This is a genomic window from Pseudomonas sp. RA_15y_Pfl2_54 (assembly GCF_963971015.1).
Classification (GTDB): domain Bacteria; phylum Pseudomonadota; class Gammaproteobacteria; order Pseudomonadales; family Pseudomonadaceae; genus Aquipseudomonas; species Aquipseudomonas baetica_A.
Genome location: NZ_CAXAPN010000026.1, coordinates 1 through 55028 on the forward strand (window position 1 = coordinate 1; position 55028 = coordinate 55028).

Annotated in this window: 58 protein-coding genes and 2 pseudogenes (1 of these 60 running past the window's edge); 25 read left to right on the plus strand and 35 right to left on the minus strand. The window is 58.5% G+C overall.

Annotated elements, in window-relative coordinates; genetic code table 11:
* Nucleotides 1-325: 325 nt before the first annotated feature.
* The 4 genes from AACY50_RS18690 to AACY50_RS18705 are packed head-to-tail and all read right to left on the minus strand — an operon-like array spanning nt 326 to nt 4086.
* Nucleotides 326-1936, minus strand: coding sequence for an AAA family ATPase (locus AACY50_RS18690; RefSeq protein ID WP_339433814.1), 1611 nt, complete (start codon nt 1934-1936; stop codon nt 326-328).
* A gap of 27 nt (nt 1937-1963) precedes the next feature.
* Nucleotides 1964-2485, minus strand: a complete 522-nt coding sequence (locus AACY50_RS18695) for a 4Fe-4S single cluster domain-containing protein (protein WP_339538985.1) — start codon at nt 2483-2485, stop codon at nt 1964-1966.
* A complete protein-coding gene (locus AACY50_RS18700; RefSeq protein ID WP_339433816.1) occupies nt 2486-3118 on the minus strand; it encodes a DUF2997 domain-containing protein in 633 nt (210 codons plus the stop codon). It abuts the gene before it with no gap.
* Between the two features lie 2 nt (nt 3119-3120).
* Nucleotides 3121-4086, minus strand: coding sequence for a hypothetical protein (locus tag AACY50_RS18705; protein ID WP_339433817.1), 966 nt, complete (start codon nt 4084-4086; stop codon nt 3121-3123).
* Between the two features lie 636 nt (nt 4087-4722).
* On the opposite strand from AACY50_RS18705, the gene AACY50_RS18710 reads away from it, so the two are divergent.
* From AACY50_RS18710 to AACY50_RS18720, 3 genes are all read left to right on the plus strand, one after another.
* Nucleotides 4723-5826: a hypothetical protein gene (locus AACY50_RS18710; protein ID WP_339495252.1), complete on the plus strand. Its 1104-nt coding sequence runs from the start codon at nt 4723-4725 to the stop codon at nt 5824-5826.
* A gap of 3 nt (nt 5827-5829) precedes the next feature.
* Nucleotides 5830-6399, plus strand: a complete 570-nt coding sequence (locus AACY50_RS18715) for a LemA family protein (RefSeq protein WP_339495251.1) — start codon at nt 5830-5832, stop codon at nt 6397-6399.
* 140 nt (nt 6400-6539) lie between these two features.
* On the plus strand, nt 6540-6833 hold the full coding sequence (locus tag AACY50_RS18720) for a hypothetical protein (RefSeq protein WP_339538987.1): 294 nt from the start codon (nt 6540-6542) through the stop codon (nt 6831-6833).
* A 181-nt stretch (nt 6834-7014) separates the two neighbouring features.
* Here the strand turns inward: AACY50_RS18720 and AACY50_RS18725 are convergent, their stop codons facing one another.
* Complete coding sequence (locus AACY50_RS18725; protein ID WP_221733630.1) at nt 7015-7353, minus strand: FKBP-type peptidyl-prolyl cis-trans isomerase; 339 nt, start codon at nt 7351-7353, stop codon at nt 7015-7017.
* Between the two features lie 163 nt (nt 7354-7516).
* On the opposite strand from AACY50_RS18725, the gene AACY50_RS18730 reads away from it, so the two are divergent.
* The gene (locus AACY50_RS18730) at nt 7517-8596 is read left to right on the plus strand and encodes a sensor domain-containing diguanylate cyclase (protein ID WP_339538988.1); all 1080 of its coding nucleotides are present in this window, start codon (nt 7517-7519) and stop codon (nt 8594-8596) included.
* Nucleotides 8597-8605: 9 nt separating this feature from the next.
* On the opposite strand, the gene AACY50_RS18735 is transcribed toward AACY50_RS18730, so the two are convergent.
* Entirely contained in the window at nt 8606-8911 is a 306-nt protein-coding gene (locus tag AACY50_RS18735) for an RcnB family protein (RefSeq protein ID WP_339433822.1), read from the minus strand.
* 139 nt (nt 8912-9050) lie between these two features.
* Between AACY50_RS18735 and AACY50_RS18740 the strand changes: the two genes are divergently transcribed.
* The 5 genes from AACY50_RS18740 (at nt 9051) to AACY50_RS18760 (ending at nt 12424) form a co-directional block, all read left to right on the plus strand.
* Nucleotides 9051-9563 carry a LemA family protein gene (locus tag AACY50_RS18740; RefSeq protein ID WP_339538990.1) on the plus strand — a complete coding sequence of 171 codons (513 nt, stop codon included), beginning with the start codon at nt 9051-9053 and terminating at the stop codon, nt 9561-9563.
* Nucleotides 9564-9586: 23 nt separating this feature from the next.
* On the plus strand, nt 9587-9829 hold the full coding sequence (locus AACY50_RS18745) for a hypothetical protein (protein WP_339538991.1): 243 nt from the start codon (nt 9587-9589) through the stop codon (nt 9827-9829).
* Nucleotides 9830-9840: 11 nt separating this feature from the next.
* Entirely contained in the window at nt 9841-10131 is a 291-nt protein-coding gene (locus AACY50_RS18750; protein ID WP_339433825.1) for a M48 family metalloprotease, read from the plus strand.
* 219 nt (nt 10132-10350) lie between these two features.
* Complete coding sequence (locus AACY50_RS18755; RefSeq protein ID WP_339433826.1) at nt 10351-11643, plus strand: MFS transporter; 1293 nt, start codon at nt 10351-10353, stop codon at nt 11641-11643.
* Nucleotides 11644-11656: 13 nt separating this feature from the next.
* Nucleotides 11657-12424: a substrate-binding domain-containing protein gene (locus AACY50_RS18760; protein ID WP_339538992.1), complete on the plus strand. Its 768-nt coding sequence runs from the start codon at nt 11657-11659 to the stop codon at nt 12422-12424.
* Here the strand turns inward: AACY50_RS18760 and AACY50_RS18765 are convergent.
* The gene (locus AACY50_RS18765) at nt 12414-13328 is read right to left on the minus strand and encodes a LysR family transcriptional regulator (protein WP_339464557.1); all 915 of its coding nucleotides are present in this window, start codon (nt 13326-13328) and stop codon (nt 12414-12416) included. The two genes, AACY50_RS18760 and AACY50_RS18765, sit on opposite strands and share 11 nt — an antisense overlap.
* A gap of 250 nt (nt 13329-13578) precedes the next feature.
* Between AACY50_RS18765 and AACY50_RS18770 the strand changes: the two genes are divergently transcribed.
* Nucleotides 13579-15387: a monovalent cation:proton antiporter-2 (CPA2) family protein gene (locus AACY50_RS18770; protein WP_339433829.1), complete on the plus strand. Its 1809-nt coding sequence runs from the start codon at nt 13579-13581 to the stop codon at nt 15385-15387.
* A gap of 112 nt (nt 15388-15499) precedes the next feature.
* On the opposite strand, the gene hcnC is transcribed toward AACY50_RS18770, so the two are convergent.
* The 5 genes from hcnC to AACY50_RS18795 form a co-directional block, all read right to left on the minus strand.
* Entirely contained in the window at nt 15500-16759 is a 1260-nt protein-coding gene (gene hcnC / locus AACY50_RS18775; protein ID WP_339433830.1) for a cyanide-forming glycine dehydrogenase subunit HcnC, read from the minus strand.
* Nucleotides 16752-18161 (minus strand): cyanide-forming glycine dehydrogenase subunit HcnB, encoded by a 1410-nt coding sequence (gene hcnB / locus AACY50_RS18780; protein WP_339433831.1) that lies wholly within the window; start codon nt 18159-18161, stop codon nt 16752-16754. The genes hcnC and hcnB overlap by 8 nt, the downstream gene beginning before the upstream one ends.
* Entirely contained in the window at nt 18158-18472 is a 315-nt protein-coding gene (locus AACY50_RS18785) for a (2Fe-2S)-binding protein (protein WP_339433832.1), read from the minus strand. Before AACY50_RS18785 ends, hcnB begins: the two co-directional genes overlap by 4 nt.
* Nucleotides 18473-18711: 239 nt before the next feature.
* Entirely contained in the window at nt 18712-19251 is a 540-nt protein-coding gene (locus AACY50_RS18790; RefSeq protein WP_339464558.1) for a hypothetical protein, read from the minus strand.
* 226 nt (nt 19252-19477) lie between these two features.
* Nucleotides 19478-20416: a hypothetical protein gene (locus tag AACY50_RS18795; protein ID WP_339464559.1), complete on the minus strand. Its 939-nt coding sequence runs from the start codon at nt 20414-20416 to the stop codon at nt 19478-19480.
* A gap of 307 nt (nt 20417-20723) precedes the next feature.
* Here AACY50_RS18795 and AACY50_RS18800 point away from each other — a divergent pair, with 307 nt between their 5' ends.
* Together AACY50_RS18800 and AACY50_RS18805 are read left to right on the plus strand one after the other, a co-directional pair.
* Nucleotides 20724-21407, plus strand: a complete 684-nt coding sequence (locus AACY50_RS18800; protein WP_221734329.1) for a response regulator transcription factor — start codon at nt 20724-20726, stop codon at nt 21405-21407.
* A complete protein-coding gene (locus AACY50_RS18805) occupies nt 21385-22779 on the plus strand; it encodes a sensor histidine kinase (RefSeq protein WP_339433835.1) in 1395 nt (464 codons plus the stop codon). The genes AACY50_RS18800 and AACY50_RS18805 overlap by 23 nt, the downstream gene beginning before the upstream one ends.
* Nucleotides 22780-22896: 117 nt before the next feature.
* Here AACY50_RS18805 and AACY50_RS18810 read toward each other — a convergent pair whose 3' ends face one another.
* The 3 genes from AACY50_RS18810 to AACY50_RS18820 are packed head-to-tail and all read right to left on the minus strand — an operon-like array spanning nt 22897 to nt 24279.
* On the minus strand, nt 22897-23175 hold the full coding sequence (locus AACY50_RS18810; RefSeq protein ID WP_339538994.1) for an SRPBCC family protein: 279 nt from the start codon (nt 23173-23175) through the stop codon (nt 22897-22899).
* The gene (locus AACY50_RS18815; protein WP_339538995.1) at nt 23141-23809 is read right to left on the minus strand and encodes an HAD family hydrolase; all 669 of its coding nucleotides are present in this window, start codon (nt 23807-23809) and stop codon (nt 23141-23143) included. The genes AACY50_RS18810 and AACY50_RS18815 overlap by 35 nt, the downstream gene beginning before the upstream one ends.
* A gap of 56 nt (nt 23810-23865) precedes the next feature.
* Nucleotides 23866-24279: a response regulator gene (locus AACY50_RS18820; RefSeq protein WP_339433838.1), complete on the minus strand. Its 414-nt coding sequence runs from the start codon at nt 24277-24279 to the stop codon at nt 23866-23868.
* A 199-nt stretch (nt 24280-24478) separates the two neighbouring features.
* Here AACY50_RS18820 and AACY50_RS18825 point away from each other — a divergent pair, with 199 nt between their 5' ends.
* Nucleotides 24479-25420, plus strand: coding sequence for a class I SAM-dependent methyltransferase (locus AACY50_RS18825; RefSeq protein ID WP_339433839.1), 942 nt, complete (start codon nt 24479-24481; stop codon nt 25418-25420).
* 43 nt (nt 25421-25463) lie between these two features.
* Here AACY50_RS18825 and AACY50_RS18830 read toward each other — a convergent pair whose 3' ends face one another.
* Nucleotides 25464-26150 (minus strand): GNAT family N-acetyltransferase, encoded by a 687-nt coding sequence (locus AACY50_RS18830; RefSeq protein WP_339433840.1) that lies wholly within the window; start codon nt 26148-26150, stop codon nt 25464-25466.
* Between the two features lie 449 nt (nt 26151-26599).
* Here AACY50_RS18830 and AACY50_RS18835 point away from each other — a divergent pair, with 449 nt between their 5' ends.
* Complete coding sequence (locus AACY50_RS18835) at nt 26600-26812, plus strand: YXWGXW repeat-containing protein (protein WP_339433841.1); 213 nt, start codon at nt 26600-26602, stop codon at nt 26810-26812.
* Nucleotides 26813-26855: 43 nt separating this feature from the next.
* On the opposite strand, the gene AACY50_RS18840 is transcribed toward AACY50_RS18835, so the two are convergent.
* The 5 genes from AACY50_RS18840 to AACY50_RS18860 form a co-directional block, all read right to left on the minus strand.
* Entirely contained in the window at nt 26856-27647 is a 792-nt protein-coding gene (locus AACY50_RS18840; RefSeq protein ID WP_339538996.1) for an energy transducer TonB, read from the minus strand.
* Complete coding sequence (gene tolR / locus AACY50_RS18845) at nt 27644-28090, minus strand: protein TolR (RefSeq protein ID WP_339433843.1); 447 nt, start codon at nt 28088-28090, stop codon at nt 27644-27646. Before tolR ends, AACY50_RS18840 begins: the two co-directional genes overlap by 4 nt.
* 14 nt (nt 28091-28104) lie before the next feature.
* Nucleotides 28105-28815: a protein TolQ gene (tolQ, locus tag AACY50_RS18850; RefSeq protein WP_339538998.1), complete on the minus strand. Its 711-nt coding sequence runs from the start codon at nt 28813-28815 to the stop codon at nt 28105-28107.
* Nucleotides 28816-28905: 90 nt separating this feature from the next.
* On the minus strand, nt 28906-30810 hold the full coding sequence (locus tag AACY50_RS18855; protein ID WP_339507817.1) for a phytase: 1905 nt from the start codon (nt 30808-30810) through the stop codon (nt 28906-28908).
* 59 nt (nt 30811-30869) lie between these two features.
* Nucleotides 30870-33413: a TonB-dependent receptor gene (locus AACY50_RS18860; RefSeq protein WP_339538999.1), complete on the minus strand. Its 2544-nt coding sequence runs from the start codon at nt 33411-33413 to the stop codon at nt 30870-30872.
* A gap of 405 nt (nt 33414-33818) precedes the next feature.
* Here AACY50_RS18860 and AACY50_RS18865 point away from each other — a divergent pair, with 405 nt between their 5' ends.
* Both AACY50_RS18865 and AACY50_RS18870 read left to right on the plus strand, forming a co-directional pair.
* On the plus strand, nt 33819-34733 hold the full coding sequence (locus tag AACY50_RS18865) for a GGDEF domain-containing protein (RefSeq protein ID WP_339539000.1): 915 nt from the start codon (nt 33819-33821) through the stop codon (nt 34731-34733).
* An 8-nt stretch (nt 34734-34741) separates the two neighbouring features.
* Complete coding sequence (locus tag AACY50_RS18870) at nt 34742-35779, plus strand: AraC family transcriptional regulator ligand-binding domain-containing protein (protein WP_339433848.1); 1038 nt, start codon at nt 34742-34744, stop codon at nt 35777-35779.
* 17 nt (nt 35780-35796) lie between these two features.
* Here the strand turns inward: AACY50_RS18870 and AACY50_RS18875 are convergent, their stop codons facing one another.
* Complete coding sequence (locus tag AACY50_RS18875; RefSeq protein ID WP_339464571.1) at nt 35797-36354, minus strand: YceI family protein; 558 nt, start codon at nt 36352-36354, stop codon at nt 35797-35799.
* A 74-nt stretch (nt 36355-36428) separates the two neighbouring features.
* On the minus strand, nt 36429-37787 hold the full coding sequence (locus AACY50_RS18880) for an MATE family efflux transporter (protein ID WP_339539001.1): 1359 nt from the start codon (nt 37785-37787) through the stop codon (nt 36429-36431).
* A 196-nt stretch (nt 37788-37983) separates the two neighbouring features.
* On the opposite strand from AACY50_RS18880, the gene AACY50_RS18885 reads away from it, so the two are divergent.
* The 3 genes and pseudogenes from AACY50_RS18885 (at nt 37984) to AACY50_RS18895 (ending at nt 40756) form a co-directional block, all read left to right on the plus strand.
* Nucleotides 37984-38553: a chorismate mutase gene (locus AACY50_RS18885; protein WP_339433851.1), complete on the plus strand. Its 570-nt coding sequence runs from the start codon at nt 37984-37986 to the stop codon at nt 38551-38553.
* A 123-nt stretch (nt 38554-38676) separates the two neighbouring features.
* Nucleotides 38677-38919 (plus strand): annotated as a pseudogene (locus tag AACY50_RS18890) (hypothetical protein); the annotation flags it as partial.
* A gap of 160 nt (nt 38920-39079) precedes the next feature.
* Nucleotides 39080-40756 carry a sensor domain-containing diguanylate cyclase gene (locus tag AACY50_RS18895; RefSeq protein ID WP_339539002.1) on the plus strand — a complete coding sequence of 559 codons (1677 nt, stop codon included), beginning with the start codon at nt 39080-39082 and terminating at the stop codon, nt 40754-40756.
* 13 nt (nt 40757-40769) lie between these two features.
* Here AACY50_RS18895 and AACY50_RS18900 read toward each other — a convergent pair whose 3' ends face one another.
* Both AACY50_RS18900 and AACY50_RS18905 read right to left on the minus strand, forming a co-directional pair.
* Nucleotides 40770-41171 carry a c-type cytochrome gene (locus tag AACY50_RS18900; protein ID WP_339434110.1) on the minus strand — a complete coding sequence of 134 codons (402 nt, stop codon included), beginning with the start codon at nt 41169-41171 and terminating at the stop codon, nt 40770-40772.
* A gap of 55 nt (nt 41172-41226) precedes the next feature.
* Nucleotides 41227-42558, minus strand: coding sequence for an aminotransferase-like domain-containing protein (locus tag AACY50_RS18905; protein ID WP_339539004.1), 1332 nt, complete (start codon nt 42556-42558; stop codon nt 41227-41229).
* A gap of 91 nt (nt 42559-42649) precedes the next feature.
* Here AACY50_RS18905 and AACY50_RS18910 point away from each other — a divergent pair, with 91 nt between their 5' ends.
* Nucleotides 42650-43543 (plus strand): DMT family transporter, encoded by an 894-nt coding sequence (locus tag AACY50_RS18910; protein ID WP_339434108.1) that lies wholly within the window; start codon nt 42650-42652, stop codon nt 43541-43543.
* Between the two features lie 3 nt (nt 43544-43546).
* Here AACY50_RS18910 and AACY50_RS18915 read toward each other — a convergent pair whose 3' ends face one another.
* Nucleotides 43547-44362 carry an AraC family transcriptional regulator gene (locus AACY50_RS18915; RefSeq protein ID WP_339434107.1) on the minus strand — a complete coding sequence of 272 codons (816 nt, stop codon included), beginning with the start codon at nt 44360-44362 and terminating at the stop codon, nt 43547-43549.
* Nucleotides 44363-44495: 133 nt separating this feature from the next.
* On the opposite strand from AACY50_RS18915, the gene AACY50_RS18920 reads away from it, so the two are divergent.
* Entirely contained in the window at nt 44496-45008 is a 513-nt protein-coding gene (locus AACY50_RS18920) for a carboxymuconolactone decarboxylase family protein (RefSeq protein WP_339434106.1), read from the plus strand.
* 53 nt (nt 45009-45061) lie between these two features.
* Here AACY50_RS18920 and AACY50_RS18925 read toward each other — a convergent pair whose 3' ends face one another.
* Nucleotides 45062-46507 carry a SulP family inorganic anion transporter gene (locus tag AACY50_RS18925; RefSeq protein ID WP_339434105.1) on the minus strand — a complete coding sequence of 482 codons (1446 nt, stop codon included), beginning with the start codon at nt 46505-46507 and terminating at the stop codon, nt 45062-45064.
* A 173-nt stretch (nt 46508-46680) separates the two neighbouring features.
* Here AACY50_RS18925 and AACY50_RS18930 point away from each other — a divergent pair, with 173 nt between their 5' ends.
* Nucleotides 46681-46998: a DUF7693 family protein gene (locus tag AACY50_RS18930; RefSeq protein ID WP_339434104.1), complete on the plus strand. Its 318-nt coding sequence runs from the start codon at nt 46681-46683 to the stop codon at nt 46996-46998.
* A gap of 53 nt (nt 46999-47051) precedes the next feature.
* Nucleotides 47052-47597, plus strand: a complete 546-nt coding sequence (locus AACY50_RS18935; protein ID WP_339539005.1) for a hypothetical protein — start codon at nt 47052-47054, stop codon at nt 47595-47597.
* A gap of 41 nt (nt 47598-47638) precedes the next feature.
* Here the strand turns inward: AACY50_RS18935 and AACY50_RS18940 are convergent, their stop codons facing one another.
* A complete protein-coding gene (locus AACY50_RS18940; protein WP_339434102.1) occupies nt 47639-48274 on the minus strand; it encodes a hypothetical protein in 636 nt (211 codons plus the stop codon).
* Between the two features lie 227 nt (nt 48275-48501).
* Here AACY50_RS18940 and AACY50_RS18945 point away from each other — a divergent pair, with 227 nt between their 5' ends.
* Entirely contained in the window at nt 48502-48765 is a 264-nt protein-coding gene (locus AACY50_RS18945; RefSeq protein WP_339464582.1) for a hypothetical protein, read from the plus strand.
* Here the strand turns inward: AACY50_RS18945 and AACY50_RS18950 are convergent.
* The 6 genes and pseudogenes from AACY50_RS18950 to AACY50_RS18975 all read right to left on the minus strand — a co-directional run bounded on the left by AACY50_RS18950 (nt 48737) and on the right by AACY50_RS18975 (nt 54309).
* The gene (locus tag AACY50_RS18950; RefSeq protein ID WP_339464576.1) at nt 48737-49270 is read right to left on the minus strand and encodes a cysteine hydrolase family protein; all 534 of its coding nucleotides are present in this window, start codon (nt 49268-49270) and stop codon (nt 48737-48739) included. The genes AACY50_RS18945 and AACY50_RS18950 overlap by 29 nt on opposite strands.
* A gap of 67 nt (nt 49271-49337) precedes the next feature.
* Nucleotides 49338-51065, minus strand: a complete 1728-nt coding sequence (gene ggt, locus AACY50_RS18955) for a gamma-glutamyltransferase (protein ID WP_339539006.1) — start codon at nt 51063-51065, stop codon at nt 49338-49340.
* A 197-nt stretch (nt 51066-51262) separates the two neighbouring features.
* The gene (locus tag AACY50_RS18960) at nt 51263-51853 is read right to left on the minus strand and encodes an NUDIX domain-containing protein (protein WP_339434098.1); all 591 of its coding nucleotides are present in this window, start codon (nt 51851-51853) and stop codon (nt 51263-51265) included.
* Nucleotides 51854-51968: 115 nt separating this feature from the next.
* Nucleotides 51969-52970, minus strand: a pseudogene (locus AACY50_RS18965) (chitinase); the annotation flags it as partial.
* Nucleotides 52971-53013: 43 nt separating this feature from the next.
* Nucleotides 53014-53649, minus strand: a complete 636-nt coding sequence (locus AACY50_RS18970; protein ID WP_339434096.1) for a lytic polysaccharide monooxygenase auxiliary activity family 9 protein — start codon at nt 53647-53649, stop codon at nt 53014-53016.
* Between the two features lie 222 nt (nt 53650-53871).
* The gene (locus AACY50_RS18975; RefSeq protein WP_339434095.1) at nt 53872-54309 is read right to left on the minus strand and encodes a hemerythrin domain-containing protein; all 438 of its coding nucleotides are present in this window, start codon (nt 54307-54309) and stop codon (nt 53872-53874) included.
* Nucleotides 54310-54459: 150 nt separating this feature from the next.
* Between AACY50_RS18975 and AACY50_RS18980 the strand changes: the two genes are divergently transcribed.
* Nucleotides 54460-54885 (plus strand): GNAT family N-acetyltransferase, encoded by a 426-nt coding sequence (locus tag AACY50_RS18980; RefSeq protein ID WP_339434094.1) that lies wholly within the window; start codon nt 54460-54462, stop codon nt 54883-54885.
* Nucleotides 54886-54970: 85 nt separating this feature from the next.
* On the opposite strand, the gene AACY50_RS18985 is transcribed toward AACY50_RS18980, so the two are convergent.
* Nucleotides 54971-55028, minus strand: partial view of a hypothetical protein gene (locus tag AACY50_RS18985; RefSeq protein ID WP_339434093.1) — the final stretch only. It continues 293 nt past the right edge of the window; only the last 58 of its 351 coding nucleotides appear in the window; its start codon lies beyond the right edge, outside the window; the stop codon is at nt 54971-54973.

A 55028-nucleotide genomic window follows, 5' to 3' on the forward strand; every position in this document is an offset into this window, starting at 1 on the left:
GTCTGGCCAGACAAGAAACTGGGAGCCGATGGGCACTGTGATGTTGAACCCGGATCGGCAGCAGCAGACCGAGAAAAGAGCGGCATAGTTAGACGGCGACGCGACAACAACCTTGAAAAACGCCGGAAGCAGCCGCGCGCGCTAGCTTTGTGCCGATAGCGAACCCGCTCACCGATATCCAAATCTAGTGGTTCGGAATTTTGTCTCGAGGGAAGAAATGTTGGCCAAGAAGGTCATCTTTTCTTCCTTGGGCCCACCCAGTTCCGCTGAGCTGCATGGGCGTGTCGCCAGGGATTAAGCGGTTAGGCTGCCAAATCACCGCAAATTAAAAATCAATTTGCCTACCGCCGATTTGAATTTCCGTATCATTCTGACCGGCAACCATAGCCGAAGCGCTAATTGCATTTTGATTCGCCCAATTACGAAGTTTCGTGAACTCGTCTTTACGCATTTTGCTCATGGGTACAAAACGCGAAATAGTCGTTTCAAAATCCACCATCGTCAGGTCGCTTAAATCACCAGCGCCATTCATCCGCCGTGAGAACGCTTCAATCAGCGAGTCCCCAACCCAAGCTTCGATTTCAGCACCAGAAAGCACAATGTCTTTACCAAAATTCGACTCGCCGCCTAGAGCAGACAATCGATCCAAATCGAATTTTTCTGGATCACGCTTCAATTTCTTCAGATGTATTTCAAGAATCTTCTTTCTTTCCGATGTCGACGGGAAGTCAACGAAAAATATTTCGTCGAATCGCCCCTTCCTCAACAACTCCGGCGGTAAGCTGTTGATATTGTTAGCGGTAGCAAACACAAAAACAGGTGCCGTTTTTTCTTGCATCCAAGTCAACAGCGTGCCGAATACGCGTGTAGCAGTGCCACCATCAGATGCCCCTCCGGAAGAGCCAGAAAGTCCTTTTTCAATTTCATCGATCCATAGGATGCAGGGCGAGATAGCTTCGGCAGTACGTAGTGCGGAACGAATATTGGATTCTGAAGAGCCGACCACCCCTTGGAAGATTTTTCCCATATCCAAACGCAATAAGGGCATGTTCCATGACGACGATATGCATTTCGCCGTTAGCGACTTGCCGCAACCAGGAACTCCCGTTAAGAGCAAACCCTTCGGGGTTCTGACACCAAACTCCTGAGCCAACTGCCCAAAACACTGGCTACGCAAATGGAGCCATTTTTTAAGAGTTGCCAGCCCTCCAACATCTTCAAGACTTACCTTTGAGTCAATGTATTCCAAAATACCTGTTTTCCGTATAATTTGTTTTTTCTCGGAAAGCAGATCCTTTACGGTGTTTTCATTTATACTCAGGCTGGATACCAATGAACGAGACAAGCTATTGTCAATTTCCAATCCCGTGAGACCCAAAGCGGCATCAATAAGTTTATCTTTGGCCTCACTAGAAAGATCAATCTTAACACTGCCGTTGCCCTGCCATGAATTAACAAAGTTATTTATCTGATTTTTAACTTCTTCTCTTGATGGCAGTGGAAAATCAATTAACGTGATTTCCTTTTGAAGATCATTAGCAACTTCAAAGCTGGGCGCCACGACAATGCAGTTGCTTCGATAACCACGTGAACGGATATTGATGGCTAAATCTCGAAGTCGACGGCGGTAGACAGGATTTGAGCTTGAGGCAAGGTAGTTATGAGCATCACAAAAAACAAAAATGTTTTTGCTGCCCTCCTCCTTCGCCTTTTCTTCGCAAAAATCCAAGGCCACTTTCAAATCAAAGGTTTTATCCCCAGCCACGACGCCATTTATCTGGACGCCTAGCGTCGAGTTCCAAACGAACAAACGATGGCTGAGCGCCTTGGCGATTTCAGAAATCTCATTGAGAGCACGCTCTTCCTCAAAAGTTTCAATGACCAAAATCGCATAACGCGCTTTCAGGTAATCTGTTATCTGCTTGGTACGGCTCATGCTTATTATCCCTGCGCTTGAACTGAGTTATACATGCATCGGAAGGCCGGTTTTGGTAACGCCAGAATTTGAAACAATAAACTCGACAACTCTTCCAGTACGAAAAAAGTCAATATCGACTCTGTCACTGGTTTTGATAATTTGCTTGTGCTGATAGGGATGTTTAGCGTTATGCCGATACCGACCTGCCAGCGTCAAGTCTACGGCTTTAACAACTCGAATCATGCCTTCATTCTGGAATATCTCTTTTGCCGTATAGCCTGTATAGAGTATCCAGTTTTTCTCGCCATTGACGGCGTGTATTAATTGTTCCAAGGCTGGCGCCTGGTCGAGCGGCTCCCCCCCGGAGAGGGTAACCCCAGCGATGTCCATTGCATTTATCTTCTGAGCCAATTCATAAACAGACATCAGCGTATTCGCTTCGCCATCATGCGTCGCCTGGTTGAAACATCCCTTACAATTCAGCACACAACCCTGCACCCATAATGTCAAGCGTAATCCAGGGCCGTTAACGCTGCTTAACTCCATATGGTGTAAATTGATTTCCATTTAGAAGTTCGCACTGAGAATTTGAAGGGTTTGCTCTTCATGAACTACGGTATACTCCGGCTTCCACTCTGTTACAAGCTCCGCCATAGGGCTAGAAAGTAGAGCCTCAAGCTCTTCAGTAAGTTTTGTGCAAATATCGCCTTTCACGCCATGCACTTCCTCCGTAATTGCATCGCCCGTAAAAGTGACATGAATACCGTATTCATAGCGAGGTCCAAATTCAATCTCGAACCCTTGAAGCGTTTCTTTCACCCTTGCTGGAACCCCTGATGCTTCTATGCGCTTGATGGTTTCATCGATGGCTACGCTGATGTATGCTTTCTGAAAGCTTAAAGCCAAATCATCCATTATCGCTTCATCGCTGACTGAAATATTTTCCCGTTCGATGAGGAGTTTGTATGAGCCCGCCTCAATTTGGCAAACAAATAGATTGAATCCATCAGCGGTTTGGCCACAAATAGCCCTGTATTGCTGCGTGCCCAAATAGCCTAACTTGCTCAACACTTTTTTACTGAAATCGCTGGCAAACGTGGAAACCAGACTCGTCGTCGGGCTAAGGCCAATCTTGCCGAAAGCTTTGGCAATAGCTTCTTCATTAACATAAGAAAATTCAAACTTTGTACAATGCGACATTATTAAAGCTCCAGCCTGCGACCGGGAACAACTTCTTCGGCGGCCTGGATAGCAATTAACACATCAGGGGCAACCTCGATGTTACGCAGAGGCGCCATGGGTACAAGCGTCGCTTCAGGCGCAACATTTTTTAAAACCGGGGTTGGAGTTTCGGAGTTGACAACCACTCGACGTCTTTGTACTGCCTGTGATGCACCACTATCGCTCAGAAGACTTGCATCAATCGCTTCTAACAGCCGTCTTATTATCAGGGTTGGATTTGATGTGAGCTTTTCATATAGTTCAATGCGCAACAAAGCATCGGCTCCATCATTGAATTGCAATTTAACAAAATGATTTTGGGATGCATCGCCGGCGATGCCAATGCGCGAGATCTGATTCAGGTCCCGTGACAGCTTTCTCCAAACACTCCCGTCAAACGACGCAACAATTAACTTGGTTCCTGTTGCGGCAAAAGCATTGCAACCATTTTTAATCTCACCGGCATCAAAATTCTGGTAGCTGACCAGAATTTTCTCCCCGGCAGGAAATCCCAGAGCGGTTTCCAAATATTCATTTGTCGAAAAATCGATATCCTCATGAAATTTTAATGTTCTTGAATAAAAATAAAGACAAACAATGCCACCTAAACCATAGTACAGTGTTGTCATCGCCGTTTCCGGTGCAAGAACTGCAATAATTACCCCCGACAGAATAATGAATGCATAACCGTAATTTATACCCGCCATTGTATTGAATTTTTTATTTCTATAAGCCTGAAATGTTTTACCGGGAATATATTTTTTTGAAGGTGCAAATAGCAGAGCACCCACACCAAAAAAAATCAGAGTGATAAACCCCATTGCAGCCTGGCGAATTTGCCCATTCTGCAACCCTTCAAGAAGTACCCTCGCACCGCCAAAGATAAAAACAGGTATGCTTGCCAGGATTAAGAGTCCCAATATCTTACCTTTGGCGATCATCATCATTTTCCACACCGGGATAGTTCTTATCATTCACAAACCTTCTAGAGTTGATTCAGTAGCGCGTAGTGACGGGATGGCTGTAGAACTGCTGATGGGTCTATGCTACATGACGACCTTTGATTTATCACGCACTAGGGATGGTCTGAAGTAGCCATATGGTTCGAGCTAACTTCAACCACTGCCGATTTTGAAAGTGGCCAGTCGATCCAAAATGCTTTGGCATTGCCAATAGAGAGCGTCACGGGTAGTTGGCTCCCCTGCAGATCGTAACGGCCGTGTACCCTACAATCGAGCGGTAGCTCCGGCAAGGCGCCAAGCACTCGTTTGTGAACGCCAGGATCGGACTTCAAAAAAACCCTCCAATTTATGAAATTGAACGGGGAACACTATCGGTGAGAACCCTGAAAAACCCTGTCAGTCCTAAAACGCCGTGAGGGAGCGATTCGACGTTTTGTCGGCGAACTCAACTTGGTTAAACTGGAGCCCTTTTTTACACACCCCGCACCAAAAACGGTCATTGCGTGACAATGGTATCGTCCACTCCTTTTCAAAATTCCTGACAGATTATGAATAGAGCAAAATCCTCAATCCGGGCCGTTGCTCCCGCACCAGGCATCCCTGAATCAATGGATACCTGACATGACCAACTCATCGCAGAACGCGAGGTTAAATAAATTGCTGGCCGTGAGCGAAGCCAGTATCGACAAGACTGAGTCCAACACCGACTTATTGAAGGTGATCCATGAGTTCGCCTCGTACGATGGCCCGCTCGAATTCGATCGCACCCGCGCATGGTGGTTTTTCGTCACTGGCCTGTTATTGCTTGCGAGTGCTGTGGCCCTTTATTGGATTGGGAACATCTCTAGCGTCGCTCTGTTCTTTTATCGATTGGAAATTGATCCCGACTCGTTCGGCATGGGCACTGGTTTTCTTGGCATCGTCATTGCCGCTGGGAGTCTGACATGGATGAAATCCAAATCTAATCGGTTGCCGTCGCTCAGTAAAAGAATTGCTCGACTGTCATCCTACTTCCACAACGGACTGACTTTCCTGAAAGAAGACTCGGCCACGACCCTCAAGAAGCTGGACACGGAATTTGGTGATTACCGCCGGGGCAACTACAGCCGCGAGTTGGTCGAGTCGATACAGGGTGTATTTCCCGGCACGCAGCGCAACCTCCCTTACCACTATCGCCAGTTGCACTACGTTAACAGGCGAACAGTGCACACCACGGTGACCGACAAAGATGGAAAAACCAAAACGGAGACTCGAGTGGTTTACGACCACTACGACCGGTACAGCCTTGTCATCGACTTTCCATGGGTCAGCGGGATATCGGTTAGATCTGATGACCAATCGGAGAACGACTATGCGTGCCCCATGGACACGGCTTCTCCGGATTTCAATAAAGCGTTCCGTTTGACCGGTCGCAGCGAGATACTCTGTGCGAAATTCATCAAGCCTTCGACGGTGCTCCACTTGCTGAAGCTGTTCGACATCCTCCATCGTCCGAACCTGGAGTTCGCCGACAGTGGAAAGCTCTGCCTCAGCTTCGCCAGCAAAGACCTGCTCGCGTTCGGTACCGAGTATTCGCTGGCATCACCCAACGAGTTTTACGCAGAAATTTCTGCCGGTGTCGAACTGCCGCGCTTGATGTCGGCGCTCCAATGGAGCCATGCACTCAGCGAGCTGCACGATGACAACTTTGCCTCCTATCCCCTAACAAGCTGCCAAGAGAAGTAAGCCATGGACATTGCACTCATCCTTTCCGCTGTTATCGCTGTCGTCATCATCGTAGCGGGCTTCAGCCTCTACAACGGCATTATTGGGGGACACAACCGAGTACAACGTGCCTGGTCAGACGTGCTCGTTTACGAACGCCAGAAGACCAAGGTGCTCGATCAGCTTCAAAAAGTGCTCTCAGACTTCATGGTCTTTGAGTCCAGCCTCCTCGAAAAAATCGCCGGCCTTCGCAGCGCGGTCAATGCCCTTCCTGCTGGAGCGGACGGCAACGCCCTCACGAAAGTTGAAACCGCCTCGAGGGAGCTGATGGGGGGCTTGCGCGTTACCTTTGAGGCTTACCCTGATCTGAAAGCATCCGAAGCGGCGAACAACATGATGCGTGAAATCGCCGAACAACAAGAAAACGTCGGCGCGGCCATCACCATTTACAACCGCAACGTCGAACTGTTCAACAACTCCATCGAAATGTTCCCAGGCTCGCTCGTCAATGGCCTGTTCAACAAGAAAACGCGTGTGACGCCGTTCTCCGATACCGAAGCTTCGCAAAGTTTCTCTTACACCCCGAATATCTAAACCGCGTCATGCATCGAACCCATCACCCGTGAGGGTGATGGTCGATCACCTGCCTGCTTGAATAGATCCGCGGCTGATTTTCCAGGCGCGATGCCGAAAGCAGCAACAAAGTAGACAGCCCCGGCTGGAGCGACTGTCAAATGAAGTCTTCAATCCTCGTACTTGCCGCACTTTATTGCATGGGCATCAGCACAGCATTTGCCGACGGCTCACAGGCGATAAGCGACAAACACGGGCCAGCAGGCATCGTCGTCGGTGAGCGTCTGGCTGCGGCCAAGTCCAAGCTAGTCAAACAAGGATGGAAGCCGACGCGGATACATGCCACCGACGGCGATGAATACAGTGGCGTAGAGCGGGAGCTGGCTGCACGCAAGTTCTTCGAACTGGATACCTGCTCGTTTGATAGCTCGCGTTGCGTCTTGTACTACTCGTAGAAAGGAACTTGCCTACGCGTCGATACCATCGGCGAGCAATTCAATGACATGACGGTCACGCGATGGACCCGTGAATGTCCCGATATTGAAGTATTCACCTGATCCACAAAATCGCAGACTGGAATCATTTGGATGAAGCGTGGCCTTCATCCAACTCGTTCACATCCCGCGCCCGCCAGCCTCAATCCTCCCGCGTCAAAACCTCCAGCAACTCGATCTCAAACACCAGATTCGAATGCGGCGGGATCTTGCCCATCGTCCGCTCGCCGTACCCCAAATGCGCCGGCACCAGCAGTTTGCGTTTACCACCGACCTGCATGCCCATCAGTCCTTGATCCCAACCCTTGATCACCCGGCCAGTGCCGATCACGCACTGAAAAGGTTTGCCCCGGGTGTGGGACGAATCGAACTCCGTGCCGTCTTCCAGCCAGCCGGTGTATTGGGTAGTGATCAGCGCGCCTTTGACGGCGGCTTTGCCCTCGCCTACCTGAAGATCGATGACCTGCAGTTCATCATTCATGACATTCACTCTATTGTTCAACTGGCCGCCGTTTTCCCAGAATTGCCGGGTATTGGCAAGCCGTCAGTGACGATCAACGTGGTATCCGAACCGAGTGATGAACCCTTAACATAGCCAACCGCCATTACTTCCCGGATCGACTTGCCATGCTGGCAGCGCCCAAATGACTCAGCTCTTGATCAGCCTTGCCATCGGCGCGGTAATGCTTGCCGTCATTGCCCTGTTGATCTGGCGCGAGCGTGGTTTGCGCCAGCAGCTTGCCCAATACCGTGATCTGCTGACCCGCGCCGCCGAAGGCCGGAACATTCATCAGGACGGCGACGTCGAGCGCTTCAAGCGCAGCCAGTATTTTGCGCGCATCGGCACCTGGGACTGGGAGGTCGACACCGATCGGTTGTATTGGTCGGACGCGATCTACGGCATGTTCGGGTTCAACATCGGCGAAGTGACGCCTTCCTACGCGTTGTTCTGTTCCTGCGTGCATCCGGACGACCGCGTCAGGGTGCGCGCCGGCGAACTGCGTTGCCTGGAAACCGGTGAAAACCACGACGAGGAATATCGCGTGGTCTGGCCTGACGGCACGATTCGCTGGCTCCGGGAAACCGGCAATGTGGTGCGTAATGAACACGACGCGATGATCAAAATGATGGGCGTAGTGCGCGACATTACCGAAGAAAAAGCCTCGGCCAGTTACCTCAAACACCTCGCCCACTTCGACCCGTTGACCGGTCTGCCCAATCGGCTGGTGCTTGAAGAACGGCTCTGCGAAGCGCTGGACCATGCGCGCCAGAGCGGCACGCGGGTGGCACTGGTCTTCGTCGACCTAAACGGTTTCAAAACCATCAACGACCAGTACGGCCACGCTGCCGGCGACCGGGTTCTGATCACCACCGCCACTCGTCTGAAACGCATCCTGCGCGCCAGCGACACCGTCGCGCGCATCGGCGGCGACGAGTTCGTGGTGATCCTGCAAGACCTCGCACCCGGCATCAACCTGCAGGACGAAGCCCGCAGCATCTGCCAGAAGATCTTCATCGAACTGTCCCCACCGGTCAGCATCGGCAACGACCAGCGCCATATCGGTACCAGCCTTGGCGTCGCAGTGTTTCCCGATCATGCGACGGCGATGGATCGGTTGCTGCACATTGCCGATCTGGCGATGTATGAGGCCAAGCGCAGCGGGAATAATCAGTATCGGTTGGGCGAGGAAAGCCCTGCGCGTCTAAAGGCGCAGGGCTTTTGAATCCTGGGTTTAACGCGGAACCGGTTTCATCTCGACAATGGTCCCGTTGGTGATCATTACCATGACGTACTGGTCATTGATCTGCACCCACTGGGCCTGATCGACCGGTTTTTTCAGGCCCTTGGCTTTCCAGTCGAGGGCTTTCTCGCTGCGCTGATAAACGTCTGGTGCGCGGTCATTGACCTTCAACTCGCGGTCACTGACCGGAGATTGCACGGCGGGTTCGCTTGAGGTTTGCGCCGCTTGAACGACTGGGCTGATCCCGGCGATGCCGGCGACGAGGGCCAGGCTGGCGATTAGGGTTTTGCTGTTCATCGGTGAACCTCCTGAGATGTCTGATACCTGAACTCCGACTGCGCGGTGCTGGAATCATTCCTTGTTTTTTGTCGGGGCTGGCAGGGGGATTGTAGTTGTCCGTCGGGACGCGATCGCAGGCAAGCCAGGCTCCCACAGGATGGCAGGATGTTCGAGAAATGCTTTCGCCCAAGTCGAAGTCCAGCTCAAGCGCCGTTACGACTTGATCCCCAATCTGGTGGCCGTTGCCAAGGGTTATATGGCCCACGAACGCGAAACCCTCGAAACGGTCATCGCTGCGCGCAACGCTGCAGTGGCCGTACTTGAGGCCTCGCAAGCGCAACCGGGCAACGCAAAAAGCATCGAGCCGTTAGGCCAGGCGGACAGCACGCTCAGCGGCGTGGTGGGTCGGTTGAACCTGACGCTGGAGGCCTATCCCGATCTCAAGGCCTCGCAGAACATGCAGCAACTCAGTGAAGAGCTGAGCAGCACCGAAAACAAAGTGAGCTTTGCGCGGCAGGCTTACAACGATGCGGTGATGACCTACAACACCCTCAAACAGGGTTTCCCTGCGGTGCTGCTGGCAACCGGTTTCGGTCATGGTACCGATGCAGCTCCGCTGAAATTTGCTGACACGCTGGCCATCAAGGTCGCTCCGAAAGTTTCTTTCTAACCCTCGTTATTCAAGGACGGCCCATGATTTTTTATGAAAATCAACGCAGGGCCAGACGCCAGACGACACGTTTGGTGAACCTGATGATCCTGTCGCTGCTGGCTCTGACAGTCCTCACCAGCCTGCCCTTCGTCTTCCATGGTTTCGAAAATTACCTGAGCGGCACCGGCAGCCTGCTGGATGCGCTCATGGCGATTGCCTCAGGTACCCTCGTGCCTGCGGTGTATGCGTTGCCGGATTTATCGGTAATGTTTTCGGCAGCCTGATCAAGGCAGCAGTGAGTCGCCAACGGGAGTTCCTGGCGGATGCCAGCGCGGTGCAATTCACGCGCAATCCGCAGAGCATCGTCGGCGCCCTGAAAAAAATCGGCGCGCAGGGTTCATCTATCAGTGCTGCCCGAGCCGGTGAGTACAGTCACTTGTATTTCAGCGTGGGCGTCTCGAACCCGCTGAGTCGCCTCTTCGCTACCCACCCTGAGCTGAACGAGCGCATCCGGCGGATTGATCCGCACTGGGATGGCAGCTTCACCGTTCGCAATGCCGCTGAGCAAGCAAACGGTCAGCAGTAGAGGCCGACAGGTTCAATGGATTGATTGGCGGAACGAATGCCATCGCTGGCAAGCCAGATCCCAGAGCGGTTCAGCGCCCCTGACTGATCCGCTTTGCGCATCAATCCATACCAACAATGCAATTAACAGATTGTTACACCTGCGCCACTATCCACCCCAATAAAAACCGTGCGCCGCTTCCCCGTAGCGCACGTCATAAAAGCGGTGGAGTACTTTGTCATGACAGCCTCAATCCCACACGGCGGCTCGCGGGCCGGCGCCATTTTCCGGGTGACCTCGGGCAACTTCCTCGAACAGTTCGACTTCTTTCTGTTCGGTTTCTACGCCACCCAGATCGCGGCGGTGTTCTTTCCGGCGAGCAGTGAATTCGCCTCTCTGATGATGACCTTTGCAGTGTTCGGCGCAGGCTTTTTGATGCGCCCACTGGGGGCCATCGTGCTCGGTGCGTACATCGATGACGTCGGTCGCCGCAAAGGGTTGATCGTTACGCTATCGATCATGGCCAGCGGCACGATATTGATCGTGCTGGTGCCCGGATACGAAACCATTGGCCTGTTCGCCCCCGCACTGGTGTTGATCGGACGGCTGCTGCAAGGCTTCTCGGCCGGTGCCGAATTGGGCGGGGTTTCGGTCTATTTGTCCGAAATCGCCACACCCGGTCGCAAAGGCTTTTTCACCGCTTGGCAGTCGGCCAGCCAGCAAGTGGCAATCATCGTTGCCGCCGCGCTGGGCTACGCGCTGAACGCTTGGATGGCGCCGAACGTGGTTGCCGATTGGGGCTGGCGCATTCCGTTTTTCGTCGGCTGCATGATCGTGCCGTTCATCTTTGTGCTGCGCCGTAACCTGGCGGAAACCGAAGCGTTTGCTGCGCGCAAACACCGTCCGAGCATGGGCGAAGTGTTCCGCACCCTGGGTCAGAACTGGGGCGTCGTGCTCGGCGGGATGCTGATGGTCGCCCTGACCACCACCGCGTTCTATCTGATCACGGTGTACGCGCCGACCTTCGGCAAAACCGTGCTGCACCTGAGCACCTCCGACGCACTGCTGGTGACCTTGCTGGTGGGCGTGTCGAACTTCTTCTGGTTGCCGGTTGGCGGCATGCTGTCCGACCGCATTGGCCGTCGTCCGCTGCTGATCGCCATGTCGCTGCTGGCGCTGGCCACGACTTATCCGGCGCTGTCCTACCTGGTGCACGCTCCGAGTTTCAGCCACATGTTGCTGTCGCTGTTGTGGCTGTCGTTTATCTACGGGATGTACAACGGCGCCATGATTCCAGCCCTCACCGAGATCATGCCCGTGGAGGTGCGCGTCGCCGGTTTCTCTCTGGCCTACAGCCTGGCCACCGCGATTTTTGGCGGTTTCACCCCAGCGATGTCGACCTTCCTGATCCAGTACACCGGCGACAAAGCCGCGCCGGGTTACTGGATGAGCATCGGTGCACTGTGCGCGTTGTGCGCCACCCTCTATCTGTATCGCCGCGCTGGCGGTCGCCTGCAACCTGCCGTCGTTTAAGGAGCGTTTCCCGATGAAAAAACTGTTCACCCTGACCGCCTTCGCCCTCCTCGCTTTCAGCGCCCTGACGCAGGCCGAAGAGCTACGCGTGATGACCTCGGGCGGCTTCACCGCCGCCTACAAAATCCTCGGGCCGAAATTCGCGGCGGCCACCGGCAACACCCTCGACACCACCCTTGGCCCGTCGATGGGCAAGTCCCCGGAGGCGATCCCTAATCGTCTGGCGCGCGGCGAACAGGCCGACGTGGTGATCATGGTCGGCTACGCCCTCGACGACTTGATCAAACAGGGCAAAGTCGACCCGGCGTCACGTGTTGAGCTGGCGGATTCGCGGATCGGCCTGGCAGTGCGCCAGGGAGCGCCGAAACCGGACATCAGCAGCGTCGAAGGCCTGAAGAAAACCCTGCTCGATGCACAGTCGGTGGCCTACTCCGACAGCGCCAGCGGCGTATACATCGAGCAGCAGTTGTTCAAGAAACTGGGCATCGAAGATCAACTGAAACCAAAAGCGAAGATGATCACGAAAATCCCGGTGGGCTCGGTCGTTGCCACGGGCGATTATCAGTTGGGCTTTCAGCAGGTCAGCGAATTGCTGCCGGTGCCGGGGGTGAGTTTTGTGGCCAGGATTCCTGAGTCGGTGCAATCGGTCACACGATTTGCCGCCGGCATTCCCGTCGGCGCACAGCATCCGCAAGAAGCCAAGGCGCTACTCGCCTACCTCGCCGCACCGGCCGCCCAGGCTGACGTGCAGGCCACCGGGATGGATTCGGTCAAGCGTTGATCGTTGGCGGCTGGACTTTCATTTCCACCACCAGCCGCTCCAGTTCCAACGCCGCCGGGGTCAATGTGCGACCCCGGCGCTTGAGGATACCGACACTGCGCATCACTTGCGGGTCGGTCAATGGCACCCGCGTCAGGATCGGATGATCCGGCCCCGGAAGCGCCATCATCGGTACCGCCGCCACTCCTAGACCGGCCTCCACCAGACCAATCATTGTCGTCACATGCCGCGTTTCGCAGATGCTTTGGCGCTGCGCCACCACACCGTTCAACGCCTGATCGAGCAGAAAGCGATTGCCGGACGTCTTGTCCAGCGAGATGTAATCCTGCCGATAGAACTCATCCCACGTCACGCTGTTGCGTCCGGCCAATGGATGATCACGCCGGCAGGCAACCACATAGCACTCCTGCACAAGCGGTTCAAAATCGACTTTGGCATCCTGCGTGCCCATAAAACTCAATCCGAAATCCGCCTCGCCGTTGACCACTGCGCTGAGGACGTCATGGGCGCTGGAATCGAGCACTTTGACTTTGATTCGCGGGAACTGCTGGTGATAACGGGCAACCACCCGCGGCATGAAGTAGTAAGCGGCGGACGGCACGCAGGCGACAGTGACATGGCCCAATCGGGTCGAGGCAACTTCGCTGATCCCCAGCAACGCCACGTCGAGATCATCCAGCAAACGCTCGACACTGGGCATGAAACCGCGCCCGGCCTGGGTCAGGCTGACTTTGCGGGTGGTGCGTTCGAACAGCTTTACGCCAAGCGCGTCTTCGAGTTTTTCGATGCGCCGGCTCAGCGCCGGTTGCGACAGACGTACGGTGTCGGCGGCCTTGCGGAAACTGCCCTGCTCGACCACGGCGCGAAAGGCTTGCAAGTCGTTGAGATCGAAGTTGATGGCCATGGCGGAACTCGGACGATTGATTCACAAAGGCTATGAATGTAACCAATTGATGCAAATTATTACAGGCTTCACGAAGATTCCCCCGAGAGAAGGGATTGCTCGCGAAGGCAGTGTGTCAACTGACATTTCGTTCAACCGACCCGCCGCTTTCGCGAGCAAGCCCGCTCCCACAGTGGATCTTCAGTGGATTGGAGGTCTGCCTAGACCTTATCCTTGTCGCCCCCGCCGTACCGCTGTCAGGAGTCATTCAATGCCCCATGAAGGCAATCTGTTGCAAGCCGCTGTCGTGTTTCTGTTCGCCGCCGTACTTACCGTGCCACTGGCCAAGCGCCTGCAATTGGGCGCGGTGATCGGTTATCTGCTTGCCGGGGTGATCATCGGCCCGTCGGTGCTGGGCCTGATCGGCAATCCGCAAAGCGTTGCGCATATATCGGAACTGGGCGTGGTGTTGCTGCTGTTCATCATCGGCCTTGAGTTGTCGCCGCGACGGTTGTGGGTGATGCGCAAATCGGTGTTTGGCGTTGGTCTGGCGCAGGTGCTGCTGACCGCTTCGGTGATTGGCGTGCTGGCGCTTTCGGTCTTCGGTCAGCCGCTCAACAGCGCGATTGTGCTGGGCCTTGGCCTGGCGCTGTCGTCCACCGCGTTCGGCCTGCAAAGCCTGGCTGAACGCAAGGAACTGACCAGCCCTCACGGGCGCCTGGCGTTTGCGATTTTGCTGTTTCAGGACATCGCCGCGATCCCGTTGATTGCGCTGGTGCCCATGCTCGCCGGCAGCGCCGAAAACACCAGCAGTGCCGAGAGTCTGAATCACGCGTTACAGGTGCTCGGCGGGATCGCTGTGGTGGTGGTGGGCGGGCGCTACCTGTTGCGTCCGGTGTTCCGTGTGGTGGCGAAAACCGGGTTGCCGGAGGTGTCCACCGCCACGGCGTTGCTGGTGGTGATCGGCACGGCGTGGTTGATGGATCTGGTCGGTGTGTCGATGGCGTTGGGAGCGTTTCTTGCCGGCCTGCTGCTGGCGGATTCGGAGTATCGCCATGAACTGGAAGCGCAGATCGAACCGTTCAAAGGCCTGCTGCTCGGGCTGTTTTTCATCAGTGTGGGCATGGGCGCCAACCTCAGTCTGCTGCTGAACGCGCCGTTCACGGTATTGGGGCTGACGCTGCTGCTGATCGGTTTGAAGCTGCCGTTGCTGTTTGTGGTGGGCCGTCTGGCCGGAGGCTTGAACAAGATCAGTGCCATTCGTCTCGGCATCGTTCTGGCGGCCGGTGGTGAATTTGCCTTTGTGGTGTTCAAGATCGGCCGCGATCAAGGCCTGTTCGAGCCGCGCCTGTATGACTTGCTGGTGCTGACCATCACCCTGTCGATGGCGGTGACGCCGTTGCTGCTGTTGGTCTGCGCACGACTGGTCAGCCCCAAAGTGCAACCGGTGGAGGTGCCGGAAAAATTCCGTGAAATCGAAACCGATGCACCGCGCGTGGTGATCGCGGGCATGGGCCGGATGGGCCAGATCGTGGCGCGGATTCTGCGGGCACAGAACATCAAGTTCGTGGCGCTGGACACCTCGGTGGAAACCATCGAACTGTCGCGCAGTTTCGGCGGCGTGCCGGTGTTTTATGGCGACCCGATGCGCCCGGAAATCCTCAACGCCGCCAAGGTCGGCGAGGCGGAATATTTCGTGATTGCCACGGATGATCCGGACACCAACATCAAGACCGCCGAAGTCGTGCGCAAGCTCTACCCGCACATGAAGATCATCGCCCGGGCGCGTAACCGTCAGCATGTGCACCGCTTGGTGGATATCGGCGCTGAAGCGATTCGAGAGACTTACTATTCGAGCCTGGAAATGAGCCGGCGCACGTTGGTCGGTCTTGGGTTGACACACGCTCAGGCCGATGCGCGGATCAAGCGCTTCAAGCACCACGACGAACAGGTGCTGGAGGCGCAACACGCGGTCTACGACGACGCGGCCAAAGTCCTGCAAACCGCCCAGGAAGCCCGGGCAGAACTGGCACGCTTGTTTGAATCGGATCAGTTGGAAGAAGAATCGCGCCAGGCCTGAGAATCAGGCGCCGCGCGGGCCGCCATCGCGGGCAAGCCCGCTCCCACAGGGTTTCGCGTCGTGTACAGAATGCTGGTACGACTCGATCACTGTGGGAACTGGCTTGCTTAGGTCAGGCCATCTCTAATTCGAGCGCTGGCTCGACCGGTGCCACTTCAAACCGATCCGCCAGAAACGGTGTGATGTCCAGCGGCAAGGGCTCATCGTTGACCAGTTTGTCCAGCAATACACCGGTAATCGCCGAAGTCAGAATGCCGGTGCGAAAATGTCCGCAGGCATTCAGATAGCCCTCCACCCCGCGCATCGGCCCAAGGATCGGCAACTCATCGGGCGACCCCGGACGCAACCCCGCCCAGGTGCGTTTGAGATTGACGTCCTCAAGCTCCGGCAGGCAGCGCACCGCGCCCTGCACCAGCCCGGCGATTTCCGGGTAGGTGGTGGTGACATCGAAGCCTTTGTCTTCGGTGGTGCTACCGATCAGGATCTCGCCGTTGTCCTTTTGCGCCACGTAGCAGTCGCTGGTGGTCAGGCAACCGTTGAGGATCTTCGGCATGCGCTCGGTCAGCAGAATCTGGCCTTTTACCGGTTTTACCGGGATGCGGATGCCGGTCGCCCACTCACTCAAATCCGCCGCCCAGGCGCCGCCCGCGTTGATCAGCGTTTTGCAGTGGAACACACCCGCCTCAGTCGTTTGCACGCCGGTCACGCGGGTGCCGTGGTGCAACACGCCTGTGACGTTGGTGTTGACGTAGATGTCCACACCGTTCTGCCGCGCGCCTTCCATGTAGGCATCGGCGAGGCGGAACGGGCTGACCTGGTGATCGCAGAGAAACTCCAGCGCCCCTCGCGCTTCATGGCTGACGCTCGGTTCCGCTTCGCGCAGTGCGGCTTGATCAAGCCAGCGCACCTGATCGGCCAGATGCGCAATGCAGCCGACGATGTGTTCGGCGTAGAGCCGATCCTCGTCGTCATAAATCACGAATTTCAGCCCGGTCTTCTCGAACTTGAAATCCATGCCGTGGTTGTCCTTCAACTCGCGGTGCAACGCCGGGTAAAGCGCGTTGGATTGCAAGGCGAAATCGAAGAACGATTCGGGCAGGATGTGCGGCGTGCTGGCGTCCACCGCCACCGCCGCGCCCTGGGTTTCGCGCTTGCGGTTGGCCGACATCATGCGGAAGAAAATCACCCCGCACCCCAGGCCAACCGACTCGCCGATGGCCCACAAACCGCCGGCCGAAGCGCGGGTCGCGTTGCCCGGGCGCTTGGCATCGATCAGCGCGACCTTGAGGTTTTTGCGTTTGGACAATTGATAGGCGCAGGACGCCCCGATTACGCCGCCACCGGCAATGACCACGTCATAGAACTTACTCATGGGAAGCGGCCTCCGTGCCGATATTCTGAAAAGCGGAAAAAGGGATCGGGTCAATCGGGAAACGTGGGCGCAGCCAACCGACGTCCTTGCGCCCGGTGGCCTGGCGCAGTCTGTCACTGCAATAGCCGACGCACATGCGCCCCTGGCAATCGCCCATGCTTACGCGGGTACGCATTTTCAGGCTGGCGATGTCTTGAACACCCTGCTCCAGCGCACGATCGATGTCGGCACGGGTCGCGTGCTCGCAACGGCAGATTACGGTGTCTGGAGCCGGTAGCGCGGTCTGGCCGACGCCTCGTTCGGTATAACGATCCACCGCCGCACGGAAACGCACGATGGCTTTGAGTTTGCCCAGATAACGATCACGGCGCACGCGGGCCAGTTCCTCGTCGAGGACACCACGTTGCAGCAGGATCGACGTCGCGGCGATCTTGCCGGCGAGCATTGCCGCTTCACCACCGCGAATGCCGCCCATGTCGCCGGCCAGATGCACATGCGGTTCGTTGCTTTGCTGCCAGATGTTCGCGTTGGCGCGCAGGTAACCGTCGTCACTGAAGCCGTGCTCCAGGCCCATTTGCTGGCTGAGTTGGGTGCGTGGAATGAATCCGTAGCCGACCGCCAGGGTCTTGGCTTCAAAGCGCTCGACGCGGGACATGTCCGGCTCCCAAGTGGCCGAGTACGGGGCGACGCTGACGCTTTTCAGTTCGCCCTCGCCGTGGGCTTCGACCACGCCCCAACCGTAATTCATCGCGATGCCGTGTAGTTTCAGGTAAGCGAGCATGCTCAAGCCGTCGAGGAACAGTTGCGGCTTGTTCAGCAGCGCCAGGCTCTCGCGGGCGATCTTGCCGAATGCACAAGCCTCATACACCCCCGCAACCTTCACGCCAGAAGCGTGCAACTGAGTCGCCACCAGCGGCAGCAACGGCCCGGTGCCGGCGATTACCACCGGCCCCTGCGGCTTGACCACGCCACTCTTGATTTGCAATTGCAGGCCGCCAAGCATGATCACTCCCGGCAGCGTCCAACCGGGAAACGGCACGCTGCGTTCATGGCAACCCGCAGCGAGCAGCAATTGCGGGTAGTGGATCTCGTGCAGTTGCTCGTCGCCATCCAGCACCACCAGTGCACGGGTGCCCTCGGCGCCGACCACTCGATGGTTTAGGCGCACGTCGATCAGGCCGGCTTGCTCCTGGAATTCGCCGTGCAGTTTGCCCAGTGCTTCGGCGTAACGCGGCCCCAGATAATCCAGTTGCACGCCATCACGCAGCGGGCCGCGATAGACCACACCGCCCAGGCGCGAAGCTTCTTCGAGCAACGTGCAGCGCACCCCGTGGCGCGCCAGTTCGATGGCCGCTGCCATTCCCGCCGGCCCACCGCCGACGATGACCGGTTGCAGGCTCATACGACCTCCTGCCCGGCGATGCGGTTGACCTGGGTTTCGATCTGCATGCCGTCACGCACCACGGTCTGACAGGCACGGCGTTTGTGCCGGCCATTGATTTTCACCAGGCAGCACTGGCACACGCCCATGCCGCAGTAGGCGCCGCTGATCTGGTCATGATCGTTGCGTGCAATCTGGCGCACACCGAGGGATTGAATAACGCTGAGGACGGTTTCGCCGATGGCGGCGGTGATCGGTTGGCCGTTGATGTGGACGGTCATATCCGCTTGGGCCAAGGGCTGGATATCAAAGGTTCGTTCTAGGCAGTGCATTGCGGTGTTCATCCGTGAAGGTTCGGTTGAGGTTGTGTCAGCTCCTTGCTGCACTACACCGTGTCGACGCGTTTTTTTCTGTGAATAGGGCGTCGACGCGGATACTTCGTCAGCACAGCGAGGTGCGCGACAAGCAATGTAGTTCATTGCTCAGCAAAGGCCTGGATCATTTAAGTTAGGCGAAATCGCCAGGAAAAATATTGATCCAGGCCAGTGAAAGCAGTCGGATTGTTCAACGATCAGTTGGAGAAGACGAACTGCCCTTTGATCTTTTTCGCACCGATGAATCCCAGGTCCGGAAACAGCAGCGTTTTCAGCCAGGCCGCGTAGCCCACTATCGCCAGGGTGATGCCAACGCCGATCAGGGTAGACACCGGGTCTTCATCGAAGCCCTTGAACATGCGCGACAACTGGCTGATCGTCAGGATCACGTAGACGGTGTAAACCGCAGCAATGTTCTTGTAGAAGCCCCACGCGAACAACAAGGGAATGCCGCCCGCCAACAGCATGACTATCAGGGCCATGCCCGCACTGACTTCATACAGCAGGAAGAACCCGGCAAAGGCGCCGATCAATGCCTGAATGCAGGTCAGCACCACCAGAATCGTGACCTTGAGTGAATGACGCTCTCTGAGAGCGGGGTCAGGCCGCCCGCCAATCCATGCAGCCAACACCCGATCCTTGACCTTCCCACCCGAGAGCGCCTTGAAGGTTTCAGTTTTGGAGCGGCCAGCGTCGAGCATCTCGACCAGTTGCCGCTTGATTTCCTTCTTGTCCAACGAGCTCATCCTTAACTGACAGTGAAAGCGGCCAATCCACTTCCGCCGGCGATTCTCACCGTTGGTCACCCAGAAAGCAAAAAGCCGCTGCCACCCGAAGGTGGAAGCGGCCCAGGCATAAGCCTCAATCAAGCAATCAGTGCACGAACAGAGCGATCAGGATGATGATCGGGATCGGTACGCCGAGGAAAAACAGCAGAAGTGAGCGCATGGTGATTCTCCCTTTTTAACGGACTGGGGGCAGTGTGGTAGTGGTGGCGTACGTGTCGACTTCAACGTACTCGACCGCATCGCGGCGGCGGCCGCCGAACGTGGCTGCGAGGCTGGCGAAGAACGCACCGGCCAGCAGCGCGATGAACATCCACAGCGACGTCCAGGCAGCGACTTTGGCGGCGGTGTCGGCGGCTTGTTGAGCTTTGACTTTGGCGTCGGCAAGAGCTTTCTGGGTACGGGCGTAGACCTCATCGACACGGCGCTCGGCATCGGCCTGAGTCAGGTTGGTGCGTTGTGCGACCAGTTGCGCAAGGTAGGTACGGTCTTCGGTACTGAGCTGACCGTTGGCCAGGCTTTGCGCGAAGATCCGCGCCACGGCGCCGTGCGCCGCGTCATCGCTGACGGAGGCTGGGCGATCATCACGGAACAGGCTGTCAATGAAGTAGCCATATTGATTGCTGTTGGTGTTCGCCGCCGCAGTACCGGCCGCTTGGGTCATGGCGCTGGCGGCGCCACTGGCCACACTGGCACCGGCCTGCACGCCGCCACTGATGACGCTGCTGACCGAACCGACCACGAGGATCGCCGTCACCAGCGTTGCCACACACCAGGCGAGGAAACCATGGGCGGTGTCACGAAAGTAAACCTCGTCACCGTGCATGTTTGCCCACTTCACCCGCAGGCGACCGGCAATATAACCGCCCATGCCGGATGCGATGATTTGCGTCACCGCCAACCAGATGATGGTCGAAATGCCCAAGCCCTTGGCGCTGACGCCCTCCCCGGCCCATGGTGAAACGGCAGAGAAACCCAAACCAAAGCCCAGCAGCACCAGAATCATCGACAGGGCCGCGGCCGCCGCGGCACCTGCGAAAATCGCGCCCCAGGACACACCTGAAACGCTGCTGGACTGTTCGTAGGCAGGATAAAGCCCATCAGAGGATCTATTCATTGTTGTTCTGCTCCAGGCATGAAAAATGGTGTTACAACTGGTCACAACGGGAATTGCAGTGACCGTGCCATTCACCAACAACAAATAAATTCTTTATTTTCAATTACTTATAAAAGATGAACTTCTCAGGGCATTGCAATTTGCAAAGTAAGGGATTTTTGTACGGGTTTTATGCATTGGCACTGGCCGCCACAACGCGCCGTTCTGTGCGTTTGTGACAGCCCCTACATGAAAGTTAATTTAAAGCGTGACGGAAATTTCTTGGCAAAATGCTGCCATTCCGTTTGAACCGATCAAGGCCTGCCCTATGACGCGAATTTTGACCATCGAAGACGACGCCGTGACCGCCCGGGAAATCGTCGCCGAACTCAGCAGCCACGGCCTGGACGTGGATTGGGTCGACAATGGCCGCGAAGGCCTCGCGCGCGCCGCCAGTGGTCACTATGACCTGATCACCCTCGACCGCATGCTGCCCGAGCTTGATGGCCTGGCCATCGTCACCACCCTGCGCACCATGGGCGTGGCCACGCCCATTCTGATGATCAGCGCCCTGTCCGATGTCGATGAGCGCGTGCGCGGCTTGCGCGCCGGTGGCGATGACTACCTGACCAAACCGTTCGCCACCGACGAGATGGCGGCACGGGTTGAAGTGTTGCTGCGTCGCCAGCACAGCGGCGCCACCCAGGCAACGACGTTGCAGGTCGCGGACCTTGAGCTGGACCTGATCAGCCACGAAGCACGGCGCGCCGAGCAAGTGCTGACGCTACTGCCGACCGAATACAAGCTGCTGGAATTTCTGATGCGCAACAGCGGGCAGATCCTCTCGCGAATGATGATTTTCGAAGAGGTCTGGGGTTATCACTTCGACCCCGGCACCAACCTGATCGACGTCCACATCGGCCGGTTGCGCAAGAAGATCGACGCTGCGGGCAACGTTCCGCTGATCCGCACGGTACGGGGCTCCGGTTATGTCATTGCCGAACCCGTCTGACGGCTGGCGTTCCTCCAGCAGCCGCTTGCTGGCGCTGTACAGTTCGCTGTTCGTGGCCTGGAGCGCGATCCTCATGGGGGTCATGTATTACGAGGTTTCCGGCTACCTCGACAACCTTGCCAAGCATTCGCTGATGCAACGTCAGCATCTGTTTTCGCACTTTCTCGGCGAACAACTCGAAGAAGCGCTCGCTGCGAGCATGACCTTCGATATTCGCGGTATCGACGCCTACGGGCTGTTCGACACGCACGGCAGGTACCTCGGCGGTGCCTTGCAGCAAATTCCTGAAGGCCTGCCACTGGACGGCAAGATCCACATGCTGGCCAACTGCGCCGATTCCGATGATCCGACCCTGCCGGCCGACAGCTGCGACGCCGTCGCGACGCAAACCCGCGACGGACGCTGGCTGGTCCTGCTGCGTGACAACGGCTCGCTGTTCGCGGTAACGCGGATCATCCTGCACGCGCTGTTCTGGGGCGTGTCACTGACGATTTTGCCGGGGATTGCCGGTTGGCACTTGCTGCGGCGCCGGCCATTGCGGCGCATTCGTGCGATTCAGGACAGCGCGCAAGCCATTGTCGCCGGTGACCTGACCCACCGCTTGCCGCTGTCCAATCGCCGTGATGAGCTGGACATGCTCGCCGCCATCGTCAACGCCATGCTTGAGCGCATCGAACGGCTGATGAATGAAGTCAAAGGCGTGTGCGACAACATTGCCCATGATCTGCGCACGCCATTGACCCGACTGCGGGCGCAGTTGTATCGCATCCAGCAGCAGGCCGGTGAAGGCTCGCCAGAAGCGGCGCAACTGGACCTGGTATTGGCCGAGGCCGATACGCTGATGGCGCGGTTTCGCGGGTTGTTGCGGATTTCCGAATTGGAGGATCGCCAGCGACGCTCAGGGTTTGTCGAACTTGACCCGGTCTTGCTGCTGGAAGAACTGCACGCGTTTTACCTGCCGCTGGCAGAAGAAGGCGAGCTGCGTTTCGTGCTGAACATGCCGCAGACCCTGCCCCCGCTCAATGGCGACCGAGCGTTGTTGTTCGAAGCTTTGGCGAATCTGCTGAGCAACTCGATCAAGTTCACGCCGGCCGGCGGCACGGTGATGTTGCGTGGCGTGAATGATGCCGGGCACACGCGCATCGAAGTACACGACTCAGGACCGGGAATCCCAGAGGCCGAGCGTGAGGCGGTGTTCCAGCGTTTCTACCGCGCCGAGGGTGGGCAACCGCAGAGTGGCTTTGGCCTTGGGCTGTCGATCGTCGCGGCGATTGTCAGCTTGCATGGCTTCCATCTCGAGGTGGGCAGCAGTGATTTGGCTGGGGCAAAACTGGTGCTCGATTGCCGGCAGCGTTTGATCACTAATGCCTGACATTCACCCTCTGTATGCAGGCTTGCTCGCGAAGGGGCCGTATCAGTCAATCCCTCCGGCGACTGACACTCTGCTTTCGCGAGCAAGCCCGCTCCCACGGTTCTTTGTCCATGATCATTAAACCGGGTAATTGGCCCGCAGGGCCTCAAGGCCGCCCTGATAGATAACGTTGAACAGTGCCACCACTTCCTCATCGCTCACGCCTTTGCCGGTCAAGCGCCCCAACCACGTCACTCGTGCGCCCTGCCCTTGGGCCTGGACCTTGAGGGTCGCCAGGTAATCGGAGGCTGGAAACGGTGCCGTCAGCTTCGCGGGCAAGCTCAAAGGGCTTGCGTCGACCACAATCGCCTGAAAGCGTAAATCAGTTGGATCGCAGGTGCAGATGACCGTCGTCATCGACCGTGAGCTGAAGCTTGTCGTAACTGGCCAAAGTCGCGTGCGACGTTTCAAGCGGATGTTGATGCGTTGTGGTGATGATCATCAACGGTGCACCCGCTGCCTCGCCAGCCTGGATGCCGACGGTGGCATCTTCGAAAATCAGGCAGTCGCGGGGTTCAACGCCCAGTCGCCTGGCGGCCAGAAGATAGCCCGCCGGATCCGGTTTACCGGCCTTCACATTCTCGGCAGTAATCATCACCGCAGGCTCGGGAATGCCCGCCGCCGCCATCCGCCGCAAGGCCAGATCCCGCGGCGCCGAGGTGACGATGGCCCAGCGCTCGGCAGGCAGGCTGTTGAGGAATGCCGCTGCACCGGGAATCTCGACAATACCTTCAACGTCGCCGATTTCCGCCTCGGTGATGAACGCCGCTTGTTCTTCGGCATTCACCCCCGGCAGGTTCAAACGATGGAGGGTGTCGATGGCTCGCGCGCCATGAAGGGTCGGCAAGAACGTTTCAACGTCCACACCATGGCGCACAGCCCAGGCTGACCAGATCCGCTCGGCGGCGGCGATGGAATTGAGGACGGTGCCGTCCATGTCGAACAGGAAGGCGCCGAACGCGCGGTCAAAAACAGATTTGTGAGCAGGCAAAAGTTCGCATCCTCTGGCAAGGGGCCGGGCAAATGTGCCCGGCAATGTAGCACTTGTCAGTGCAGGCGCGGTGCCTTGGACTTGATTGCCGTGTCGACACAGTCGAGCAATTGACCGATGGCCCAGGGCTTTTTGATAAACGCCACCGAATGCTTGACCCCGGAAGTCTCGGGCGTTTCATAACCGGACATGACCATCACCGGTTTTTCCGGCCAACGATCGCCGACAAGGTTAGCCAGGTCGGCGCCATTAAGGGTGCCGGGCATGGTGATGTCGGTGAGCAACAGCGCCACGTCTGGCGCGTGCTCCTCCAGATATTGCGAGGCGGCATCAGCGCTCGTCTGTGGCTCGACCTTGAAACCTTCCTCCTGAAGAATTTCGCAAAGAAACTCCAGAATCAACGGATCATCCTCAACGACCAGAATCAATCCGCCAGGAAGGTGCGCGTCCGCCGTGGGTGTTGGGCACATGAAACTGCACTCCCTGAATTGCATTAACGATTTAGCGGCTTTAATCCGCTGCTTATCTGGTATGAGCGGCGGGTTCTGTAGAAATTCATTTTTGATACAGGCCTTTTCAAGAACGTCGTATTTACCTACTCGCGACAAGCGTTCGCAACGGCGCAATTGTGGTTAAAATGCCGGCCCTTTTGCTGGCCGACCGTGACTGATGAACCCTCAAGCCCTCGCCACCCTCCACGCCCATTTGCTGCCTGCACTGGCGGCGGCACCCAGTGAGACCCGTCGCCTTTTTCATGGGCGCGGGCGTTGCTGGCCGGGGCTGGAACAGCTCACCGTGGACTGGCTGCAAGGCGTGGTGCTGGTGTCGCTGTTCAAGGAGCCGGAGCCTGAACAACTGGAAAACCTCAAGGGGTTGCTGCTGGACATCAGCGGTTCGAGCGAGTGGCAGCAATGCGGCGCGCACACGTTGCTGATCCAGCATCGCTACTTGCCACAAAGCACCGCCGAATGGCTGCTGGGCGATGAGCTCGACGAAATGACCATCGTCGAGGGCGGTTTGCAGTACCGCGTCGATCTGGGGCGCAAGCAAAACGCCGGGCTGTTTCTCGACATGCGTTACGGGCGTGACTGGGTACGCGACCAGGCGGCGGGCAAGCGGGTGCTGAATCTGTTCGCCTACACCTGCGGTTTCTCCGTGGCGGCCATCGAGGGTGGCGCCAGCCATGTGGTCAACCTCGACATGTCCCGCGCCGCGCTGAGCCGCGGCCGCGACAATCATCGGCTCAACGGCCATGATGTGAGCAACGTCACTTTTCTCGGCCACGACCTGTTCAAGTCCTGGGGCAAAGTGATCAACAGCGGCCCTTACGATCTGGTGATCATCGATCCGCCGTCATTCCAGAAAGGCAGTTTCTTGCTGACCAAGGATTACCAACGCGTGCTGCGACGCTTGCCGGAACTGCTGAGCGCGCAAGGCACGGTGCTGGCGTGCATGAACGATCCGTCGTTGGGTTCGGACTTTCTGATTGACGGGGTTACGCAGCAAGCGCCGAGTCTGCGCTTTGAAAAACGCCTGGAGAATCCGCCGGAGTTCCCGGATATCGACCCTGAAAGCGGCCTGAAGGCCCTGGTCTTCCGGCGCATCGACTGACACTTCCCAAATCCGAGGGAGCAAAGACTTCGAGTCGCCGCGATCAGTGCACGGTCAACCGCTGACGAACAAATTCCTCGGTATGACGGATGGTTTGATCCAGATGCCGATCGCGCTGTTTCTCGGCGTCGAGCATGGCGCGCTTACCGTTTTTCTGTAGCAGGTAGGTGTGGATCTGCTGCACCTCCAGCGAACGGTAGATCGGCATGGTGTCGATGAACCCATGCAAGCCGTTGCTGCGGTAATGCCGCGTACTCATCAGCACTTGCGTCTCGCGCTGACCGATCACCTCAAAGCCCAGCGCTTCGAAATACGGGACCTTGCCGATGCTGCAAGCCAGTTCGGCGTGGGGATAACGCCCGACCATTTCACCGATCATGGCCCGCGCCACGCCCTGACGCCGATGACCTTCGCGCACGGCCATGTAGGCGACGCTGCACGCTTGCCAGTCGCCCTGCACCGGCAGGTACAAGAGGAAACCGATCACCTGCTCCGGGTCGTGCTCATCGGTGGCAACCAGCAGTTCCACCTCGGTGCCCTTCTCGCCATTCAACGCTTCCAGATACAGATGCACCTCATAGCCGACCGCATACTGATAGACGTTGTACAGCAGGTTGCTCGGGCCCAGGCCCACGGCGCTGATGTCGGTCAGATAGTCGACAACCATTTGCAGAATCTGGCTGTTGATGCCCTCAGGGCATGGGGTTTTGTAGTGGGTGATGCGTGGCATGGCGGGTGAACTCCGGCGGGAAACCGCGACATCATACCTTGAGCGTCCGCTCAGCCTGTATCTGTGCTGACTGAACCGGCGCTTTCGCGAGCAAGCCCGCACACATTCGAGCGCATCTCTCCTGTGTGCGGGCTTGCTCGCGTAGAGGCCAACGTGTTCAGCACCCATCCAACAGGCCCCCCAGCAAAGCCTTCCTGACAAAAATTTCATCTAGCCCAAACGGGATTTTTTGCCGTTACAGCGTCCAATTCTTCAACTGCGCTCACTCCCTGCGCAGGCCTTGAGGCGTTGTCATGAAGGTTTTGCGTTCCCTGTCCAAATGGCAATAAACCTGGCGGCTGTGGCCATTGGCTCTGGCAGGCACGAGGGTCGAACGGGTTGTGGGTTGAAGGGCACTGGGTGCGTTGATTGCCACGCGCCTGAACCGATCACTTTGCGGGAACACCATCATGTCGAAAACCGTTAAATCCCTGCTTGCCTTCACACTGGTGGCCATTACCCTCTCGGGCTGTGTCGTCGCGCCCCCCCGACCGCATCGGCCACCGCCGCTGGTAGAAGTGGTGCCGGTCATGCCGGCGCCGGGTTATCACTGGGTCGCCGGTCACTACCGTTGGGGCGGTCATCAATGGCGCTGGATACCGGGTCACTGGCGGGCGTATTGACTGTTGAGGGGCGGCGTCAGTCACCGGGATGACGCCGCCCCACTCACTTGATCCGGTAATGAAAGGTATTGCGTACCGCCGGCACCGACACAGCGACGCCGTCAATGATCCGCGGCTGATAGCGGAAGGTTTGCACCGCCGCCAGTGACGGGCGAATGAACAACGGATGGCAGCCGTCGAGCACCTTGGCGTTTTCCACCCGACCTTGCGGGTTGACGGTGTATTGCACCGAACAATCACCCTGGATGTTTTTGTCCAGGGCGCGCTCTGGATACTCTGGCGCCTCTTTGCTCAGCGGCAAGTATTGGCGGCTGTCGGCGAGGGCCTGCTGGCGAGCGTGTTCGGCCTGTTGCGCCTGACGCGCTTGTTGTTGCGCGGCCTGTTGTTGTGCCAGACGTTGTTGCGCGGCGTCATCTGCACGCTTGCGCGCCTGCAGTTGCTCGCGCTGTTGCTCGGCCAGTTGTTCGCGCTTGCGCTCTTCTACCCGCTTGCGCGCCAAGGCGGCCTGCTCGATTTTTTGCGTTTGAGGTGCCGGCTCGGCCTTAGGCTTGACGGGTTCGACCGGCGCAGTCGCCTGCGGCTCAATGATGGGCGCCGGCGTCGGTTCAGGCTCAGGAGGTTGTGCGACTGACGGCGCAACCATCACCAGTTGCGTGGTCAACACCCGTGGCGGTTTGACCGCCGGGGCGGACGGCGACCAGGCGCTGATCAACAACACCAGTACCATTGCGTGCAAGGCAACCGCCAGCGTCGCTGCGAGGCTGTGTTGCCAGAAGTCGTTGCGCGGCATCGGCGCGGCAATCGTTGCCGGACTGTGCGGGGTCGTCACCGTCATTGCGGCGCCTCGGTCACCAGCCCGAGATTGCTCACGCCGCCCTGCTGCAACGCGGCCATGGCGGCCACGACGCTGCCGTAACCGGCGTCCTTGTCAGCGCGGATATAGACCTGCGTATCCGGGCGTTGCGCGACAATCTGTTCGACCTTGGCGCGCATCTCGTCGAGTGCCACGGCGCTGTCGGTCTGGTGCTGCGTATCGAGTTCGCCACCCAGGTTCCAGAAGTAGCCGCCCTCAGCTTTCACCGACAGCGTCAGAATCGGCTGGCGCGTGTCGTTGGCCAAGGCTTCACTGGCGATCTTCGGCAACTCGACTTTCACACCTTGAGTCAACATCGGCGCGGTCACCATGAAAATCACCAACAGCACTAACATCACGTCGATGTATGGCACCACGTTCATTTCAGCTTTGGGTCCGTGCTTGCGTTGCGGCCTGACTAACATCGTGTTTCTCCTGTTCAGGCCGCAGCGGCGAGATTCATTGGCGCACCGTGCAACTGGCGATGCAGACGCACTTGCAATTCGTTGCCAAAGGCGTAGTAACGCGTCAGCAGCGTTTGGCTACGTGCGGCAAAACGGTTGTAAGCGATGACCGCCGGGATCGCCGCAAACAGGCCGATGGCCGTCGCGATCAACGCTTCGGCGATACCCGGCGCGACCGTCGACAACGTGGCCTGCTGCACCTGAGACAAACCGAGAAACGAATTCATGATCCCCCACACGGTGCCGAACAAACCGATGTAAGGGCTGACCGAACCGACCGTGGCGAGAAACTGCAAACCCTTTTCCAGTTGCAATTCCTGCTCACTGATCGCGACATGCAGCGCGCGCTCGACCCCTTCCTGCACCGCATCGGCATGGCTGTCCGCGTGCTGATTGAGGTGACGAAACTCGGCGAATCCGGCATTGAAGATGGGCTCGATGCCGGCCTCGACCTCCTGAACCTGCGCCGTTTCGCGGTACAGCGGCAACAGTTCGGGGGCCCGGCGAAAGCGCTGGATGAAACCGTTCAACTGGCGGTCGCGCCGCTGCAGCACGCGGCTGCGCTGAATGATCAGGTACCAACTGAGTACCGATGCCAGCAACAGCGTCAGCATCACGGCTTTAACCAGAAGGCTGGCGTCGCTGATCAGTCCCCAGATAGTCATGTGTTCGAGCGTGGCCTGCATGGTGAAACTCCTTGTGAGCGATGGCCGGTGTTGCCGGAGCAACGACCGCGCCGTTATTCGATGAAAAAGTGATGACCGGTTGATGACGGATCAGGGTAATTTCAGCGCTTTGCTGACCTCGGCCCACGGCACGAACTTGAAGTTCTGGCTTTGCTCGGGCATCCGATTGCGACCGTCCTGCACTACCAACATGCCTTGGCTCCATGGCCCACCGAGGTTGACCGACGTCACTTCCAGGCCATCGGTTTCCGACGCCCCGTCAATGCCCGCCGCCGCGTTGAGCCCGACGCGCAATGCACCCTGCACAGCAAACGGAGGCTCGGCATCCAGCACCAGATAGCTGTCGTTGCCCTGGCTGGACACCACCAGATAGTCCCGCGCCAGACTCTGATAGAGCGCCAGACCTTCGACATCCGCGTGCAGCAACCCACCGACCTTGATCACACTGGTGAGGGTCGCCGGCTGATCAGCGCGGGCGTCTACCGCCCAGACACCGACATCCTCTTCGCCGATAAACAGGCGCTGGCGCTGATCGTCGGCGACGCAACCCTCGGGCTGGCTGTCGACCTTGAAGCGGCGCACCAACTCGCCCTGAACCTGGCCGTTCGCAGCGTCGAGGCGGTATTGCAGGAAGGTGCCGTCCTTGTCGTTGGCGATGGCGTAGATCTCACCGCTGGCCGGTTGAAACAGGCAGAGGCCGTAAATGTCGTTCAACGGTGTGGGCACTTCGCCGATATCGCGCAACTCGCCGCTTTGGCGGTCGATGGCGAACAGGCTGAGGCTGTTGTGATCGCGATGGCTGGCCACGGCCAGATCGACCGTTAGCGCGCCGAGTTTGAAGTGGGGGCGCACATCGACGTTGTTCAGGCGTCCGACCGGCAACTCCTGCACCTGCTTGCCTTGCAGGTCATACACCAGCAGACCCTGTTTTTTATTGGTGCCCAATACGCGACTCAGCGATGGCTGCTGCGGATGCACCCAAATGGCCGGGTCATCTGCCGCATCGCCCTGACGTGCGACCGGATCGCTCTGCACCTGCGCCGCGACATCGGGCAGCTTCGGTGGCAACGCAACCGGTGTGGCTTGCCAGTCGAGATGGCCTTGATAGGCGCGTCCATCGTCATCGTCGCGGATCAGCACTTGCAGACCTTTGGCGGTTTGGCGCACGGCCAGATTTTCCGGCTCCTTCAAGCCCGACAACGGCAACGTCGCTTGTGCCGACCAGCCCTGCGCCTGTTGCTGGTAGAGGTGCAACTGCGCGGCTTTCGGGTCGAGGCCGATAATGCCACCCGCTACCAACGCCATGGCACCCGCCTCGCCTTTGATCTGGCCGAACGGTTCTCGCAGGGCGACCGGTGAGCGCTGCACGTCGGCTTCGGCATGGGCCGGATACGCCCACCAACCGACGTTCTCTTCGTTGACCACCAATTGCTCGGCAGCATCATCGACCTGGCAAAACTGCGCCGACGGCGGCAGGGGCAGCCCCCGCACCCGTTGCGCCCGGGTGTTGAGCGTGACGCCGTTACCCACCAGCCATTGCTCGCCCTTGCCCTCCTCGCCAACCAGAAACACAAACAGGTTGTCGGCGCTGTCGCGGTACAGGCACAAACCGTTGACCGCGAAGTCTCGGGTCGGCAGGTACAGCGGCGTGCCCCATTGCCGTTGGGCCGGATCAAGGCTGACTACCAGCGCTCGCTGACTGGCGTTGTCGACGCTGGCGACCCAGACGTGATGTTCGTCTGCGCGGCTGTCCAACCCGCTGAAAGAACCGGGCAAACGCGCCAGTTCAGCGCCTTGGCCATCAAGCACCAACAAGCCTTCAGTGAAACTGACGCCAAGCCGTGCGTCGCCCGGCAAAAAACCCAAGGCTTGGAGTTTGAGTGTCGGCGCCCACGGAGTGAGTGTCAGGCTCGGCGTGGCGGCCAGCGCTTGGCTCGCGGTCAGGGCGATCAGTGCGCCCAGTCGCCAGCGTTTATGTCGCAAAGAAATACTCATGAACCGCAGAATCCTTGTCGTGCGTGGATCGACGGCGGCACCCGGCCGCCATCCGGGGATTAAAAGTGGGTGAAGGTCAGGCCGAGCTTGTAGGTCGGGCCGTATTCTTCGTATTGGCCGTTGTAGGAACGGTTGCCGGTGGAAACGAAATACGGCTGATCGGTGAGGTTTTGCGCCTCGAAACTCAGTTGCAGGTCCTTCGTCAGTGAATAACGTGCGCTGAAGTCGACGAAGGTCTGCGCATCAACGTGCAGGTCATGCGCCTTGTCATTGATCGAAGCCAATTCGTAGAGGTAATCGGATTTGTAGTTGGCCGACAGGCGCAGGCTGACCTTGTCGTTTTCCCAGCCGAGCATCAGGTTGCCGACCGTGTCGGACTGGCTGGGCAGATCGATGCTGCGTTTGCGGTGACGACCACTGGCGGCGTCGAAGCCTTCGATCTCGGCATCCGAGCGGCTGAAGGTGGTGTTGGCCCCCAGTAACAGACCGTTCCAAGGTGCCGGCAACCAATCGAATTTCTGCGAGTACGCCAACTCCAGGCCATAGAGTCTGGCGCTGTCGCCGTTGGCAAAGCTGTGGGCTTCGGAGAAGCTGGCCCAGGCACCCGAGCCGGCCAGATCCGTGTTGTAGACGAAGTGCTTGATGTCTTTGTAGAACACGAACGCCGACACCGTGCCGGCATGGTCCATGTAGTGCTCGATACCCAGGTCAAGGTTGCTCGACTCCAGCGGTTTCAGATCCGGGTTACCGAACGTGGCTTCATCGTCATCGATGACAAACCCCGGGGCGAGCTGGCCGAACGTCGGACGCACCACGGACTTGGTCCATGCCGCACGCACCTGGGTGTTTTTATCCAGTTGATAGCGCGCATGCAGGCCGGGCAACCAGTGGTGATAACGGCGTTTGGTCTCGGTGGCCTGGAAGTCACCGTCGGTGGCCCCGGTGCCTTTGGCTTCGAACTCGGTGCCCTCATAGCGCAGGCCGGCGATGAACCGCCAATCATCGATATCGATCGTGTTCATCAGGTAACCGGCGTTGATGTCCTCGCTCATCTTGAAGTCGTTGACCGTTGATTCGGTCTCGTCATAGAAGTCGTCTGGGTTCAGCCCGCCGATCAGGTTTTTGATTGCACGGGTGCTGATCCCCGGCCCGAACTGGCCGAGACGATAATCCACCGAGCCCTTGGCGAAGCGGCTGAGGTTGAGTGCATCGTCGCTGAAACCGAGCCCATCGAAGTCTTTGTAAACCCAGGCATCGAGGTCGTTGTCCTTGTTACGACGGCTGACTTTGCCGCCGAATTTGACCTGAGACGCATAACCGCTCAAGTCATAGTCCCGGGCCAGATCCAGACGCAGGTTCTTCTCGGTGTCCGTGGTGTTCTGCTTTTCCCAGTCGACCTTGTCGAGCGTGAAATGATTGGCGTTGTAGAAATCCTCACCGAGGATCGGGCGCGGCTTGTCGTTGCTGTAAAAACCGCTGTTGGCAAAATCGTCATTGCCCTCGAACGCCGCGTTGGCGATGTGGCCCGGGCTGTCTTCGCTGGAACGGCTGTAGCCGGCCTGACCGCTGAGCGTCCACAGACCGATCATGCGTTCGCCACCGAACACGTAAGACTGAATTTCCTGGGTCTCCTCGCGCTGCTTGAGTTTGCGTTTGCCTTCGGCATCGCCCAGTACGCCGGCAGCCTGCGGGTCGGCAAACTCGATGCTGGTGGAGTTGCGTGTCTCGCTGTCCTTATAGCGGCTGTACAGCGTGCGCAGGTAATAGCTGCTGAGGTCGTCGGGTTTGTAATCGAAGTTCAGGCCGCCGCCGGTGCGTTCGCGACTGATGTCGTAGTCACGCTGTTCGAACTCTTCCAATTGCGCACCGCGCGCAAAATCCCAGGCGCCGCCGGTTTCGACGTTATCCGAGCCGAAATCGCGCTTTTGCCAACTCAGCGCAGCGGCGACACCGAAGTTGTCGATGCCATCGCCGAGGCTGAATCGGTCGCTGACCGCGCCGGAGAACTTGGGGCTGGTCTGGTGGGTGTTCTTGTCATAGCTGGCCTCGGTACTGCCGGTGTAGAACAAGCCTTTGTGATCGAACGCCGAAAGACTTTTGACATCGACCGTGCCACCCAGCGAGTTGGCGTCCATGTCCGGGGTCAGGGTCTTGATGACGGACAGCGACTGCACCAACTCTGAAGGCAAGACGTCGAGGGCCACGGCGCGGCGTTCGCTTTGCGGGGATGGCACCAGCGTGCCGTTGATGGTCACGCTGTTCAGGTCCGGCCCCAGGCCGCGCACGCTGACAAAGCGCCCTTCGCCCTGATCACGTTCAACGCTGATGCCCGGCAAGCGCTGCACCGCCTCGGCAACGTTCTCGTCCGGCAACTGCGCTACGCCGTCGGCATGCACCACGCTTTCGATATTGTCGGAACGACGCTGTTGCTTGAGCGCCGAGTCGATGCTCGCCGCCTGGCCGACCACTTCGACGTGTTCGACATTGGCGCTGGCATCGGCAGCGTGCAAGCGCTCGCTGGTCATCGCCATGGCCAAAGCGGTCAGGGTGAAACTGAAGAGCCCGACGGTGCCGCTGCGCGGATAACTGCTGCGCTGGTACATGTGTGTCCTCCCCCATAAGAGTCCGGTCAGGCCAGGCAAGTGGCCCGGCAACTGGAAGGGCAAGCTAGGGATGAGGCATGACGCTTCTGTGACAGGGTTGGGCGAAGGACCCTGTAAACCGGGGGTTTGCCGGCATTCACCGCGACAAATGAGCTGAAATGACCTCTTGCGCACACGACTTCTCTCTGTGGCAGTGGGCTTGCTCGCGAAGGCGGTGTGTCATGGCGCGATGCGTTGACTGACTCGACGCCTTCGCGAGCAAGCCCGCTCCCACAGGGCCGGAGGTGTTTTTGAAAAAATTCACCTGCCTCAGTGAGCTGATTCGACCTCCCGCCACCGTCACCCGGCTGTCACAAACATCTGCTGTGCTGGCGCGCATTGCTTTTTCGCCAAAGGATCGCGGCCATGTTCTCAGTGCTCAAACCCCACCGTTGGAAACTCGCCGCACTGCTGCTGACGGCCAACCTCGGGTTACTCCTGCTTCTGGCGTGCGGGGAGCTCAAATCGTCCAGAGAGTGGGTCTGGCTGGACATCATCGGCGAAGGCGGTTCGGCGCTGCTGGCACTGGTCTGGCTGGGGCTAGTGCTGAAAAGCCGCCCGGCCGGACGGGTCACGAACTACCTGGCACTGGGCCTGAGCTGCATTTTCTTTTCCTGGTGGATCGACTGGCTCGACGAGTTCATCCGTCTGCCCGCCAGCATCGCTTGGGATCACTGGCTCGAATCCGGGCCGATGCCCGTGGGCATGATCCTGCTGACCATCGGCATCTATCACTGGCACCGTGAGCAACTGGCAATCAGCGCGCAGATGGAGAAACGCGAGCGACTGTTCCGTGAGCATCGGCTGTTCGACAAACTCACTCCGCTGGGCAGCGCCGATTACCTGAAACGGCAACTGACCGCCAGCCTCGCCGAGAGCCTCGTGCAGCAACAACCACTGTCGTTGCTGGTGCTCGACCTGGATAACTTCGCCGCGATCAATCAGGCCTACGGGCATGTCGAAGGCGATGCCGTGTTGCAAGCCCTCAGCCATTTGCTGCTGCTGAACCTGCGCCGTCAGGATCTGCTGTGTCGTCTGGCCGGCGACCGTTTTGTGGTGTTGCTACCCAATACCGGCGAGCGTCAGGCGCAACTGCTGGCGCAAGAACTGCAACTCAGCGTGCAGGCCCTGGCGCACAAGACCCGGCAACATGGCGAACGCTTGCAACTGTCGGCCAGCACAGCGGTGGTGATGGCTTTGGAGGAAACGCCTGAAGTGCTGCTCAAACGCTTGAACCTGGCGCTGGCACGCGCCAAGTCGCCGCTGGCCAAAAGCGCCTGAGGCCAACCATGACCGTCAAAACCAATTGGTACGAAACCGACAGTCGTTTCATTCCCGGGCATTACCAACCCGCAACGCTGATCGACCTGGCGCTCTCGCGGGACATCGACAGCCATCGGCTGCTACGCGGCACGGGGCTGTTTCACGAAGACATTCTGGCCGGCCAGACTCGCCTCAGTGCGCAGCAGTTTCTCGGTCTGATCGGTAACAGTCGCCGTTTGCTCGACGCCGATGACAGCAGTTTCCTGTTCGGTCAACGCTTGCTGCCCGGGCACTACGGGGCCGCCAGCCATGCGTTGCGCCACGCACAAAACCTGCATCAAGCGCTTGACACACTGGTGCAGCAACAGGCCCTGCTCAGTCCATTGATGACGCCGCGCCTGTTACTCGATGACAGCTTTGCCTACATCTACTGGCTGGACAGCTGCGGCGCCGGCGAGCAATGGCGGTTTCTGCTGGAAGCAGGCATGACTTCGCTGGTGGCCATGAGTCAGTGGCTCAGCGGCCAACGCCTGCCATGGGAATGCAGTTTCAGTCACGCTGAACCGCGTTATGTCGAGCAATATTGGGTGCACCTGGGCGAGCACACGCAGTTCAAGCGACCGCTGGATCTGATGCGCATTCCGCGGGAATTTCTCGCCCGGCCATGGCCGGGAGCATCGGCGACGGCCGGTCAGGTCGCCCGCCAGGAAGCCTTGCGACAGATCGAGCAATTGGGCTTTGCCGAAAGCTTCACCGATTGCCTGTATCGCCACTTGCAGGATCACGTCCGTCAGCCACCAAGCCTGGAACAAGCCGCACAGGTTTTCGCCATGAGCCCGGCCACCCTCAAGCGCAAGCTGCAAAAACACAACACCGGGTTCCAGCAACAAGTGGACCTGGTGCGCAAACACGTCGCGCTGTACCTGTATCAGGTCAAAGGCATGAGCAACGAGGAAGTGGCCGAGTACCTGAGTTTCAGTGATGCGGCAAACTTTCGCCGCTCATTCAAGCGCTGGACCGGCAGCACCCCCAACCTGATCCGCCAGTTGTTTGGCAGCCACTGAAAGGACATGCCTGCACCTCAGCGCTGTGGTGCCACGATCTTGAACTTGATAGCGATGTCCCTGGACACAAAGGTGTCCGCCCACTCCCCCGCGCCGAGGCCGAACTCATCACGTTTGAGCAGCAATGCACCGTCGAAAATGCCGATATTGCTGCCTGATTTCAATTGCACCGGCACCTGCACTTCGCGGGTGATGCCCTTGAGGGTGAGTTTGCCGTCGATCAGGTAGTGATTGTCGGAAACCTGGCTGACGCGACCCGATTCGAACACCGCCACGGGGAATTTCCCGGTGTCGAACCATGCCGATTTGACTAGCTCGGTATTGGCATCTTCGCTGCCGGCATCAATGCTCTTCAGGTAGATGCGCAAGAAGGTGTGAGCGCTGGCGAGGTTGTCGGTATCGAAGTCCAGCGTCGCGTCGAACTGGCCGAAGGTCCCGTACATCGGCGAGCCCATCTGGCTGTAGGTGAAGCTGATCTGACTGGCATGCGTGTTGACCCGGGTGTACTCGACAGCGCGCGCGGCGGGTACAGCGCAGAGGGACAACACAGCGGCCAACAGCAATCGGATCGACATGGGGTTCTCCGGGCAGCGCTTGCCGTCGAGGGACTCGGTTGACTTAAGCAAACAACGGGCGGTTATGCCAACCACTAGACCAGGCGTTCAATCTTCTGATGCCGCCAGACCAGTTTGTAATACACCGTCTGCAACACCAGCATGCCCAGATACGCCACCGGAAACGCCATCCACACACCCTGCAAGCCAAAGTGCCCGTCCAGCCAATACGCCGCCGGTAATTGCACTCCCACGACACAGATAATCGCAATGACCACCGGCACCAACACCGTGCCACTGGCGCGCATGATCCCGCCGATGATTGCCTGGAAACCGAACACCAACAGGCTCCACAACATGATGTGCAACAGGTGTTCAGCCATTGCTCGGGTCGAGTCGTCGGTGAGGAATAACCCGAGCAACCAGTGCGACAGCACATAGCCCAGCACAATCAGGCCACCGGTCAGGCACACATTGATCAACAGCCCCGTGCGCAGGATCGGCCCCATGCGCTCCAGCCGCCCGGCCCCGATGGCCTGTGCGCCCAGGATCGAAGCGGTGATCGCAATCGACAACGCCGGGAACTGCACATAGTTGACGATCTGCGTCACCGCGCCATACGCCGCCGTCGCTTGCGAGCCGTGCTGGTTGACCAGCGCCAGAATCACCAGTTCCGACAACGACAGCACGATCATCTGCACGCCGGTCGGCAGGCCGATGCGCAGGACCTTGCCAAGAATCACCCCGTCCAGGCGCAGCGCTTTAAAGAACTCGCGATCGGGCGCCAATGGATGACCCTTGCGGATCAGCCGCCATGCAAGCCACGCCATCGCCGACAGGTTGCCGGCGAGCCCCGCAAACGCTGCACTCTGGATGCCCAGTTGCGGCAAGCCGAACCAGCCACGAATCAACGCCGGTGTCAGCGCAAGCCCCACACAGGTCGACACCATCAGTGCCAGCAGTGGCGAAACCGTGTCGCTCACCCCGCGCAACAACTGCGTGAACAGCACAAAGGCCAGCAGCGACGGCAAAATCCACATCATCACATGGGCATACGCCACCGCATCGTCCAGCACGTCGGCGGGCGTGCCCAACCCCGTCAACGCCTGCCGCGCAAACACACTGCCCAACACCGCTGCCACCAGACCAATCAACACCCCAAGCAACAGCGTTGCCCCGGCAATCGCCTTGACCATGTGCGATTCGCGCGCCCCCCACGCCTGACCGATCAACACCCCCGCGCCCGCACCCAGGCCAATCACCAGGGCGATAAAAAAGAACACCACGGGAAACATGCCCGACACCGCCGCCAGCGCCTGGGTGCCCAGCATCTGACCGATGTAGATGCTGTTGATCGTGCCCGACATCGATTGCAGGAAGTTGGACAGCACCATCGGCGCAAGGAACAGCAGGTAGGTTTGCCAGAGGGGTTTGGTGGCGGTGGGGGTTTGCATTAAATGAGGTCCATCTCGACGGCGGGAAGGCTGATTGAGGATAGCTTCGGTGAGTTGGGTGCGGGGTGCAATTAACATTTCAGTCAGTGTTGATTCTTGCGCACCTTGTCTGTGTAACGGGCATGGGTCTGTTATGTGTCGGTTCGCAGTTGTGGTAAACAACAACCCGTTAATGTCATCCATTGAGGTTCTGTTAATGCCCCCCTTTCGAAAGCTGCTGATCAGCACTGGCCTAGCCTTACTCGCTGGCACTTCTCACGCTGCTACATCGACGCCAGCTCCTGAGTCCTTGCAACCGTTGCTGCTGACACTGAACGAACGCCTGAATATCGGCGATCTCGTCGCTTTGACCAAGTGGGACAGCGGCAAACCGATTCAGGACAGCCCACGGGAAGCGCAGGTCATCGCCAATGCCCGCACGCTGGCCAGCGAGCGCAAGCTCGATCCGGAAGATGTCTCGCAGTTGATTGCCGCGCAAATGGAAGCCAACAAACTGGTGCAATACGGTTTGCTGGCCCAATGGCAAGCGGCCGGTGCCGCGCCGAACACGCCGCGCCCGGATCTGGGCAAGCAGATTCGCCCGCGTCTGGATGAACTGCAAACCCGTCTGCTGCAGCAATATGCCGACTTTGCGCCTTATCGTCATGATTCCAGTTGCCCGGCCTGGCTCGCCAAGGCGCGCAGCGGTCTGACCCATGACGCGTTGCATGCGTTGGCGCTGACCCGCGCAACCGGGGAGTTGTGTATTCGGGCAATAGCCCCGTAGGACGGGGTTCGGGCAGACATCGCTGGCATCGATAGTCACCATCACGTCAATGAAGTTCTCATAAAAAATCCGCGGCGTAACATCGGCTCCAGACAAACCCAATACACCTCGGAGCACACGATCATGAAACGCCAAACCCTTCTCAGCCTCGCTTTCTCGGTTTTCGCAGTTAACGCTTTTGCCGCCACTCCCGTTCACACCCTGGTCGCTGAAGGCGGCTCGGATCGGTTGATTGAAAGTCGTGTCGCTGAAGGGGGTTCGGATCGTCTGATCGAACGCCGTGTTGCCGAGGGTGGCTCGGATCGTCTGATCGAACGCCGTGTTGCCGAGGGTGGCTCGGATCGTCTGATCGAACGCCGCGTTGCATGAATCACTGGCGCCACCACTGTCCCATCGAAGAGCCCGGCCTGATCAGCCGGGCTTTTTTGCGTCCACTGTTTCGGCACGTTTCATCAACCACATCGCTGGCAGCCCATCGACGATGTCGCATACCATGGCGCCACTCACACAAAGACAGACATCGCTCATGCTCAAAGCCAGTCTGCGTAGCCACCTCACCCTTTGGTTTACCGGTGTGTCCCTGCTGACGTTGTTGAGTGTCGGCTTTTATGTCGGGCACATCGCCACCGAACAGATGAAACAGGCCAGCGGTAATGCGCTGCTCAATACTGCGCGGTCGGCGGCCACGTCGCTCGGCGAACAACTGCGCGAGCGCCAGCTTGAGGTTTATATGCTCAGCCGGGCGCCTCATCTGGAGCGTGGCGATCTCGATAACCCGGCGATTCTGAAGTCGATGCAGTTGCGCACTCAGGCGCGTACCGAGTACGCGTGGATGGGTGTAACCGACGCCGAGGGTCGCGTACATCAAGCCGTGAATGGGCTGTTGGTCGGTCAATCGGTGCAGCAACGACCGTGGTTTCAGGCCGGGTTACGTGGCCAATACACCGGTGATCCCCATGAAGCCGTGCTGCTGGCCAAGTTACTCCCGGGCATGCCAAACGGCGAACCGCTGCGTTTTATCGATTTTGCCGCCCCCATCCACAACGCCGAAGGTCAGGTGATTGGCGTGCTCGGCGCCCACGCTCACTGGAGCTGGATCACGCGTATCGTCGAATCGGCGGCGTTTTCGCACAAGAACGCTTCGCCGGACATTGAGGCGCTGATCATCGATAACGATGGGAAGGTCTTGTATCCCGAAGCCCTGATGGGCCAGCAACTGGCAACGAACGATTCGAAGTCGAGCGGATGGTCCGTCGGTAACGGTTATCTGACCAGCATGGTCACCGTGCCCACGCCATCAACCACGAAACTGTCGTGGTCGATTGCCTTACGTCAGCCACTGGAAACCGCACTACAACCGGCACACCTGCTGCTCTATAAGCTGTTGATTCTTGGGGTTTTCGCAGCCGTGATATTTGGTGTGGTGGCGTATTACCTGGCGCTGTATCTGAGCCGTCCGATCGAGCAACTCGCGCGCTCGGCCAAACAGGTACAGGACAACCAGCCCGGCGCGCACTTCCCTCTTCAACATCCGGTTCGGGAAATTGCCCAGCTCGGCCAGTCAATCGAGGCGATGACCCATTCGCTGCTCGGCAAAGAGCGCGAACTGCAGCAAGCCAACGCCACGCTCGAAGCCACCGTGGCACAACGCACCGCCGACCTCATGCAGGCCAACGCCGAGTTGCTGAACCTCGCGACTCACGACGCCCTGACCGGCGTCTTCAACCGTCGCCGTTTCGACGAAAAACTCACCGAATACAGCCTGCTGTTCCGGCGCACGGGGCGGCCGTTCGCGTTACTGCTGATCGACGCCGACCACTTCAAACGCATCAATGACACCCACGGTCATGCGGTCGGCGACGAAGTGCTGCAACAATTGGCGCAATTGATTCAGACCAGCCTGCGCACCACCGACTTCGTGGCACGTTACGGCGGTGAGGAGTTCGCCGTACTGCTGCCGGAAATCAGCATGCCCGACACGCCTGAGAGGGTCGCCGAGAAGATCCGCGCTGCAGTGGCCGAGGCTGATTTCGCCACCGCCGGGCAGGTGACGGTCAGCGTCGGTGTCGGGTTGGCTGACCCGGCGGACAACAGCCCCGGCAATCTGATCAAGCGCGCGGATCAGCAGTTGTATCAGGCCAAAGCGGCGGGTCGTAATCAAGTGGCCAGCCACGGTTACAGTGCAACGCCGACACAACCGTAGGCGTTGCCTGGTTTCACTGGGCAGCGCCTACCGGGGAAAACACCTGCAGATACGCCAGCAGATTTTCAAGTTTTTCCTCGTCGCTCAGCCCCCAGAAAATCATCCGCGTGCCCGGCACCACGCCCTTGGGATCTTTCAGGTAAGCCTTCAGTGTTTCGTGATCCCAGGTCACCCCTGAGTTCTTCATTGCTTCGGAATACACGTAATTCGCCGACGTCCCGGCCGGTCGACCGATGATGCCGTTGAGCTGTGGGCCAAATCCCGGGCGAGCGGATTCGCCGACCTGATGGCAGCCGCCACACAGGCGCGGGAAGATTTTTGCGCCGGCTTCAGGGTCGCCTGCGGCGTGGGCAGTGATGCTGAGCAAGCCAGCCGTGAGGATCAGAACTGAAGACAGTGACGCGCGGTTTTTCATTTAGGGTTCCGGGTCGGCATAAAAGACGGGCGGCGCAAGGGTAGCACTTTGGTTTTCACAGGTAAGCGCCAACGACCTTTCTGACAGTGATCAAGGCCTGGCGCAACACCGCCATGTCCACCGAGCCCAATGCCAGGCGAATCGCGTGTGGCGCATGGGGCGACACGGAAAACGGCTCGGCGGTGGTGACCGAAATCTGTTCGTGCATCAATTCGACGACCATTTGATCGGCGCGCACGTCTTCCGGCAGCGGTAGCCACAGGAAGTACGAGGACGGATGGCCGATGCAGGTCAGCCCTTTGAGCCACTCGGCGGCCAATGCCTGGCGCGCCTTGGCGTCTTGGCGTTTTTGTTCTTCAAGCCGTGTGACGGTGCCGTCGTCGAGCCAGCCGCAGGCCAGCGCCGTCATCACGCCCGGCGTGTTCCAGGTGGTAGCGCGAATGATGCGCTCCAGTGCCGGCACCCTGGGCGCAGGCGCCGCGATAAAACCGACGCGCAGGCCCGTGGCAATATTCTTGGAAAGTCCCGTCACGTACACCGTGCGCTCAGGCGCCAGGTCGACCAACGCACGCGGTGGGTTTTCCACCAGAAACGCGTAGGCCGCATCTTCAATGATTGTCAGATCATGCCGCCGGGCAATCGCGACCAGTTGCTCACGCTGCTCAAGAGGCGTCACCCACCCTAACGGATTGTGCAGGGTCGGCATGCTGTAGACGGCGCACACCGAACGGCTGCGACAGAGCGTTTCCAGCGCCTGAAGATCCGGCCCCTGATCGCCGAGCGGGATCGCCACCACTTCCAGATGCAGGGCCTCGGCCAACACCTTGAACCCGGAATAGGTCAGCGCATCCGCCGCGATCACGTCGCCCGGTTTGAGCAGCGCCATCAACGTCACCGCCAGTCCTTGCTGGGCACCGTTAACGATCAGCACTTGCTCGGTGTCGACCTGTACGCCACGGGTTTGCAAGTGTCGAGCGACAGAGGCGCGTTCGTGTTGACGACCCGTGTGGGGTTGGTAGCGCAGCAGCGCTTCGAGATCACCGGACAATGCCAATTGCCGCAGCGCAGTGCGCAACAGGTCAGCCTGACCGGGCAGCGACGGGTAATTGAAATTGAGGTCGATCATGCCGACCGCTACGTCCTTTTGATCAATGCCCAGCCCCGCCGATAACGACGTTTCACGCACAAACGTCCCTCGTCCGGTCTCGCCGCTGACCAGGCCCATCGCCTCCAGTTCGGCGTACACCCGCGAGGCCGTGACCAACGCCAACCCCTCTTTGGCGGCCAGTTCTCGATGAGTGGGCAATCGCGTACCGGGCGCCAAACGGCCCGCGCGAATATCAGCGGCGTAGAGGTCAACAAGGGTCTTGTAGCGCGAGCGTGGCATGTCGGAATGTATCCATGACAATTCTTTGATTGTGCTGATTTTCGGCCCCAGCATGGCGGCAATGCAACCCCACCTTTGAGCGTGCCTTAACATGGAACGGATTTCGAACCTGACTCACCCGGCCGTGGAAAAAACCAGCGGCTGGATCAACGGCTTTATCGGCGTGGTGATCTTCAGCGGATCGCTGCCGGCCACGCGGGTGGCGGTGCTGGAGTTCGATCCGGTGTTTCTCACCGTGGTGCGCGCCGCCATCGCCGGGTTGTTGGCGGTGACATGGCTGTGGTTGTTTCGAGCGCGGCGACCGGCACGGACTCAGTGGCGGTCGTTGCTGATTGTGGCCATGGGTGTGGTGCTTGGGTTTCCACTGTTGACCGCACTCGCGTTGCAACACGTCACGTCGGCGCATTCGATTGTTTTTGTAGGATTGCTGCCACTGTCTACTGCGATGTTCGCCGTGCTGCGCGGCGGTGAGCGGCCTCGACCGGTGTTCTGGGGCTTTTCGCTTCTGGGCAGTGCCTTGGTGGTGGGCTTCGCGCTATCCCAGGGTATCAGCGCCTCGCCCACCGGTGACTTGCTGATGCTCGCGGCGATTCTGGCGTGCGGCCTGGGTTATGCCGAAGGCGCAAAACTGTCGCGAAGCCTCGGCGGCTGGCAGGTGATCTGCTGGGCATTGGTGTTGTCGTTACCCGTGATGGCACTGTTGAGTCTGTGGCTGGCGCCCGCCTCGCTCAATCACATCAGCCTGTCGGCGTGGCTGTGCCTGGCCTACGTGTCGCTGTTCAGCATGTTGATCGGGTTTGTGTTCTGGTATCGCGCACTGGCGCAGGGCGGGATCGCGGCAGTGGGGCAGTTGCAGTTGTTGCAACCGTTTTTCGGTTTGGCGCTGGCCGCGACGTTGCTGCATGAACAAGTCAGCATCGGCATGCTCGCGGTGACGCTGGGCGTGATTGTGTGTGTGGCCGGGGCGAAGAAATTCGCCCAATAATGCTCAAGTGCCGGCCTTCCACTCCCGAGGGCTTGATCCGGTCTTGCGTCGAAACGCCCGGGCCAGCGCCGAAGGACTTTCGTAACCGACCTCTTCGGCGATCAGTGCAATCGGTTTGCCCTCGCGCAGGCGTTTCTGCGCGAGGCTGACCCGCCAACTCAGCAGGTAATCGGCCGGAGTCTGCCCGACGACGCGGCGAAACTGCTCGGCAAATCCGGCGCGGGACAGATTGGCAGCAGTCGCCAGGTCAGCCACGCTCCAAGGTTTTGCCGGTTGTTCGTGTATCAGGTTCAAGGCGCGAGACAAACGCGGATCGGCCAGCCCGGCCATCATCCCCGGTTGTTGGTCACGATTGCTGATGAGGTGGCGCAACAGCAGAATCACCAGCAATTCGAACAGCCGATCCATCACGGCGACGCGCCCGCAATGCCCTTCGAAAGCTTCCTTGAATAGCCACTCCAGGGTATTGCCCAGCTCGGGGATCTCGGTGAGTTTGAGCACCAGATAATCCGGCAGCGCGGCCGCCAGAGCGTTTCCGGAGCCGCCGTCAAAGGTCAGTGTCGCGCAGACCACTCTCGTGTCCATGGACTCGTCGGCAAACATTCGGTGGGCAAAGGGTCTGGGAAAAAAAACCAGCGACGGTTCATCGAGTCGTATCTCACGCTCATTGCCCGGTTTGAGCAACAACTCCCCCGCCTGCAGCAGATGCACATGCCCGTTTGGCTCGCCGTCGTGAACGCTGATGCCGCAAAAGTTGCCGCTGTGAAACGTGCCGGCATGGACAGCGAAATGACTGAGTAACGTGGAAAGGCGATCCATGGGCGACTCCTCAACGGCATATCTGGACGAACTGTCGCATATCCTCGACGATTTGCAGCCAATACGCCAGTCACCCTCATTAACATCCTCTCCATCGCCGGTGCACTTCGCACCGGACTTTCGGAGAATCACCATGAGCCGCATCCACGCTATCAGCCTCGACACCGCCACCGACGCCACCCGCCCGGTACTCGAAGGCGTAAAAAAGAAAATCGGCTTCCTGCCCAACGTGTTCACCACACTGGCCAAGGCCCCGGTGGCGCTTGAGACCTACCTGCAAGCTTCCGCGATACTCGGTAAAACCTCGCTGAGCGCCAAGGAGAAAGAAGCGGTTTACCTCGCCACTTCGCAGGTCAACGGTTGCGATTATTGCCTGGCGGCGCACACCCTGTTTGCCAGCAAGGCCGGACTATCGGCGCAGGACATCGGCGCAGCGCGTCAGGGCGAACTCAATGCCTACGCCGCCCTCGCCCATCAACTCACCGAAAGCCGAGGTCAGTTGAGCGATGAGCAGATTGCCGCCGCCCGCGCTGCCGGGATCGATGACACGAAAATAATTGAGGTGATTGCGCTGGTGGCGGTACAGACACTGACCAACTACCTGAACAATGCAGCGTTGACCGATATCGATTTCCCGGCAATCTGAAACCTGGATACACAAAACCCTGTGGGAGCCAGGTTGCTGGCTCCCACTGTTGATCAGTGGTGCTCCACTCCGGCACGTTTGAGCAGTTTCTTGCAGCGTTCCGACAGATGAAACACCTGCAAATGCTTGCCGGCCTTTTCGTAACGCTCACGCAGGGTTTTCAGCGCGGCAATCGCCGAGTAATCGACAAAGCTCAAATGCCGGCAATCCAGCGTCACTTTTTGCGGATCGTTGGCCGGGTCGAACTGGTTGAGGAACGGCGTCGCCGAGGCGAAAAACAGCGTGCCGTGCAAGCGATAGAGTTTGCTGCCGTCGGCTTCCATGTGCTGATCGGCGTACAACTCGCGAGCCTGCTGCCAGGCAAAATTCAACGCGGCGATGATGATCCCGCACAGCACCGCCGTGGCCAGATCGGTGAACACGGTGATGATGGTCACAGCGATGATCACCAGCACATCGTTGAGCGGCACTTTGTTCGCCACCCGCAACGAGGCCCACGCGAAGGTCTGCTGCGAGACCACGAACATCACGCCGACCAGCGCCGCCAACGGAATACGTTCGATCAGCGGCGACAGAAACAGAATGAACAACAGGATCAGCACGCCCGCCACCACGCCGGATAAACGCCCGCGCCCGCCAGAGCTCAAGTTGATCACGGTCTGGCCGATCATCGCGCAGCCGCCCATGCCACCAAAGGCACCGGAAACCATGTTCGCCGCACCCAGCGCCACGCATTCGCGATCCGGGTAGCCACGGGTTTCGGTGATTTCGTCAGTGAGGTTGAGGGTCAGCAGGGTTTCCAGCAGGCCGACCAGCGCCATCAGGATCGCGTAGGGGGCGATGATGCGCAGGGTTTCAAAGTTCCACGGGATGTCCGGCAACGCGAAGGTCGGCAGGCCACCAGCGATATGCGCCATGTCACCGAGGGTGCGGGTCGGCAGGCCGAGCAGATACACCAGCAGGCCAACACCGAGGATCGCCACCAGTGCCGGCGGCACCGCACGGGTCAGGCGCGGCAAGATGTAGACGATGGCCATGGTCAACAGCACAAGCCCGGTCATCAGGTACAGCGGCGTGCCGCTGAGCCAGTCTTCACCGCTCTTGAAATGCTCCAGTTGCGCCAGCGCAATGATGATCGCCAGGCCGTTGACGAAGCCGAGCATCACCGGGTGCGGCACCATTCGCACCAGTTTACCCAGGCGCAACAGCCCGAACGCCATCATGATCAAACCGCCCAGCAACACCGTTGCCAGCAGATATTGCACGCCTTGCTGCACCACCAGCGCAACGATTACCACCGCCATCGAACCTGCCGCACCGGAGACCATCCCAGGCCTGCCACCGAACAACGCGGTCAGCGTACAAATGATGAAGGCGCCGTACAGGCCCATCAGCGGATTGAGGTGGGCCACCAGCGCAAATGCAATGCATTCGGGCAACAGGGCGAACGAGGTAGTGAGTCCGGCCAGGACATCGGCGCGCAGACGTATCGGTTTCATGGCTTACCTGATTGAGCGGCCGACAAACACGGCCGCTTTTATTGGGTGAAAAGAGTGTTGCGCAAAAGAGGGTTGCGAATGTTACGGAATTGTCCGCGATGGGGCCAGTGATCGCTGACACTTGTGGACCCGCGCTTTATGCTGGCGCTCTTGTGCACTGATCGAGTTCGAACATGGCTGTATTTCTGACCGCCCGCGAGGTTTGCCAACGATTGCGTGAGGCTGCGCTGGGCGTACTCGCGCTCAAGGTGTGCGAAACATCCACCGGATCAGGATGGGTAGTGGTCGACATCGAAGGCTGGCACCTGCTGCTGGATTTTGCAGGACAACAGTTGCATCACTGTGAATACGCCCGCAATCCCGATGGCCAGGAAGGCACGCTTGAGACGTGGCAGCGCTATGGCACTGATCCGGTGAGTTTGCTCAGTACCTGGGAATTGGCGCAGGTTGAAGCCTTGTTGATGGGGCCGGCGAACACGGTTGCTCAATGATGGCACTATGCCCATAATTCGCCCCCCCTTATATTCCCACGCAAGGAACTGCCGTGAAGAAGTCGCTATTGTTGATCCCGATGTTGGCGCTGTTGCTGCAAGGGTGTGGCATGACCATGACCCGCTATGAACCGAGCTACGAAAACGTCCAGAAGCTCAAACAAACCCCGCCGCTGCATGCGATCAGCAATCCTCAGGTCACCGCGCAATCCGGTGAAGGCTCGCTGTTTGTGCGCGCCAATCCTGTCCGTTCACCGTCCGGCAGCATCCCGGCGCACATCCAGGACGCCATCACCGAAGAACTGCGCAAGGCCGGTCTGCTGGATCCGCAAGCGCAGCGTCAGTTGAAAGTGCTGGTGGTGAAGAACGAACTCAGCGCCGGCATGGGCACGGGTAACGGCAAACTGGCTGCGCGTTTCACCCTGCTCAACGGCAACGATGTGGTGTACGACGCGACCAAGAATGTCAGCAGCCAATGGAGCAGCAGTTTCTTCGGGTTTATTGCGATCCCGAACGCGGTCAACGCTTACAACCCGATGCTGCGTGACCTGCTGAAGGAACTGTACAGCGATCCGCAGTTCGTTCAGGCATTGAAGTAACAGACAAAAAAAGAGCCGCAATCGCGGCTCTTTTTTTGGCTTCAGGCCCGTGGGATTTGGGCTCCAAGTGATGAGTATTTCAGGCTGTTGCGCTCGACCATTTGCTTGAGCAGTGCGTTGACCTGGCGAGTGAAGGTGTCACTCATTGCCTCTTTAGGCGTGTTGGCCATCAGCGGGATGAACCAGATACCGAACCAGGTGCCAATTGCATCGTGATTGCTCGCGGTCGTCGTCGCCTGACCTTGATCATCGAGGGTTTCCAGGCTCATGGTGTACTGATCGGTGCCATAAGCCGGGATCACCATCATGCTGAAACCGCTGATGAACGCCAGCACCATTTGCCCACCATTAGGCGGATGGTTGTACACCTTCAAACGCAGGTTGTAGTCGCCCGGCTGCTTCTGAAATTCGTCCAGAGTGACACGGCCGAACAGGCCGGAGTCGGAGAGGATTTTCTGCAGTTGTGGCTTGAGTTGATCGCGCGCCTGCGGCACTTCAGTGGCAGAGGCACTTTTCGGCTCGCCCTGATAGAAATCGAAATCAACATAAACATTTGGCTTATTGGCGTAATTGGCCATCGACGGCAGTGTCACCGGCGCCACTTCATCTTGGGTGAAACTGGCGCAACCGCCCAGCGTGATGACCAGGCCCAGCGCCAGGACTTTCCCGAATTGCATAATGTCTGTCCCTCTGTAAACAATGCCGAATGATGGCAATACGCCTCCACCTCGGAAGCCGGGCGGATTCTAGAGCGCGCGACCGTTTGGGGAAAGACTGAATGGGAAAAACTGGCAAAAAATTTGTCTTCACTGATGCCAAACGAGCTGACTGATTCCAGACCAAGGAAAACCTTTACTGCAAAGTGCTGCCGGGTTTTGTCGAACCGCTGCGGGAAGCCTCGGCGGTGCTGCGCGAAAGCGATGATCCGCTGATCGGCTTGCGCGCCTATGTGGCGGCGCGAATTCGGATCGCTCGCGAGCATCCGTGCATCGCCGAAGTGTCCAGCGCTGAACGGCTGTTCGGCAGTCAGCAGTCGCCGGCTGAATGCCGTGATTGCTGCACGCCGAATCGCAGTGCAATGTTGAATGACCCACCGTTTTCGCGAGCAAGCCCGCTCCCACATGGACGACTCGGTGTGGCTAGAACACGATATCGACGGCAGGTTTGACGTCGACCCGCGCCACCGAACCGGTCAGGTGCGCGAGGTCTTTGTTATGTTCGGCAATGATGTCTTCAGCCTTCATGTTGCCGTTATCAAGGGTGGAATGAGCGTCCGAGGCCAGCACCACGTCGTAACCCAACTGATGGGCCTGGCGCACGGTAGCGTTGACGCAGTAGTCGGTTTGCAGGCCGCAGATCACCAGGCTTTCAAAGTCTTCGATCGGCAGCAGCTTGCTCAGATCGGTCTGATAGAAAGAGTCCGGTGTGGTTTTGCGTACTCGCAGATCGTTCGCCGAGGTCTCAAGCCCTTCGGCGAGTTGCCAGCCATCGGCGCCATGGGCCAGGGGGCTGTCGTTTTCCTCATGTTGAATGAACACCACCGGAACCCCTGACTGACGCGCGCGGGCGCTGAGGTCGTTGATGGTGTCGATCACGCGGAGGACGTCGTAGCACTGGTATTGGCCCGAGCACAGGGCACGCTGGACGTCGATGATCAGTAATGCGGTTGTCATGATGAGCCTTCCTTGATCAATCCTTGAGGCGGGGACGGACGCGAGCCCGCCCCCTTTTTTACGCCTTTCAGTAACCCAGCGACAACCCGGTATTGCGACGTGGGTCGTTGGCGCCGTAGAAACGGTTTTTCCCTACCGGCTGACCGCCCAGTGACGGCGCACCCACCAGGATCGCGGCAATGTGGTTGGCATCCTGCGGCCCGGCAAACTTGTGGCCCCAGCTCTCGAGGATTTTCTTCGTGTCCGGGCTGGCGGCGAAGTCTTCGAGGTTGGTTTCTTCCGGCATCCATTGCTGGTGAAAGCGCGGCGCATCGACCGCTTCCTGCAAGCCCATGCCGTAGTCGATGACGTTGAGCATGGTCAGCAAGGTGGCCGTGATGATGCGGCTGCCGCCCGGCGTGCCGACCACCATCACCACTTTGCCGTCCTTGGTGACGATGGTCGGGCTCATCGACGACAGCGGTGCCTTGCCCGGCGCAATGGCGTTGGCTTCTCCCTGTACCAGACCGTACATATTCGGCACGCCGACCTTGGAGGTGAAGTCGTCCATTTCGTCGTTGAGGATCACCCCGGTCTTGCTCGCCATCACGCCCGCGCCAAACCAGTCATTGAGAGTGTAAGTGACCGACACCGCATTGCCCCACTTGTCGACGATCGAATAGTGCGTGGTGTTGCTACCTTCATGGGGCGCCACGCCGGGTTTCAACTCAGCCGACACGCCGGCCTTCTGCGGCTGGATCGCATTGCGCAGTTGGGTCGCATAGTTTTTGTCCAACAGGTGCCCGATCGGATTCTTCACAAAATCCGGATCGCCGAGGTAGCTGTTGCGATCCACGTAAGCGTGACGCATCGCTTCGATCTGGTAGTGCATGCCTTGGGCCGAATGGAAGCCCAGATCCTTCATCGGATAGCCTTCAAGAATGTTCATGATCTCGCAGATCACCACACCGCCGGAGCTCGGTGGTGGTGCCGAAACCACGTGATAGCCTCGGTAATCGCACTCAATGGGCGCCAGCTCGCGCGTCTTGTATTTATCGAGGTCGGCCTGAGTGATGATGCCTTTGTTGGCCTGACTGGACGTGACGATGGCGTCGGCCACCCAGCCTTTATAGAAACCGTCGGCGCCTTTTTCGGAAATGGTGCGCAGGGTCTTGCCGAGGTCCTTCTGCACCAGTTTTTGCCCGACCTGCATCGGCTCGCCGTTGCTGAGGAAAATCGAGCCGGAATCACGCATGTCCTTTTTGAACACGTCGGTGGCGTATTCGAGCAGCTCGACGTCACCCTGCTCCAGCTCGAATCCGTCCTCGGCCAATTTAATCGCCGGGGCGATCATCTCCGTGCGTGGTTTGGTCCCGTACTTGCTCAGCGCCAATTCCATACCGGACACAGTGCCGGGCACGCCGACCGCCAGGTGCCCACGGGTACTCAGGTCGGGGATGACGTTACCTTCCTTGTCGAGGTACATGTTGGCGGTCGCGGCCAGTGGGGCTTTTTCGCGGAAATCGAGGAAGGTCTTGCGCCCGTCCGCCAATTGAATGGTCATGAAGCCGCCACCACCAAGATTGCCCGCAGCGGGATAAACCACCGCCAGCGCATAACCCACCGCCACCGCCGCATCCACCGCGTTACCGCCACTTTTCAATACATCGACGCCCACATGAGTGGCCAGGTGTTGCGCGGTCACCACCATGCCGTTTTCGGCGGCAACCGGCGCCACCGACGCGGCGTGAGCCATCACGCAACTGAGTGCCAGTGAGGTCGCAATCAGCGATTTGGTCAACGGTTCGTACTTCATGAGTCGATCTCTTTTTTGTTTTAGGGGCTGTGCAAAACAGAGGGGAACGCTTCAAACGCATCAAGCAGTATGGCCGGGTTTGCGCATTGCGCCTGCCCGCTCTCGGGCACAGCGCTGGCAAAAAATTCCAAGTCACTTTGCAGCCCACCCTCGCCAATACGGGGTCGCTCTGAAGCAACAGCAGGTTCGATCCGGGTTCAGGCAGCGAACAGGTTTTTCATCGCCGCATATTGCAATAGCATGATGGTCTTGGCATCGCAGATCTCGCCGCGATAAAACGCTGCCATCGCATCATCAAAAGACCACTCCAGCACGTCCAGTTCTTCCGTCTCTTCTTCCAGGCCCCCACCTTCGCTGACCTTCGATGCTGCATCGTATTCGGCAATGAAGAAGTGCAGTTTCTCGGTCACCGAGCCAGGACTCATGTACGCCTCGAACACCTTCTTCACTTCACTGACGCGATAGCCGGTTTCTTCCTCGGCCTCGGCACGAATCCGTTGTTCAGGGGCCTCACCTTCAAGTAACCCCGCCGCCACTTCGATCAACAAACCGTCATGGCCGTTGACAAACACCGGCAAGCGGAACTGACGGGTCAATACCACCGAACGCTTCTCGCGATTGAACAGCAGAATCGCTGCGCCATTGCCACGGTCATACACCTCGCGAGTCTGGCGCTGCCACTCCCCGTTATTTCGGTGATAGTCGAAGGTGATTTTCTTCAATAGATACCAGTCGTGGGACAACACCTGAGTGTCGATGATATTGACCCGCTCGGCGGTGGTAGACATGGCGCCTGATCCCTTTTTTCATCGGTAGGCAGCCATGGTCGAATAATCTCTGCAACAAAAAAAGCCCGGCAGCGCTACCGGGCTCACTCAGTTGCAACTAACTCGCGAGGGTACCGTGAATCAGCGGCCCATAACGCCGGCTGAACTCCCAGTTGTACGGCACGCGGTCCTTGCTCACACCGTTGTCCCAGTTAACCGACCAAGTCATGAGGCCCTTGATCGGATGCCCCTTGATGGCCAGCCGTTTGAGCACGTTGCCCACCACGGTTTTGTCGATCACATAACCGGTGGCCGCCGCATCGACGTTGGCCGGCAGACCGATGACGAATTTGTCCGCCGCGATCTTCGTGAATCCCCGAGTCCCCGTCACCAGACTTTCGGTCAGGTAATACAGGAAGTCCTCCTTGAGCGCGTCGTTGTTCTGCGCGATCCACGCACCGGCACCGTTGTTGGCCTCAGGCACCCAGACCCCGTCGCCACCCTGGTTGTAGAACTGCGGGGCGATGAAGTCGTAGTAGCCTTCCAGCGCTTGCAGGTAGCCGACGTATTTGCCGGTGCTGGTGAGATACGGGAACTCCGGGGCCATGCTGATGATGAAGTGCTTGCCTTGGCCGGCGTAGTGATCCTTGACCAGTTTCAGCGCTGCCGGCAGCACCGTCTTGTTGGCAGCGAAATCAATCGCGCTCTGTTCAAGATCGATGTCCAGCCCATCAAAACCGTAGGTTTCCACCAGACGGATGATTTCATTGGCCAGCGGTTGCTCCTGACCGCTGCGCAACTCGATGTGCGCATCGGCGCCACCCAGGGAAATCAGGACGGCCCGCCCTTGACTGTTGAGCACGCCGACCTGGCGGCGGAACTCGGCATCGGAAACGTTGAATGGCTTGAAGGTCGGGATACCGTTGCCCCTCATGAAGGCCACGGCGACCACGTTGTATTCCTTGGGTACATCCTCCAGCGCGATGCTGGCGAATCGGCCCTGACGATACCCGTCGCTCGGCCCCGCCGGCCAGTTGTGCCAGAAGCCCATGAGGATTTTTTTACCGGCAATGCTCGGCATCAGCGCAGCAGCATCGCTCGCCGCGTTTTGCACCAGAGAAAAATCAATTTTTGACATGTTCTAATCCTTCAGAACGTGTGGGTTTGGCGACGTTGCGCCGTTATTTGAAGTCGACGTCGAAGGCCTGATAGAAAGCGTTGCCGGTGTTGGCGACGATCCACATCAGTACGATGACGTGATGCCCCTTCTTGTTCGTCGGAAGCTTTACCTCGTGGTTAACCTTGGCCTTCATCTCGGCCGAATGGCTGTAATACGGCACCTGAGTGTAGAAGTCTTCGAAGAACGGTTGCGCTTCCAGTTGGGCGCGGGTAATGCGTTGGTTCGAGTCCCAGCCATCCTTGGTGATCAGCCAGCGATAACCACGCGTAGTGTGCGGCGCGGTGTATTCCCACTTGATTTCCAGGGTCTGCCCCGGTGTGACATTGAGCAGCGGCCAGGCGAACGGACGACCGAGCTTTTTGCTCATTTCGTCGTTGGTGAAGTTCACGCAGTCGCGGGGATCGGTCTTGCCGCCGCTGAGAATGTAGCCGTCAGCAGGTGGCGCGACACTGTCAGAGTCGGTTTCGTAGGGCGCCGGAAACGGCCCGGCAGCCAGTGCCGGGAAGTTCTTGCCACCTTCCATTTCATTGACCTGCCAGGCACCGAGCAGTCCTTGCTCGATAGCGACCGCACCCCGGCTCGCCGGGGAAGTGACGCGACCGTGTCGCAGTTGGGTTTGTACTTGTGGTTGATTCATGTTTTTCACTCCGTTGATTTAAGAACTCTCCTTTGCGAGGAGAGGCCTTCAAGCTAACGGAGACGGATTTTTTGTCCATCGGCGGTTTTGTCGCAGTCAGACCGGGCATCATCGGTAAAGTGACCGAAACACTGGATATAAACACAGTGCATTGTGGCGACTCGTACTCGACACATAGCCAAAGGCGTACGCGTCGAGGTTACAAAATCGTGCATCTGCGACTCAAGGCAGTTGAGCCTGGAACTCCTTTTCGTACTGCCCGGCGAGCTGCTCTTTCTGTTTCTCGTCGAGCAACTTTCCGGCCATCTGGAAGAACTTCTGCTCCTCTTCCTCAAGGTGGTGGTGGACCTTGTCCGAGAGCTTTTTAGCCGTCGCCAGCCATGCCGGACTGGACATCTCGGTCTCGTCCAGTTCTTCCATCATTTCGTCCATTTCATGGTGCTCGGAAATGGCATGACGGCTGAGATCGACACCGTTGTCGAACTCCATCAGCGGGATGTAGAAGTGTCGCTCTTCAGCCGTTTCATGAGCTTGCAGTTCGGCTTTGAGCTGTTTGTAGGCCTCGACCCGCTCGGGGCTGTCGCCACTGGTCTTGACCAAGGCTTTGGCGTAGCTGCGCTGGCGGTCGTGGCTCTCGCGAAGGGCTTCGAAAATGTTCATGGGGTGTCCTCATCAACCGCGTGCTGGAATGACGCTGTAAATGGCTAGACCCCGGCGCGGGAGCGGTGGTTCCAGCGGTTTTAAACTGACGCTTGGAACACGACCACCAGGCAGGATAGTCTGGCGCCTTACTCCACAAGGAAGTCATGCATGAACTTGCGCATCGAGTTGTCAGAGAACCCGAACGAAGAACAACGCAACGCCATCCTGGCGCCGCTGCGTGCCCACAACGTCGCCAAAGCAGGCCCCTCGACACTGGAGCCCATTGCACTTTTGGTCCGTGACGAGCATGACGCGATCCTTGGCGGCCTGTATGGCCACACGTTCTATCGGTGGATGTTCATTGAACTGTTGGCGGTGCCGGAAGAGGGCCGCGGTCAGGGCATCGGCTCAAAATTGATGCAGATGGCCGAAGAGCTTGCGCGCAAGAAAGACTGCGTGGGGATCTGGCTGGACACCTTCTCGTTTCAGGCGCCTGAGTTTTACAAGAAAGTGGGCTATAGCGAGTGTGGCGAGATTACGGATTATCCGCTGGGGCACAAGCGGCACTTTTTCCAGAAGCGCCTTGTAGATTGAATTCAGTAGCGCTTTTGTAAGCAAGCCGCCCCACATTGAAAGGCATTTCAAAGGTGGGGCGGGCTTGCGACGCTTCAACCCACGATCAGAGACAAGTCGCCAACGCCGCCAAACGCCGCTTGGCGACAAAATCGTCCTTCTGC

Bases quoted from the DNA above. Each gene is read 5' to 3' on its own strand.
- AACY50_RS18690 (WP_339433814.1), bottom strand. From the start codon at position 1,936: ATGAGCCGTACCAAGCAGATAACAGATTACCTGAAAGCGCGTTATGCG.
- AACY50_RS18695 (WP_339538985.1), bottom strand. From the start codon at position 2,485: ATGGAAATCAATTTACACCATATGGAGTTAAGCAGCGTTAACGGCCCT.
- AACY50_RS18700 (WP_339433816.1), bottom strand. From the start codon at position 3,118: ATGTCGCATTGTACAAAGTTTGAATTTTCTTATGTTAATGAAGAAGCT.
- AACY50_RS18705 (WP_339433817.1), bottom strand. From the start codon at position 4,086: ATGATGATGATCGCCAAAGGTAAGATATTGGGACTCTTAATCCTGGCA.
- AACY50_RS18710 (WP_339495252.1), top strand. From the start codon at position 4,723: ATGACCAACTCATCGCAGAACGCGAGGTTAAATAAATTGCTGGCCGTG.
- AACY50_RS18715 (WP_339495251.1), top strand. From the start codon at position 5,830: ATGGACATTGCACTCATCCTTTCCGCTGTTATCGCTGTCGTCATCATC.
- AACY50_RS18720 (WP_339538987.1), top strand. From the start codon at position 6,540: ATGAAGTCTTCAATCCTCGTACTTGCCGCACTTTATTGCATGGGCATC.
- AACY50_RS18725 (WP_221733630.1), bottom strand. From the start codon at position 7,353: ATGAATGATGAACTGCAGGTCATCGATCTTCAGGTAGGCGAGGGCAAA.
- AACY50_RS18730 (WP_339538988.1), top strand. From the start codon at position 7,517: ATGACTCAGCTCTTGATCAGCCTTGCCATCGGCGCGGTAATGCTTGCC.
- AACY50_RS18735 (WP_339433822.1), bottom strand. From the start codon at position 8,911: ATGAACAGCAAAACCCTAATCGCCAGCCTGGCCCTCGTCGCCGGCATC.
- AACY50_RS18740 (WP_339538990.1), top strand. From the start codon at position 9,051: ATGGCAGGATGTTCGAGAAATGCTTTCGCCCAAGTCGAAGTCCAGCTC.
- AACY50_RS18745 (WP_339538991.1), top strand. From the start codon at position 9,587: ATGATTTTTTATGAAAATCAACGCAGGGCCAGACGCCAGACGACACGT.
- AACY50_RS18755 (WP_339433826.1), top strand. From the start codon at position 10,351: ATGACAGCCTCAATCCCACACGGCGGCTCGCGGGCCGGCGCCATTTTC.
- AACY50_RS18760 (WP_339538992.1), top strand. From the start codon at position 11,657: ATGAAAAAACTGTTCACCCTGACCGCCTTCGCCCTCCTCGCTTTCAGC.
- AACY50_RS18765 (WP_339464557.1), bottom strand. From the start codon at position 13,328: ATGGCCATCAACTTCGATCTCAACGACTTGCAAGCCTTTCGCGCCGTG.
- AACY50_RS18770 (WP_339433829.1), top strand. From the start codon at position 13,579: ATGCCCCATGAAGGCAATCTGTTGCAAGCCGCTGTCGTGTTTCTGTTC.
- hcnC (WP_339433830.1), bottom strand. From the start codon at position 16,759: ATGAGTAAGTTCTATGACGTGGTCATTGCCGGTGGCGGCGTAATCGGG.
- hcnB (WP_339433831.1), bottom strand. From the start codon at position 18,161: ATGAGCCTGCAACCGGTCATCGTCGGCGGTGGGCCGGCGGGAATGGCA.
- AACY50_RS18785 (WP_339433832.1), bottom strand. From the start codon at position 18,472: ATGCACTGCCTAGAACGAACCTTTGATATCCAGCCCTTGGCCCAAGCG.
- AACY50_RS18795 (WP_339464559.1), bottom strand. From the start codon at position 20,416: ATGAATAGATCCTCTGATGGGCTTTATCCTGCCTACGAACAGTCCAGC.
- AACY50_RS18800 (WP_221734329.1), top strand. From the start codon at position 20,724: ATGACGCGAATTTTGACCATCGAAGACGACGCCGTGACCGCCCGGGAA.
- AACY50_RS18805 (WP_339433835.1), top strand. From the start codon at position 21,385: ATGTCATTGCCGAACCCGTCTGACGGCTGGCGTTCCTCCAGCAGCCGC.
- AACY50_RS18810 (WP_339538994.1), bottom strand. From the start codon at position 23,175: ATGACGACGGTCATCTGCACCTGCGATCCAACTGATTTACGCTTTCAG.
- AACY50_RS18820 (WP_339433838.1), bottom strand. From the start codon at position 24,279: ATGTGCCCAACACCCACGGCGGACGCGCACCTTCCTGGCGGATTGATT.
- AACY50_RS18825 (WP_339433839.1), top strand. From the start codon at position 24,479: ATGAACCCTCAAGCCCTCGCCACCCTCCACGCCCATTTGCTGCCTGCA.
- AACY50_RS18830 (WP_339433840.1), bottom strand. From the start codon at position 26,150: ATGCCACGCATCACCCACTACAAAACCCCATGCCCTGAGGGCATCAAC.
- AACY50_RS18835 (WP_339433841.1), top strand. From the start codon at position 26,600: ATGTCGAAAACCGTTAAATCCCTGCTTGCCTTCACACTGGTGGCCATT.
- AACY50_RS18840 (WP_339538996.1), bottom strand. From the start codon at position 27,647: ATGACGGTGACGACCCCGCACAGTCCGGCAACGATTGCCGCGCCGATG.
- tolR (WP_339433843.1), bottom strand. From the start codon at position 28,090: ATGTTAGTCAGGCCGCAACGCAAGCACGGACCCAAAGCTGAAATGAAC.
- tolQ (WP_339538998.1), bottom strand. From the start codon at position 28,815: ATGCAGGCCACGCTCGAACACATGACTATCTGGGGACTGATCAGCGAC.
- AACY50_RS18855 (WP_339507817.1), bottom strand. From the start codon at position 30,810: ATGAGTATTTCTTTGCGACATAAACGCTGGCGACTGGGCGCACTGATC.
- AACY50_RS18860 (WP_339538999.1), bottom strand. From the start codon at position 33,413: ATGTACCAGCGCAGCAGTTATCCGCGCAGCGGCACCGTCGGGCTCTTC.
- AACY50_RS18865 (WP_339539000.1), top strand. From the start codon at position 33,819: ATGTTCTCAGTGCTCAAACCCCACCGTTGGAAACTCGCCGCACTGCTG.
- AACY50_RS18870 (WP_339433848.1), top strand. From the start codon at position 34,742: ATGACCGTCAAAACCAATTGGTACGAAACCGACAGTCGTTTCATTCCC.
- AACY50_RS18875 (WP_339464571.1), bottom strand. From the start codon at position 36,354: ATGTCGATCCGATTGCTGTTGGCCGCTGTGTTGTCCCTCTGCGCTGTA.
- AACY50_RS18880 (WP_339539001.1), bottom strand. From the start codon at position 37,787: ATGCAAACCCCCACCGCCACCAAACCCCTCTGGCAAACCTACCTGCTG.
- AACY50_RS18885 (WP_339433851.1), top strand. From the start codon at position 37,984: ATGCCCCCCTTTCGAAAGCTGCTGATCAGCACTGGCCTAGCCTTACTC.
- AACY50_RS18895 (WP_339539002.1), top strand. From the start codon at position 39,080: ATGCTCAAAGCCAGTCTGCGTAGCCACCTCACCCTTTGGTTTACCGGT.
- AACY50_RS18900 (WP_339434110.1), bottom strand. From the start codon at position 41,171: ATGAAAAACCGCGCGTCACTGTCTTCAGTTCTGATCCTCACGGCTGGC.
- AACY50_RS18905 (WP_339539004.1), bottom strand. From the start codon at position 42,558: ATGCCACGCTCGCGCTACAAGACCCTTGTTGACCTCTACGCCGCTGAT.
- AACY50_RS18910 (WP_339434108.1), top strand. From the start codon at position 42,650: ATGGAACGGATTTCGAACCTGACTCACCCGGCCGTGGAAAAAACCAGC.
- AACY50_RS18915 (WP_339434107.1), bottom strand. From the start codon at position 44,362: ATGGATCGCCTTTCCACGTTACTCAGTCATTTCGCTGTCCATGCCGGC.
- AACY50_RS18920 (WP_339434106.1), top strand. From the start codon at position 44,496: ATGAGCCGCATCCACGCTATCAGCCTCGACACCGCCACCGACGCCACC.
- AACY50_RS18925 (WP_339434105.1), bottom strand. From the start codon at position 46,507: ATGAAACCGATACGTCTGCGCGCCGATGTCCTGGCCGGACTCACTACC.
- AACY50_RS18930 (WP_339434104.1), top strand. From the start codon at position 46,681: ATGGCTGTATTTCTGACCGCCCGCGAGGTTTGCCAACGATTGCGTGAG.
- AACY50_RS18940 (WP_339434102.1), bottom strand. From the start codon at position 48,274: ATGCAATTCGGGAAAGTCCTGGCGCTGGGCCTGGTCATCACGCTGGGC.
- AACY50_RS18950 (WP_339464576.1), bottom strand. From the start codon at position 49,270: ATGACAACCGCATTACTGATCATCGACGTCCAGCGTGCCCTGTGCTCG.
- ggt (WP_339539006.1), bottom strand. From the start codon at position 51,065: ATGAAGTACGAACCGTTGACCAAATCGCTGATTGCGACCTCACTGGCA.
- AACY50_RS18960 (WP_339434098.1), bottom strand. From the start codon at position 51,853: ATGTCTACCACCGCCGAGCGGGTCAATATCATCGACACTCAGGTGTTG.
- AACY50_RS18970 (WP_339434096.1), bottom strand. From the start codon at position 53,649: ATGAATCAACCACAAGTACAAACCCAACTGCGACACGGTCGCGTCACT.
- AACY50_RS18975 (WP_339434095.1), bottom strand. From the start codon at position 54,309: ATGAACATTTTCGAAGCCCTTCGCGAGAGCCACGACCGCCAGCGCAGC.
- AACY50_RS18980 (WP_339434094.1), top strand. From the start codon at position 54,460: ATGAACTTGCGCATCGAGTTGTCAGAGAACCCGAACGAAGAACAACGC.